This window comes from Pseudomonas sp. 210_17 TE3656, from assembly GCF_054821965.1.
In genome coordinates, this window is sequence record NZ_JBTRBC010000001.1 from 2,623,493 (window position 1) to 2,681,163 (window position 57,671).

The 57,671-nt window shown below is 56.2% G+C and carries 49 protein-coding genes and 1 pseudogene (1 of these 50 cut by a window edge); 17 read left to right on the plus strand and 33 right to left on the minus strand.

Annotated elements, in window-relative coordinates; all coding sequences use genetic code 11:
• The first annotated feature begins 322 nt into the window (after positions 1–322).
• A complete protein-coding gene (locus ACVI9W_RS12320; RefSeq protein WP_461531829.1) occupies positions 323–514 on the plus strand; it encodes an antitoxin Xre/MbcA/ParS toxin-binding domain-containing protein in 192 nt (63 codons plus the stop codon).
• 3 nt (positions 515–517) lie between these two features.
• Here the strand turns inward: ACVI9W_RS12320 and ACVI9W_RS12325 are convergent, their stop codons facing one another.
• From ACVI9W_RS12325 to rpmH, 22 genes are all read right to left on the minus strand, one after another.
• A complete protein-coding gene (locus tag ACVI9W_RS12325) occupies positions 518–1,675 on the minus strand; it encodes a TniQ family protein (protein ID WP_461530133.1) in 1,158 nt (385 codons plus the stop codon).
• A gap of 166 nt (positions 1,676–1,841) precedes the next feature.
• Positions 1,842–3,677, minus strand: a complete 1,836-nt coding sequence (gene glmS / locus ACVI9W_RS12330) for a glutamine--fructose-6-phosphate transaminase (isomerizing) (RefSeq protein WP_038616121.1) — start codon at positions 3,675–3,677, stop codon at positions 1,842–1,844.
• Positions 3,677–4,456, minus strand: a complete 780-nt coding sequence (locus tag ACVI9W_RS12335) for a DeoR/GlpR family DNA-binding transcription regulator (protein ID WP_461530134.1) — start codon at positions 4,454–4,456, stop codon at positions 3,677–3,679. The genes glmS and ACVI9W_RS12335 overlap by 1 nt, the downstream gene beginning before the upstream one ends.
• 186 nt (positions 4,457–4,642) lie before the next feature.
• Positions 4,643–6,010: a bifunctional UDP-N-acetylglucosamine diphosphorylase/glucosamine-1-phosphate N-acetyltransferase GlmU gene (gene glmU / locus ACVI9W_RS12340; protein ID WP_461530135.1), complete on the minus strand. Its 1,368-nt coding sequence runs from the start codon at positions 6,008–6,010 to the stop codon at positions 4,643–4,645.
• A gap of 122 nt (positions 6,011–6,132) precedes the next feature.
• On the minus strand, positions 6,133–6,552 hold the full coding sequence (locus ACVI9W_RS12345) for a F0F1 ATP synthase subunit epsilon (RefSeq protein ID WP_038616128.1): 420 nt from the start codon (positions 6,550–6,552) through the stop codon (positions 6,133–6,135).
• A 44-nt stretch (positions 6,553–6,596) separates the two neighbouring features.
• Positions 6,597–7,973: a F0F1 ATP synthase subunit beta gene (gene atpD / locus ACVI9W_RS12350; RefSeq protein ID WP_038616130.1), complete on the minus strand. Its 1,377-nt coding sequence runs from the start codon at positions 7,971–7,973 to the stop codon at positions 6,597–6,599.
• Positions 7,974–8,000: 27 nt separating this feature from the next.
• Complete coding sequence (gene atpG, locus ACVI9W_RS12355) at positions 8,001–8,861, minus strand: F0F1 ATP synthase subunit gamma (protein ID WP_038616133.1); 861 nt, start codon at positions 8,859–8,861, stop codon at positions 8,001–8,003.
• A 50-nt stretch (positions 8,862–8,911) separates the two neighbouring features.
• Positions 8,912–10,456 (minus strand): F0F1 ATP synthase subunit alpha, encoded by a 1,545-nt coding sequence (atpA, locus tag ACVI9W_RS12360; RefSeq protein WP_038616135.1) that lies wholly within the window; start codon positions 10,454–10,456, stop codon positions 8,912–8,914.
• Between the two features lie 21 nt (positions 10,457–10,477).
• Positions 10,478–11,014: a F0F1 ATP synthase subunit delta gene (locus ACVI9W_RS12365; RefSeq protein ID WP_038616138.1), complete on the minus strand. Its 537-nt coding sequence runs from the start codon at positions 11,012–11,014 to the stop codon at positions 10,478–10,480.
• Between the two features lie 12 nt (positions 11,015–11,026).
• Complete coding sequence (locus tag ACVI9W_RS12370) at positions 11,027–11,497, minus strand: F0F1 ATP synthase subunit B (RefSeq protein WP_403041531.1); 471 nt, start codon at positions 11,495–11,497, stop codon at positions 11,027–11,029.
• 57 nt (positions 11,498–11,554) lie between these two features.
• Positions 11,555–11,812 (minus strand): F0F1 ATP synthase subunit C, encoded by a 258-nt coding sequence (gene atpE, locus ACVI9W_RS12375; protein WP_002555987.1) that lies wholly within the window; start codon positions 11,810–11,812, stop codon positions 11,555–11,557.
• Positions 11,813–11,955: 143 nt separating this feature from the next.
• Positions 11,956–12,825, minus strand: a complete 870-nt coding sequence (gene atpB, locus ACVI9W_RS12380; RefSeq protein WP_038616144.1) for a F0F1 ATP synthase subunit A — start codon at positions 12,823–12,825, stop codon at positions 11,956–11,958.
• Positions 12,826–12,841: 16 nt separating this feature from the next.
• The gene (locus ACVI9W_RS12385; protein WP_010222722.1) at positions 12,842–13,249 is read right to left on the minus strand and encodes a F0F1 ATP synthase subunit I; all 408 of its coding nucleotides are present in this window, start codon (positions 13,247–13,249) and stop codon (positions 12,842–12,844) included.
• Positions 13,250–13,398: 149 nt separating this feature from the next.
• Positions 13,399–14,271, minus strand: a complete 873-nt coding sequence (locus tag ACVI9W_RS12390) for a ParB/RepB/Spo0J family partition protein (RefSeq protein WP_038605010.1) — start codon at positions 14,269–14,271, stop codon at positions 13,399–13,401.
• A 9-nt stretch (positions 14,272–14,280) separates the two neighbouring features.
• On the minus strand, positions 14,281–15,072 hold the full coding sequence (locus tag ACVI9W_RS12395) for a ParA family protein (RefSeq protein WP_045186348.1): 792 nt from the start codon (positions 15,070–15,072) through the stop codon (positions 14,281–14,283).
• A gap of 18 nt (positions 15,073–15,090) precedes the next feature.
• Entirely contained in the window at positions 15,091–15,735 is a 645-nt protein-coding gene (gene rsmG / locus ACVI9W_RS12400; protein ID WP_157190612.1) for a 16S rRNA (guanine(527)-N(7))-methyltransferase RsmG, read from the minus strand.
• Positions 15,732–17,624: a tRNA uridine-5-carboxymethylaminomethyl(34) synthesis enzyme MnmG gene (mnmG, locus tag ACVI9W_RS12405; protein ID WP_157190613.1), complete on the minus strand. Its 1,893-nt coding sequence runs from the start codon at positions 17,622–17,624 to the stop codon at positions 15,732–15,734. Before mnmG ends, rsmG begins: the two co-directional genes overlap by 4 nt.
• A 516-nt stretch (positions 17,625–18,140) precedes the next feature.
• Positions 18,141–19,511 carry a tRNA uridine-5-carboxymethylaminomethyl(34) synthesis GTPase MnmE gene (gene mnmE, locus ACVI9W_RS12410; protein ID WP_461530136.1) on the minus strand — a complete coding sequence of 457 codons (1,371 nt, stop codon included), beginning with the start codon at positions 19,509–19,511 and terminating at the stop codon, positions 18,141–18,143.
• 84 nt (positions 19,512–19,595) lie between these two features.
• Entirely contained in the window at positions 19,596–21,278 is a 1,683-nt protein-coding gene (gene yidC / locus ACVI9W_RS12415; RefSeq protein ID WP_461530137.1) for a membrane protein insertase YidC, read from the minus strand.
• Between the two features lie 2 nt (positions 21,279–21,280).
• Complete coding sequence (gene yidD, locus ACVI9W_RS12420) at positions 21,281–21,526, minus strand: membrane protein insertion efficiency factor YidD (RefSeq protein ID WP_075226616.1); 246 nt, start codon at positions 21,524–21,526, stop codon at positions 21,281–21,283.
• The gene (rnpA, locus tag ACVI9W_RS12425; protein ID WP_461531830.1) at positions 21,519–21,926 is read right to left on the minus strand and encodes a ribonuclease P protein component; all 408 of its coding nucleotides are present in this window, start codon (positions 21,924–21,926) and stop codon (positions 21,519–21,521) included. Before rnpA ends, yidD begins: the two co-directional genes overlap by 8 nt.
• 13 nt (positions 21,927–21,939) lie before the next feature.
• Complete coding sequence (gene rpmH / locus ACVI9W_RS12430) at positions 21,940–22,074, minus strand: 50S ribosomal protein L34 (RefSeq protein WP_002551315.1); 135 nt, start codon at positions 22,072–22,074, stop codon at positions 21,940–21,942.
• A gap of 580 nt (positions 22,075–22,654) precedes the next feature.
• Here rpmH and dnaA point away from each other — a divergent pair.
• The 7 genes from dnaA to ACVI9W_RS12465 all read left to right on the plus strand — a co-directional run bounded on the left by dnaA (position 22,655) and on the right by ACVI9W_RS12465 (position 35,967).
• Positions 22,655–24,160, plus strand: coding sequence for a chromosomal replication initiator protein DnaA (dnaA, locus tag ACVI9W_RS12435; protein ID WP_461530138.1), 1,506 nt, complete (start codon positions 22,655–22,657; stop codon positions 24,158–24,160).
• 39 nt (positions 24,161–24,199) lie between these two features.
• Positions 24,200–25,303 carry a DNA polymerase III subunit beta gene (gene dnaN / locus ACVI9W_RS12440; protein WP_038605030.1) on the plus strand — a complete coding sequence of 368 codons (1,104 nt, stop codon included), beginning with the start codon at positions 24,200–24,202 and terminating at the stop codon, positions 25,301–25,303.
• Positions 25,304–25,310: 7 nt separating this feature from the next.
• Positions 25,311–26,414, plus strand: a complete 1,104-nt coding sequence (gene recF, locus ACVI9W_RS12445) for a DNA replication/repair protein RecF (protein WP_045186360.1) — start codon at positions 25,311–25,313, stop codon at positions 26,412–26,414.
• Between the two features lie 4 nt (positions 26,415–26,418).
• Entirely contained in the window at positions 26,419–28,836 is a 2,418-nt protein-coding gene (gene gyrB, locus ACVI9W_RS12450; protein ID WP_422416309.1) for a DNA topoisomerase (ATP-hydrolyzing) subunit B, read from the plus strand.
• A 150-nt stretch (positions 28,837–28,986) separates the two neighbouring features.
• Positions 28,987–29,244 (plus strand): hypothetical protein, encoded by a 258-nt coding sequence (locus ACVI9W_RS12455; protein WP_461530139.1) that lies wholly within the window; start codon positions 28,987–28,989, stop codon positions 29,242–29,244.
• Positions 29,245–29,303: 59 nt separating this feature from the next.
• The gene (locus tag ACVI9W_RS12460) at positions 29,304–34,193 is read left to right on the plus strand and encodes a DEAD/DEAH box helicase (RefSeq protein WP_461530140.1); all 4,890 of its coding nucleotides are present in this window, start codon (positions 29,304–29,306) and stop codon (positions 34,191–34,193) included.
• A 730-nt stretch (positions 34,194–34,923) separates the two neighbouring features.
• Positions 34,924–35,967 carry a reverse transcriptase family protein gene (locus ACVI9W_RS12465; RefSeq protein WP_461530141.1) on the plus strand — a complete coding sequence of 348 codons (1,044 nt, stop codon included), beginning with the start codon at positions 34,924–34,926 and terminating at the stop codon, positions 35,965–35,967.
• Here ACVI9W_RS12465 and ACVI9W_RS12470 read toward each other — a convergent pair.
• The 4 genes and pseudogenes from ACVI9W_RS12470 to ACVI9W_RS12485 all read right to left on the minus strand — a co-directional run bounded on the left by ACVI9W_RS12470 (position 35,968) and on the right by ACVI9W_RS12485 (position 40,840).
• Positions 35,968–36,197, minus strand: a pseudogene (locus ACVI9W_RS12470) (hypothetical protein).
• Positions 36,198–36,430: 233 nt separating this feature from the next.
• A complete protein-coding gene (locus ACVI9W_RS12475) occupies positions 36,431–37,702 on the minus strand; it encodes a ComEC/Rec2 family competence protein (RefSeq protein ID WP_461530142.1) in 1,272 nt (423 codons plus the stop codon).
• A gap of 70 nt (positions 37,703–37,772) precedes the next feature.
• Positions 37,773–38,798: a hypothetical protein gene (locus ACVI9W_RS12480; RefSeq protein WP_461530143.1), complete on the minus strand. Its 1,026-nt coding sequence runs from the start codon at positions 38,796–38,798 to the stop codon at positions 37,773–37,775.
• 281 nt (positions 38,799–39,079) lie between these two features.
• A complete protein-coding gene (locus ACVI9W_RS12485; protein ID WP_461530144.1) occupies positions 39,080–40,840 on the minus strand; it encodes an N-6 DNA methylase in 1,761 nt (586 codons plus the stop codon).
• Positions 40,841–41,290: 450 nt separating this feature from the next.
• On the opposite strand from ACVI9W_RS12485, the gene ACVI9W_RS12490 reads away from it, so the two are divergent.
• The 7 genes from ACVI9W_RS12490 to parS all read left to right on the plus strand — a co-directional run bounded on the left by ACVI9W_RS12490 (position 41,291) and on the right by parS (position 48,265).
• Entirely contained in the window at positions 41,291–42,019 is a 729-nt protein-coding gene (locus ACVI9W_RS12490) for a TnsA endonuclease N-terminal domain-containing protein (RefSeq protein WP_461530145.1), read from the plus strand.
• Positions 42,016–43,983 (plus strand): Mu transposase C-terminal domain-containing protein, encoded by a 1,968-nt coding sequence (locus ACVI9W_RS12495; RefSeq protein ID WP_461530146.1) that lies wholly within the window; start codon positions 42,016–42,018, stop codon positions 43,981–43,983. Before ACVI9W_RS12490 ends, ACVI9W_RS12495 begins: the two co-directional genes overlap by 4 nt.
• Positions 43,980–44,924 (plus strand): TniB family NTP-binding protein, encoded by a 945-nt coding sequence (locus ACVI9W_RS12500; protein ID WP_461530147.1) that lies wholly within the window; start codon positions 43,980–43,982, stop codon positions 44,922–44,924. The genes ACVI9W_RS12495 and ACVI9W_RS12500 overlap by 4 nt, the downstream gene beginning before the upstream one ends.
• The gene (locus ACVI9W_RS12505; protein WP_461530148.1) at positions 44,921–46,786 is read left to right on the plus strand and encodes a TniQ family protein; all 1,866 of its coding nucleotides are present in this window, start codon (positions 44,921–44,923) and stop codon (positions 46,784–46,786) included. The genes ACVI9W_RS12500 and ACVI9W_RS12505 overlap by 4 nt, the downstream gene beginning before the upstream one ends.
• Before the next feature lie 95 nt (positions 46,787–46,881).
• Positions 46,882–47,238 carry a hypothetical protein gene (locus ACVI9W_RS12510; RefSeq protein ID WP_461530149.1) on the plus strand — a complete coding sequence of 119 codons (357 nt, stop codon included), beginning with the start codon at positions 46,882–46,884 and terminating at the stop codon, positions 47,236–47,238.
• Positions 47,239–47,369: 131 nt separating this feature from the next.
• The gene (locus ACVI9W_RS12515; RefSeq protein WP_461530150.1) at positions 47,370–47,723 is read left to right on the plus strand and encodes a hypothetical protein; all 354 of its coding nucleotides are present in this window, start codon (positions 47,370–47,372) and stop codon (positions 47,721–47,723) included.
• A gap of 95 nt (positions 47,724–47,818) precedes the next feature.
• Entirely contained in the window at positions 47,819–48,265 is a 447-nt protein-coding gene (gene parS / locus ACVI9W_RS12520) for a type II RES/Xre toxin-antitoxin system antitoxin (protein WP_461530151.1), read from the plus strand.
• Between the two features lie 117 nt (positions 48,266–48,382).
• Here parS and ACVI9W_RS12525 read toward each other — a convergent pair whose 3' ends face one another.
• The 5 genes from ACVI9W_RS12525 to ACVI9W_RS12545 all read right to left on the minus strand — a co-directional run bounded on the left by ACVI9W_RS12525 (position 48,383) and on the right by ACVI9W_RS12545 (position 53,167).
• Complete coding sequence (locus ACVI9W_RS12525; RefSeq protein ID WP_461530152.1) at positions 48,383–48,952, minus strand: hypothetical protein; 570 nt, start codon at positions 48,950–48,952, stop codon at positions 48,383–48,385.
• An 88-nt stretch (positions 48,953–49,040) separates the two neighbouring features.
• Entirely contained in the window at positions 49,041–49,463 is a 423-nt protein-coding gene (locus ACVI9W_RS12530; protein ID WP_461530153.1) for a hypothetical protein, read from the minus strand.
• Between the two features lie 319 nt (positions 49,464–49,782).
• On the minus strand, positions 49,783–50,688 hold the full coding sequence (locus ACVI9W_RS12535) for a plasmid partitioning protein RepB C-terminal domain-containing protein (protein ID WP_461530154.1): 906 nt from the start codon (positions 50,686–50,688) through the stop codon (positions 49,783–49,785).
• A gap of 2 nt (positions 50,689–50,690) precedes the next feature.
• Positions 50,691–51,605 (minus strand): plasmid partitioning protein RepB C-terminal domain-containing protein, encoded by a 915-nt coding sequence (locus ACVI9W_RS12540; protein ID WP_461530155.1) that lies wholly within the window; start codon positions 51,603–51,605, stop codon positions 50,691–50,693.
• Entirely contained in the window at positions 51,602–53,167 is a 1,566-nt protein-coding gene (locus tag ACVI9W_RS12545) for a recombinase family protein (RefSeq protein WP_461530156.1), read from the minus strand. Before ACVI9W_RS12545 ends, ACVI9W_RS12540 begins: the two co-directional genes overlap by 4 nt.
• Positions 53,168–53,284: 117 nt before the next feature.
• Here ACVI9W_RS12545 and ACVI9W_RS12550 point away from each other — a divergent pair, with 117 nt between their 5' ends.
• Positions 53,285–53,644 carry a hypothetical protein gene (locus tag ACVI9W_RS12550; protein WP_461530157.1) on the plus strand — a complete coding sequence of 120 codons (360 nt, stop codon included), beginning with the start codon at positions 53,285–53,287 and terminating at the stop codon, positions 53,642–53,644.
• A 242-nt stretch (positions 53,645–53,886) separates the two neighbouring features.
• Complete coding sequence (locus ACVI9W_RS12555; protein ID WP_461530158.1) at positions 53,887–56,259, plus strand: TOTE conflict system archaeo-eukaryotic primase domain-containing protein; 2,373 nt, start codon at positions 53,887–53,889, stop codon at positions 56,257–56,259.
• 286 nt (positions 56,260–56,545) lie between these two features.
• On the opposite strand, the gene ACVI9W_RS12560 is transcribed toward ACVI9W_RS12555, so the two are convergent.
• On the minus strand, positions 56,546–57,436 hold the full coding sequence (locus tag ACVI9W_RS12560) for a DUF2950 domain-containing protein (protein ID WP_461530159.1): 891 nt from the start codon (positions 57,434–57,436) through the stop codon (positions 56,546–56,548).
• Positions 57,437–57,450: 14 nt separating this feature from the next.
• Positions 57,451–57,671 carry the 3' portion of a DUF3300 domain-containing protein gene (locus tag ACVI9W_RS12565; RefSeq protein ID WP_461530160.1) on the minus strand. The gene runs 1,312 nt beyond the window's last position, so 221 of the gene's 1,533 nt are visible here — the last part of the coding sequence; its start codon lies beyond the right edge, outside the window — the gene reads right to left on this strand; its stop codon occupies positions 57,451–57,453.

Below are 57,671 nucleotides of genomic sequence, written 5' to 3' on the forward strand. Positions count from 1 at the left end.
CCAGTTAGAGAGCACGATTGTTGAATGCGAAGACCCTAAAGGTAGTTGCGGGGAAGCTAATAGTAGTTCTCCCTCCTGTGGTGCTCGCGGAGCTCGGGCTTGGTGTCGTTGAGCGGCTTAGCCATTAGGTGCTCGATAGAAAGATCGCGTTGAAGCCAGATTGCGATACCAACCCAACGATCTGAGTTCCCTCCCGGTCGAGATGTTTCACACTTCTTTCTGGGACTCAACTGCGGGAGCTGCACCAATGACTGACCTTCAAATTCTCGAGCTTTGTGTCCCGTTTTCTAGTAAATGCTGGAGTAGAGGCCACCGCTGCTTCATGGGGAGGCGCGAGCAGATTTTGAAATGTGCTGAGCAAGCGCTTGGAAATCGTGATCTTGCGGAAAGGTGGCTTATAAAGCCTTCAGTTGGCCTTGATCATCGCTCGCCTTGCAGCCTGCTAGCAGATCATCTGGGCTACGGTCATGTCAGGGACGACTTAGTACGTCTCGACTACGGTGTGTACCAATGACGCTCAGGGATTCCCCTTCACCGATGGGGCCACAGGCTCTCCATTGGCCAGCACCGGAATCCTTGGCGGTGGAAAATCGACAATTTTTGGAGAAAGCTGCTTTCCCTTTCGCTTTGGCTGCGTGAAATTGCAACACCGGTAGCGCTTCGGGCGATCAAACCCGTCATTGCTCTCCCTCAACTGAGAAATCGGAGATGGGTATGGGCATGACCAGTGACCAACGCCATAACTGTAATTTTCTTCGATGTATTGAGCTGATTCGGAACCTCCCGCCCGGTAGGTAGACCATAGCGCGGATGCAATCCTGGGTTCATACTTAAACCGCTTTACATCCTCCATAAAATTTTCGAATTTATCGTAGAGTAATAAAGCACACTCCCAAACCAGATCCGAATAGCTGCACAGCATATGACCGTTATTTTCAGTGCTATTTTTCTCGATAACTCTAATCGAAAAATCCACACGACATCTCAAATCATTCAGCTCTAATTCTCTGCTTTCGTCACCACAAGAACTTAAAGACGATAGCTTTCCACTTAACGCCAACAGAACTGCTTCCACCGAGATAACAACGTCACATTTAAAAGCATCATCAAAGAACTTGCTCTTCCTAAGCTCTGCAGGATCGTCATTCGTTATAGCCAAGCTCTCGCCAATGTGCCGGCCTGCGCAGCCCCGCCACATCACGTCGAGGCTGTGGCCCTTGTGAGCAAAGGGCTTAACGCATACAGGACATTTGCTGACCAAAAAAACGTTATGTTTTGCGCAAACTTTGATATCTGAGCGAGGCAGTCTACGCCAGTATGAGAAACCAAGCGTTGCCAAGTCTTCACTCACACACTTTGGACAGAAGGAAGCGGGTTCCCGATTATAGTCGTATCGATGACCATTCGAGATATATTCCCTATGGGAGTATGAATTATCTTGAATGTTTTTAAAAAGTGAAAATCTCGGATAAAACGTGTGTTCGTGAAGAAGCCTATTAAATCCAAAGCAGCCTGGCCACCCCATAGCTGAAGCTATCAACTTCACCTCACGAGAGCTAATGGCAATATTAGAGAGACGACCCAGATCTTTTACTTCGGGACCATATCTATTCACATAGATGTTCCGCGCAACGAATGAAAGCAAGGATTCATCGCTTTGGATACGCAAAAGCATAAATGGCCAGTAGATGGGCTCGTCAGCCTGAGCAACGAGCGTTTCAGGATATCTGGATAGCAGCAGAGGAGGAGCCAGCTCGGCCCCCCCCCCCGCTGCGACAGTTTTTATTGTCTAGCGACAGTTTTTATTGTCTAAGACCAACTGTTGTGAACAGCGCCAATCGTTACTCTACAGTTACCGATTTCGCCAGGTTACGTGGCTGGTCGACGTCAGTGCCTTTGAGCACCGCCACGTAGTACGACAGCAGTTGCAGGGGAATGGTGTAGAGAATCGGCGCCAGAGCATCAATGATGTGCGGCACAGCAATCACATGGGTGCCTTCGCCGTTGCTCATACCGGCGTGTTCGTCGGCAAAGACAATCAGTTCACCGCCACGCGCGCGTACTTCCTGCAGGTTGGACTTGAGCTTCTCCAGCAGTTCGTTGTTTGGCGCCACGGTGACCACCGGCATGTCGCTGTCGACCAGAGCCAGCGGGCCGTGCTTGAGCTCACCGGCCGGGTAGGCTTCGGCGTGGATGTAAGAAATTTCCTTGAGCTTGAGCGCTCCTTCCATCGCCACCGGGAACTGCGCGCCACGACCGAGGAACAGGGTGTGGTGCTTGTCGGCGAACAATTCGGCGGTTTTTTCGACGATGGTGTCCATGGCCAGCGCTTCACCCAGACGCGTCGGCAGGCGGCGCAGCTCTTCGACCAGTTCAGCTTCGACACCGGCTTGCAGCGTGCCACGCACCTGACCCAGGGACAGGGTCAGCAGCATCAGCGAGACCAGCTGGGTGGTGAATGCTTTGGTCGAAGCGACGCCGATTTCCGGGCCGGCCTGGGTCAGCAGGGTCAAGTCAGACTCGCGCACCAGTGAGCTGATACCAACGTTACAGATCGCCAGGCTGCCGAGGAAACCGAGTTCTTTAGCATTGCGCAAGGCAGCCAGGGTGTCGGCGGTTTCGCCAGACTGGGAAATCGAAACGAACAGGGTGTCGGGTTGCACCACCACCTTGCGGTAGCGGAACTCGCTAGCCACTTCTACCTGGCACGGAATCCCGGCCAGTTCTTCGAGCCAGTAACGTGCAACCATGCCAGCGTGATAGCTGGTACCACAGGCGACGATCTGCACATTGCGGACTTTGGCGAACAGCTCGGCGGCTTGCGGGCCAAAGGCCTGAACCATGACGTGGTCCTTGCCCAGACGCCCTTCCAGGGTGCGCTGTACTACGGTTGGTTGCTCGTGGATTTCCTTGAGCATGAAGTGACGGTAGGTACCCTTGTCGGCGGCTTCGGCGCCTTCGTGGTATTGCACGGTTTCGCGCTGTACCGGGTGACCGGCCAGATCCCAGATGGTTACCTGGTCGCGGCGGATCTCGGCGATGTCGCCTTCTTCCAGGTACATGAAGCGGTCAGTCACCTGGCGCAGGGCCAACTGGTCGGAAGCCAGGAAGTTCTCCCCGTGGCCCAGACCGATAACCAGCGGACTGCCGCTGCGCGCAGCCAGCAGGCGGTCCGGCTGACGCGTGCTGATCACGGCCAGGCCATAGGCACCGTGCAGTTGCTTGACTGCAGCCTTCAGGGCGTCGGCCAGGTCCGGGACGGTTTTCAGGGTGTGGTGCAGCAGGTGGACGATGACTTCGGTGTCGGTCTCAGAGCTGAATACGTAGCCCAGGCCCTTGAGCTTTTCACGCAGTTCTTCGTGATTCTCGATGATACCGTTGTGCACCACCGCCAGTTCCTGGCCGGAGAAATGCGGGTGTGCATTATGCTCGGTCGGCGCGCCGTGAGTTGCCCAGCGGGTGTGGGCAATACCGAGCTGGCCTGCCAGCGGATCGGCCGCTACAGCGGCTTCCAGTTCGCTGACCTTGCCGATGCGACGACGACGCTCCAGAGTCCCCTGCTGGGTGAAGACCGCCAGACCTGCGCTGTCATAACCGCGGTACTCCAGACGCTTGAGGCCTTCGATGAGGATGGTGGTGATATTACGTTCGGCGACGGCGCCAACGATTCCACACATTAGATATGCTCCTTGGAGAGTGCGGCACAAATCACATGGACGCCGCGGGCTTCAATTTGTTCGCGCGCCTCAACGGGCAAGCGCTCATCGGTAATCAGGGTGTTGACGCTGCTCCAGGGCAGCTCGAGGTTGGGAATCTTGCGCCCGACCTTGTCGGACTCGACCATCACGATCACTTCCCGGGCCACTTCGGCCATCACCCGGCTCAGGCCGAGCAGCTCATTGAAAGTGGTGGTTCCGCGCACCAGGTCGATGCCATCGGCGCCAATGAACAGCTGGTCGAAATCGTAAGAGCGTAGTACCTGCTCGGCGACCTGCCCCTGGAAAGACTCGGAATGCGGGTCCCAGGTGCCGCCGGTCATCAACAGCACAGGCTCGTGTTCCAGCTCGCTCAGGGCACGGGCGACATTCAGCGAGTTGGTCATCACCACCAGGCCCGGCTGGTGGCCCAGCTCGGGGATCATCGCTGCGGTGGTACTGCCACTGTCGATGATGATGCGTGCATGTTCACGGATACGTCCGACCGCCGCCCGGGCAATCGCCTGCTTATACAGCGAAACCGGCTGGCCCTGATCTGTGATCAGCTCCTGCGGCATGGTCACCGCACCACCGTAGCGACGCAGCAACAAGCCGTTGGCTTCCAGTGCAGCAAGATCCTTGCGGATGGTGACTTCCGAGGTTTCGAAACGTTTGGCTAGCGCATCAACGCTCACCTCCCCCTGCTCGTTGAGCAAGGCGAGGATGTTGTGGCGGCGCTGTGGAGTGTTACGTTTCGACATGGTGTCTTTAAGTTTCGTTTCGAAAGTTAGTGATGCCAATCAAAACCTAAAGGACAAAAAGCGTCAAGCAGAGAGATGAAAAAATCGCCTGTGAATAACTTCATACGTCCGATTTTTTATCCACAAACGAAAAAGAGCCGACTTATGCACAATCCAGTCGGCTCTTATCCATCGCTGTGTATAACTTCAGCTTTTCTTGATCTTCTCCGGCCGCTTCCAGCCATCGATGTTGCGCTGGCGCGCACGGCCAACAGCTAGCTGGGCAGCCTCGACATTCTGAGTGATGGTCGAACCGGCAGCGGTGGTGGCACCGTCGAGGATATCCACAGGCGCAACCAGGGAGTTGTTGGAGCCAATGAACACGTCCTCACCGAGGATGGTCTTGAACTTGTTCGCGCCATCGTAATTGCAGGTAATGGTACCGGCACCGATGTTGGTACGCGCACCGACCTCGGCATCGCCCAGGTAGGTCAGGTGACCGGCCTTGGCGCCTTCACCGAGGTGGGCGTTTTTCAGTTCGACAAAGTTACCCACATGCGCGCGGGCTTCCAGCACGCTGCCTGGACGCAGGCGGGCAAACGGACCGGCATCGCTGCCTTCACCCATGATCGCGCCTTCGAGGTGGCTGTTGGCCTTGACCACGACACCCTTGCGCAGGGTGCTGTTCTTGATCACGCAGTTCGGGCCGATCACCACGTCGTCTTCAATGACTACACGGCCTTCGAGAATGACGTTGATGTCGATGAGTACGTCGCGACCAACGGTCACTTCGCCACGCACGTCAAAACGCGCCGGGTCGCGCAGGGTTACCCCTTGAGCCATCAAACGACGCGCTTCACGCAACTGATAGTGACGCTCCAGCTCGGCCAGCTGGCGACGGTCATTGGCGCCCTGCACTTCCATTGGGTCCAACGGCTGCTCGGTGGCGACCACCAGGCCATCGGCAACGGCCATGGCAATCACGTCGGTCAGGTAGTACTCACCCTGGGCGTTGTTGTTCGACAGACGCCCCAGCCACTCGGCCAGGCGTGCACCCGGTACCGCCAGAATGCCGGTGTTGCCTTCCTTGATGGCTTTTTGTGCGTCGCTGGCATCCTTGTGCTCAACGATCGCTGCCACCTGGCCCTGGGCATCACGGACAATGCGCCCGTAACCCGTTGGGTCAACAAGATTGACCGTCAACAGGCCCAGCTGCTCAGGGGTGACCTTGGTCAGCAAGCGCTTGAGGGTATCGACTTCGATCAACGGCACATCGCCGTAGAGAATCAGCACCGTATCAGCCGTAAGGGCCGGCAAGGCTTGCGCTACCGCATGGCCGGTACCCAGCTGTTTGTCTTGCAGAACAAAATTCAGATCATCAGCCGCCAGACGCTCACGCACCAGCTCGGCACCGTGCCCGATCACCACATGAATGCCCTGCGGCTGCAGCTGACGGGCGCTGTGGATAACATGGCCAAGCATGGAGTCGCCGGCGACCGGGTGCAGTACCTTGGGCAGCGCAGAGCGCATCCGGGTACCTTGGCCTGCGGCGAGGATAACGATATCGAGAGACATTGACGGGTTACCAATCCTGGAGGGTCAGCGAGATGACCAGAATATAAAACGCAGAAAAAGAAAAAGGGTAGCCGAGGCTACCCTTTAACTCAATCGCAGCAGCAGTGATCGACCTGGGCCGATTACTTGCCTTTGCGCATTTGCTGGACGGTACGCAGCTGGGCTGCGGCCTCGGCCAGACGTGCAGCGGCGGCACCGTAGTCGAAATCCGCGCTTTTTACATGCAGGGCGTTCTCAGCAGCCTTGAGGGCTTCCTGAGCCTGAGCTTCGTCCAGGTCGGCAGCACGTTGCACGGTATCGGCAAGCACCTTGACCATGTTCGGCTGGACCTCGAGGAAACCACCAGAGATGTAGAACACCTCTTGGGCGCCACCCTGCTTGGTCAGCGTGATCGGACCTGGCTTCAGATTAGTGATCAGCGGCGCGTGGCCTGGAGCGATACCAAGATCACCCAGGTTACCGTGCGCAACCACCATCTCGACCAGGCCGGAGAAAATTTCTCCTTCCGCGCTGACGATATCGCAATGGACTGTCATAGCCATCTGCTTGCCTCAACCTGATTAGCGCCCCTTGCGGGGCGCCGGGATTACAGTTTCTTGGCTTTCTCGACCGCTTCTTCGATGCTGCCGACCATGTAGAACGCTTGTTCTGGCAAGTGGTCGTAGTCACCTTTGAGGATGCCGCTGAAGCCAGCAATGGTGTCTTTCAGGGAAACGTATTTGCCTGGAGAACCAGTGAAGACTTCTGCCACGAAGAACGGCTGGGACAGGAAGCGCTGGATCTTACGAGCACGGGATACCAGCTGCTTGTCGGATTCGGACAGTTCGTCCATACCCAGGATCGCAATGATGTCCTTCAGCTCTTTGTAGCGCTGCAGCACGTACTGGACGCCGCGAGCGGTGTCGTAGTGCTCGTTGCCGATGACGTTCGGGTCCAGCTGGCGCGAAGTCGAGTCCAGTGGATCGACCGCTGGGTAGATACCCAGGGAGGCGATGTCACGGGACAGTACGACGGTGGCGTCCAAGTGGGCGAAGGTGGTCGCTGGCGACGGGTCGGTCAGGTCGTCCGCAGGTACGTATACGGCCTGGATCGAGGTGATCGAACCTTCCTTGGTCGAAGTGATACGCTCTTGCAGAACGCCCATCTCTTCAGCCAGGGTCGGCTGGTAACCTACTGCCGAAGGCATACGGCCCAGCAGTGCGGATACTTCGGTACCGGCCAGGGTGTAACGATAGATGTTGTCGACGAACAGCAGAACGTCGTTACCTTCGTCACGGAACTTCTCAGCCATGGTCAGGCCGGTCAGCGCTACGCGCAGACGGTTTCCTGGTGGCTCGTTCATTTGGCCGTATACCAGAGCAACCTTGTCCAGTACGTTGGAATCCTTCATCTCGTGGTAGAAGTCGTTACCCTCACGAGTACGCTCACCCACACCGGCGAACACGGAATAACCGCTGTGCTCGATGGCGATGTTACGGATCAGTTCCATCATGTTTACGGTTTTGCCTACACCGGCACCACCGAACAGACCAACCTTACCACCCTTGGCGAACGGGCAAACCAGGTCGATAACCTTGATGCCGGTTTCCAGCAGGTCGTTGCCGCCTGCCTGGTCAGCGAACGACGGTGCATCACGGTGGATGCCCCAACGCTCTTCTTCACCGATTGGACCGGCTTCGTCGATTGGGTTACCCAGGACGTCCATGATACGGCCCAGGGTCGCTTTACCGACCGGTACCGAGATCGCTGCGCCAGTGTCGTTTACGTCCAGGCCACGTTTCAGGCCTTCGGTGGAACCCATCGCAATGGTACGAACCACGCCGTCGCCCAGCTGCTGCTGAACTTCCAGGGTGGTTTCCGCGCCAACTACTTTCAGCGCGTTATAGACACTCGGTACGCTGTCACGTGGAAATTCCACGTCGATGACGGCGCCGATGATTTGAACGATACGTCCGCTACTCATAGCTGGATCCTCTGAATATTTGAACCGTTAAACCGCGGCAGCGCCGCCGACGATTTCCGAGATCTCTTGGGTGATCGCAGCCTGACGCGCCTTGTTGTAGATCAGCTGCAATTCGCTGATCAAATCACCGGCGTTGTCGGTGGCGTTCTTCATCGCGATCATCCGGGCAGCTTGTTCAGCTGCGTTGTTCTCGACCACCGCCTGGTAGACCTGCGACTCCACGTAACGCACCATCAGGCCGTCCAGCAGCTCTTTGGCGTCAGGTTCGTAGAGGTAGTCCCAGTGGTGCTTGAGTTCTTGATCCGGGGTTGCCACCAACGGAATCAACTGCTCGACCGTTGGAGTTTGAGTCATGGTATTGATGAACTTGTTCGATACCACGGACAGACGATCGATACGACCGTCCAGGTAAGCATCCAGCATAACCTTGACGCTGCCGATCAGATCATTGATCGACGGCTCTTCGCCCAGGTGGCTGATTGCTGCAACGACGTTGCCGCCGAAGCTGCGGAAAAACGCCGCACCCTTGCTACCAACTACGCAGAGATCGATCTCGATCCCTTGCTCGCGGTTGGCCGCCATGTCCTTGACCAGGGCCTTGAACAGGTTGGTGTTCAAGCCACCACACAGACCACGGTCACTGCTCACCACAACATAACCGGCGCGCTTTACAGGGCGGTCGATCATGAACGGGTGGCGGTATTCCGGGTTGGCGTTGGCCAGATGACCAATAACCTGGCGGATACGCTCCGCATAAGGACGGCTAGCAGCCATGCGCATTTGAGCCTTGCGCATTTTGCTGACCGCCACTTTTTCCATGGCGCTGGTAATTTTTTGCGTGCTTTTGATGCTCGCAATCTTACTGCGAATCTCTTTTGCGCCTGCCATGTAACACCTATCAGGTTAGCAAGCGGGGGCTGCAAAGCCCCCGCTGCGGCTTACCAGGTTTGGGTGGCCTTGAACTTCTCGATACCGGCTTTGATGCCAGCGTCGATTTCGTCGTTGAAGTCACCCTTCACGTTGATCTTCGCCATCAGTTCGGCGTGATCACGGTTGAAGTAGGAAATCAGCGCTTGTTCAAAGCTGCCGACTTTGGCGATTTCAACGTCGGTCAGGAACCCACGCTCAGCGGCATACAGCGACAGCGCCATGTCCGCGATGGACATTGGAGCGTATTGCTTCTGCTTCATCAGCTCGGTAACACGTTGACCGTGCTCGAGTTGCTTACGGGTGGCTTCGTCCAGGTCAGAAGCGAACTGGGCGAATGCCGCCAGTTCACGGTACTGAGCCAGAGCGGTACGGATACCACCGGAGAGCTTCTTGATGATCTTGGTCTGAGCGGCACCACCCACACGGGATACCGAAACACCGGCGTTAACTGCAGGGCGGATGCCCGAGTTGAACATGGCCGATTCCAGGAAGATCTGACCGTCGGTGATGGAAATCACGTTGGTCGGAACGAACGCGGAAACGTCGCCAGCCTGGGTTTCGATGATCGGCAGTGCGGTCAGGGAACCGGTCTTGCCAGTTACAGCACCGTTGGTGAACTTCTCGACGTACTCTTCGGAAACGCGCGATGCACGCTCCAGCAGACGGGAGTGGAGATAGAACACGTCGCCTGGGTACGCTTCACGTCCTGGTGGACGGCGCAGCAGCAGGGAGATCTGACGGTAGGCAACGGCCTGCTTGGACAGGTCATCGTATACGATCAGCGCGTCTTCACCGCGGTCACGGAAGAACTCGCCCATGGTGCAACCGGCGTATGGCGCCAGGAATTGCAGTGCGGCGGATTCCGAAGCACTGGCAACCACCACGATGGTGTTGGCCAGGGCGCCGTTTTCTTCCAGCTTGCGAACGATGTTGGCAACGGTGGAACGCTTCTGGCCGACAGCAACATAAACACAGAAAATACCGGAGTCTTTCTGGTTGATGATGGCGTCGATCGCCATGGCGGTCTTACCGATCTGACGGTCACCAATGATCAGCTCACGCTGGCCACGGCCGACAGGGATCATGGCGTCGACGGATTTGTAGCCAGTCTGTACAGGCTGGTCTACCGACTTACGCCAGATCACGCCCGGAGCAACTTTCTCGACCGCGTCGGTCTCGGTGTTGCCCAGTGGGCCTTTGCCGTCAATTGGGTTGCCCAGTGCGTCGACAACGCGACCCAGCAGTTCCTTACCAACAGGAACTTCGAGGATGCGGCCAGTGCACTTGGCGCTCATGCCTTCGGCGAGGGTGTCGTAAGCGCCCAGTACTACCGCACCAACGGAGTCTTGCTCCAGGTTGAGGGCCATACCGTAGACGCCGCCTGGAAATTCGATCATTTCGCCGTACATGACGTCGGCCAGACCGTAAATCCGCACGATGCCGTCAGAAACGCTGACGACAGTACCTTCGTTGCGAGCTTGAGAGGCTACATCGAGATTCTCGATGCGGCCCTTGATGATTTCACTAATTTCGGAAGGATTGAGTTGCTGCATTGCTCTGCTGCCCCTTCAAACTCAAGATTTCAATGCTTCGGCCAGTTTCGCGATTTTGCCGCGGACTGAGCCATCGATAACCAGGTCGCCGGCGCGGATTACGACGCCACCGATCAGGCTGGCATCCTCCGACACTTGCAGGCGCACTTCCCGGTCGAGCCGTGCACTGAGAACCTTGGCGAGTTTGTCTTGCTGTTCTTGGTTCAACGCAAAAGCACTGGTGACTTCCACGTCCACGGATTTCTCTTGTTCGGCCTTGTACAGCTCGAACAACGCCGAAATCTCCGGCAAAAGCAGGAGACGTTCGTTTTCCGCGGCAACTTGGATGAAACTCTTTGCCTGTGCATCAAACTTGTCACCGCACACTTCAACAAAAGTGGCGGCCTTTTCTGCGCTCGTCAGTCGCGGGGCCTTGAGCAGGCGCTGCATGGTGTCGTCTTGCGACACCGCAGCAGCCAGGCCGAGCATGGCTGACCAATTGGCCAGTTGCTGATGGGCCTGGGCATGCTCAAAGGCAGCCTTAGCGTAAGGTCGGGCCAACGTGGTCAGTTCTGCCATGATCGCCCTCGCTTAAATTTCAGCGGCCAGTTTGTTAACCAGCTCCGCATGCGCGTTTTGATCGATTGTGGCGCCAAGGATTTTTTCAGCACCGTTAACGGCCAGGCTACCCACTTGGGCGCGCAGCGCGTCTTTGACGCCGTTAATTTCCTGTTCGATCTCGGCCTGAGCCTGAGCCTTCACACGGTCAGCTTCGACGCGGGCCTGATCACGGGCTTCCTCGACGATCTGAGCACCGCGCTTCTTGGCTTGCTCAATGATTTCGGCTGCCTGAGCCTTCGCTTCGCGCAGTTGCTGACCCGCTTTATCTTGGGCCAACTCCAGGTCGCGAGCTGCTCGGTTGGCAGCGTCCAGTCCATCCGCGATCTTCTTCTGACGTTCTTGCAATGCCGCGATGACCGGAGGCCACACGAACTTCATGCAGAACAGCACAAAAATGAAGAACGCAACGGACTGACCAATCAGGGTTGCATTAATGTTCACGCCAACACCTCGCTCGTTCTTTGTCCATCACACCAAACCACTCGAGAATTCGAGTGATTAGCCGGCGAGTTGACCAACGAAGGGATTAGCGAAGGTGAAGAACAGTGCGATACCAACACCGATCATGGTTACGGCGTCGAGCAGACCGGCAACGATGAACATTTTAACTTGCAGCATCGGAACCATCTCTGGCTGGCGAGCAGCGCCTTCCAGGAACTTGCCGCCCAGCAGGCCGAAACCAATGGCGGTACCCAGGGCACCCAGGCCGATCAGCAGAGCAACAGCGATAGCGGTAAGACCAACTACAGTTTCCATCTTTCCTCCCGACTTTTACGTCGTATTGGTTAGGTTTTTTAGTTTGAAGCGGTAAAACAAAATCGATTGGTACAGCTGCCCTTGCGGACTTTTTCGACCCTCCCCGGTACTCGCAGAAGGGTCATCAGACACGCCAGGCGGTCTTAATGGTTATCTTCGTGAGCCATCGACAGGTAGACGATGGTAAGCATCATGAAGATGAACGCTTGCAGGGTGATGATCAGGATGTGGAACACAGCCCACGCCCATTGCAGCACCACACCCAGGCCGCTCAGCCACAGCAGGCCGCTGCCGAACATTACTGCGATCAGGATGAACACCAGCTCGCCGGCATACATGTTGCCGAACAGACGCAGTGCCAGCGAGATCGGCTTGGCGATCAGGGTGACGAATTCAAGCAGGAAGTTGACCGGAATCAGCAGGATCTGAACGAAGATGTTCTTGCTGCCGAACGGGTGCAGGGTCAGTTCGCCGAGGAAACCGCCGATGCCCTTGACCTTGATGCTGTAGAAAATGATCAGAGCGAACACGCTGAAGGCCATGGCCAGGGTCGCGTTCGGGTCGGTGGTCGAGACCGCGCGGAACGGAATGTGCGGATCACCGGAGATCAGCATGGCCAACTGAGGAATCCAGTCGACCGGGATCAGGTCGATGGCGTTCATCAGGAAGACCCAGACGAAAATGGTCAGCGCCAGTGGGGCGATCACCGGGCTGCGACCGTGGAAGCTGTCCTTGACGCTGCCGTCGACGAACTCAACCATCACTTCAACGAAGTTCTGCAGGCCGCCAGGCTGGCCGGAAGTCGCCTTCTTGGCTGCCATGCGGAACAGGAATACGAAAAGCAGACCCAGTGCGACCGACCAACCCAGGGTATCCAGGTGGAAAGCCCAGAAGCCCATTGCTTTGGCTTCTGCTGCGGAATGGGCAAAGCCCCAACCGCCGTCTGGTAGTTGACCGAAGGTCAGGTTCTGCAAGTGGTGCTGGATATAGCCCGAAGCGGTTTCTGCTGCCATGGTTGCCTCAAACGCCCTAAGGTCTCGAAAGTCTTATATTCATCAGCAGGGGCGCGAACCAGCTGACCAACTGGGTCAGCAGAAAGACACCGAAGACTGCTAACGGCGCCAATGGCTTCACTCCTGCAAACGTCAGTGCGAACAGCACTGCCGTCAAAATCAATTTGCCTGCTTCGCCAGCGTAAAACGACTTGACGATAGCCTGCGCTGCCCTGGCCCCCGTGTAACGAAAAGCCTTCCAGGCGAAATACACATTTGGCAGCCAGGCAATCAGTCCTCCGCAGAGTGCTGAATATCCACTGACCGCCCCGTGCCACTGCCACAACGCCAAAGTTGCCAGCAGAAACACGACACATTGAGCCAACAGTACCGGAAAAACCGCCCAGCGATGGAAAGGCAAGCGGTTTGGCGTGCGTGTTTCCATCACAACTGCTCCTCGAAAGTCGACCAACCAGTCAGCTATGACTTGGCATAATTTGTGCCGACAAAATGCGCGCAGAGTATAGGGGCGGTTTAACCCCTATTCAACTGCCGGGTAGTGATTTCCGACTACGCGCTACAAAAGCAATTGTTTCAGCGGATGTGAGCTAGCACACCTTGCAACTCATCTAACGAGTTGTAACGGATAACTAACTGGCCTTTACCCTTGTTGCCGTGACGTATCTGTACTGCCGAGCCCAAACGCTCTGCCAGACGTTGTTCAAGCCGGGTGATGTCCGGGTCTGGCTTGGCCGGTTCGACCGGTTCCGGCTTGCCATTGAGCCACTGGCGCACCAGTGCTTCGGTCTGCCGTACGGTCAGGCCACGTGCGACAACGTGACGCGCCCCGTCCACCTGCTGTTCTTCCGGTAAACCAAGCAATGCCCGGGCATGACCCATTTCCAGATCGCCGTGCGAGAGCATGGTCTTGATCACTTCCGGCAGCGAGATCAGGCGCAGCAGGTTGGCCACGGTAACCCGCGACTTACCCACAGCATCGGCAACCTGCTGCTGGGTCAGCTGGAACTCCACCTGCAAACGCTGCAGGGCAATGGCCTCTTCCACCGGGTTGAGGTCTTCGCGCTGAATGTTCTCGATCAGGGCCATGGCGATGGCCGCTTCGTCGGGCACATCGCGGACCATGGCCGGAATGGTTTCCATGCCGGCCTGCTGACTGGCACGCCAGCGGCGTTCGCCGGCGATGATTTCGAAGCGGTTGTCAGCAATCGGGCGTACCACGATCGGCTGCATCACGCCCTGGCTCTTGATCGACTGAGCCAGTTCTTCCAGCGCTTGCGGGTCCATGTCCCGACGTGGCTGGTACTTGCCGCGCTCGATCAGGTCGAGCGGCAGATGTTGCAGTTCTTTCTGGTCGACCTTCACAGCCTGCTCTTCGAGCGCGCTGACGGTAGGACCACTGAGCAGTGCATCCAACCCACGTCCGAGACCCCGTTTCTTAACGGCCATACGGATTCCTTAAGTTGTTTGTGCAGTGCGTGATGGACGGCGCTGACGGCGTACCAGTTCCCCAGCCAGGGCCAGGTAAGCCAGCGCGCCGCGCGATTGCTTGTCATACGCCAGGGCCGGCATGCCGAAACTCGGCGCCTCGGCCAGGCGGATGTTACGCGGGATCACCGTGTCGTAGAGCTGATCGCCGAAGTGTTCCTTGAGCTGCGCAGAGACATCGTTGATCAGGCTCAGGCGCGGGTCGTACATGGTCCGCAACAGGCCTTCGACCTTCAGCTGCGGGTTCAGACGTTCGCCAATGCGCTTGATGTTATCCACAAGGTCGCTCAGGCCTTCCAGGGCAAAGTATTCACATTGCATCGGAATGATCACGCCATCGGCGGCGACCAGGGCGTTGAGGGTCAGCATCGACAACGACGGCGGGCAGTCGATCAGGATGTAGTCGTAGTTCTCGCGGATCGGCGCCAGCGCGGTGCGCAGGCGGCTCTCCTTCATCTGCATTTCCAGCAGTACCACTTCCGCGGCAGTCAGGTCGCGGTTGGCCGGCAGCAGTTGATAACCACCGTGCTCGGAGAAGTGCATGGCCTGGGCCAGATCGCATTCTCCGATCAGCAGGTCGTAGACCGAATGTTCCAGGACGTGTTTATCCACACCGCTACCCATGGTGGCGTTGCCCTGTGGATCGAGATCGATCAGCAGCACCCGGCGCTTGGTAGCGACCAGCGATGCTGCGAGGTTGATACAGGTGGTGGTCTTGCCCACACCACCTTTCTGGTTCGCGATAGCGAATACCTTAGCCATTCTTGCTTGTGTTCCCAATCATGCCGTGCGGCGCAGTATCAGCAGATGGCGCTGGCCTTGGCAACCCGGAACGGTCAAGGCCTGCTCGCTATCCACTCTGAAATCTGCCGGCAATGCTACCAGCTCATCGGCAGGATGCAGCCCTTTCATTGCCAGCCACTGCGTCTGTTCGTCGCCAAGGTGGCGCGTCCAGTTGGTGAAGTTCTCCATGCTGCTGAAAGCTCGGGAAACAATTCCGCTGAACGGCTGCGTTGGCTGGAACTCTTCGACCCGCTTGTGGATAACTGTAAGGTTATCCAGCTTCAGTTCAAGTTTTACCTGGGTCAGGAAGCGGGTTTTCTTGCCATTGCTGTCGAGCACCGTGACTTGCTTGTCCGGATGCAGGATCGCCAGGGGAATACCGGGCATGCCGCCGCCGCTGCCAACGTCGAGCCAGCGCTCGCTGTGGATAAACGGCATGACGCTCAAGCTGTCGAGCAGATGGCGGGAAACCATTTCGTCCGGATTACGCACGGCGGTCAGGTTGTAGGCCTTGTTCCACTTGATCAGCAAGGCCAAGTAGGCCAGCAATTGCGCATGCTGCGCCTCGCTCAGCTCGACACCGAGCTGGCGGGCACCTGTGGACAACTCTTCGGCGTGTTGAGGGGTGACCTGAGAACTCAAGCGCTTTGCTCCAACTCGCGGCCAGCGCCGCGTTTTTTCAGATGAATCAGCAACAGGGAAATCGCCGCCGGGGTCACACCGGGGATCCGCGACGCCTGGCCCAGGGTTTCAGGCCGGGTCTGACCGAGCTTGCTCTGAATCTCCTTGGACAGACCGGAAATACCGCTGTAGTCGATATCGTCGGGCAGGCGGGTATCTTCGCTGGCACGCAGCCGGGCGATTTCTTCCTGTTGCCGGTCGATGTAACCGGCGTATTTGGTCTTGATCTCGACCTGTTCGGCCACTTGCGGATCGATCTCGCTGCCGCCGGTCACTTCCATCAGGCCAGCGTAGTCGATTTCCGGACGGGTCAGCAGGTTGAGCAGGTTGTACTCGTGGCTCAAAGGCGTGCCGAATTTCTCGGCAATGGCCTGACCTTGCGCGGTGTCCGGACGAACCCAGGTGGATTTCAGCCGTTGCTCTTCCAGCGCGATGCTTTCGCGCTTGGCGCTGAAAGCAGCCCAGCGCTGGTCATCGACCAGACCCAGCTCGCGGCCTTTTTCGGTCAGGCGCAGATCGGCGTTGTCTTCGCGCAGGATCAGCCGGTATTCGGCGCGCGACGTGAACATGCGGTACGGCTCCTGGGTACCCAGGGTAATCAGGTCATCAACCAGCACCCCGATATACGCTTCGTCGCGGCGCGGGCACCAGCTTTCACGGCCCTGCGCGCGCAGTGCGGCGTTGGTACCGGCGAGCAGGCCTTGGGCGCCGGCTTCTTCGTAGCCGGTGGTGCCGTTGATCTGCCCGGCGAAGAACAGGCCGCCGATGACTTTGGTTTCCAGGCTGTACTTGAGGTCACGCGGGTCGAAGTAGTCGTACTCGATGGCGTAGCCCGGACGCACGATGTGCGCGTTTTCCATGCCGCGGATCGAGCGGACGATCTCCAGTTGCACGTCGAACGGCAAGGATGTGGATATCCCGTTCGGGTACAGCTCGTGAGTGTTCAGGCCTTCCGGCTCAATGAACACCTGGTGGCTTTCCTTGTCGGCAAAGCGATGGATCTTGTCTTCGATCGACGGGCAATAGCGCGGACCGATGCCTTCGATGACCCCGGAGTACATCGGCGAACGGTCGAGGTTCGAAGCAATGATCTCGTGGGTACGGGCATTGGTGTGGGTAATCCAGCAGCTCACTTGCCGCGGATGCATGGCTTTGTCGCCCATGAACGACATCACCGGAATCGGCGTATCGCCAGGCTGCTCGGTCATTACCGAGAAATCCACAGAGCGCCCGTCGATACGTGGCGGGGTGCCGGTTTTCAGGCGACCGACACGCAGCGGCAATTCACGCATGCGATGGGCCAGGGCGATAGCCGGCGGATCTCCGGCACGACCGCCGGAGTAGTTCTGCAGACCAATGTGGATAAGTCCACCGAGGAAGGTCCCGGTGGTCAATACCACGGAGTCGGCGAGGAACCGCAGACCCATTTGTGTCACTACGCCACGTACCTGGTCCTGTTCGACGATCAGGTCATCGCAGGACTGCTGAAATATCCACAGGTTGGGCTGGTTTTCAAGAATCTCGCGCACTACCGCTTTGTAGATAGCGCGGTCGGCCTGGGCGCGAGTAGCGCGCACGGCCGGGCCTTTGCGGTTGTTCAAAACACGGAATTGGATACCGCTCTTGTCAGTAGCCAGCGCCATGGCGCCGCCGAGCGCGTCAATTTCCTTGACCAGGTGGCTCTTGCCGATGCCACCGATGGCCGGGTTGCAACTCATATGACCGAGGGTTTCCACGTTATGGGTCAGCAGCAGGGTTTTTACGCCCATGCGTGCAGACGCAAGCGCAGCCTCGGTACCGGCATGGCCGCCGCCGATGACGATCACTTCAAAACGGGAAGGGAAATCCACCACGCACCTCGTGCCTGTTTCGGGAATAGATAGGGATAACGCACAAGTATAGGGACTTACCCCCCTCTAAAGGAACCTTTTGCACAAAATTTAACCAGACTGTGGATGAGTGGCGAGCAATAGAAATAAAGAGAGAGAAATTTATTAAAGCTTTGTTTTTATGTTTATTTCTATACAGCACCCTTTCTGTGGATAAGGTTCTACAGGCCTTTATTTACCTTATGTACAGAGATTCAAAACCCTGTGGTCTACCGGCCATGAGCGTTCTGGATAAGCGCTTTAAGCCTGTGGATGAAATGCCTACTTACCCACAAGCGGATTTATCTCCAGCCTTGAAGGGCAGTTATCAACGGAGCTGAGGCGGGGTTTTCCACAGGGCTTATTTCACAGATTTGTGGATAGCCGCGCAGGCGGGAAGGCAGGACTCGCGCATTGGCAGTCCTGAAAGGAAGGGAAAATCGAAGAAAGGAGCACAACAACCAGGCCCGTTGCGGGCCCGGCTGTGGATAAGGACGCTTACTTACCGATGCAGAAGCTGGAGAAGATTCGGCCCAGGAGGTCGTCGGAACTGAATGCACCGGTGATTTCGCCCAAGGCTTGCTGAGCCTGGCGCAGATCCTCTGCCAGCAGTTCACCGGCACCTGCAAGGGTCAGCTGGGCACGGCCGTGTTCCAGGTGTGCACTGGCCTGGCGCAGTGCCTCCAGATGGCGCCTGCGGGCGCTGAAGCTGCTTTCAGCAGTCTGTTCATAACCCATACAGGCCTTCAGGTGCTCGCGCAGCAGCTCAAGCCCCATGTCGGCATCCTTGGCACTGAGGGTGATGGTGACGTGGCCATCAGCGCTTTGTTCCATGGCGACCGTCTCACCACTCAGATCAGCCTTGTTACGAATCAGCGTGACTTTCGCAGGATCCGGTCGCAGATCGAGGAATTCCGGCCACAGGGCAAAGGGATCACTGGCTTCCGGCGCGGTGGAATCAACGACCAACAACACCCGATCGGCTTCGTTGATGGCTTTGAGCGCACGCTCCACGCCGATCTTTTCCACATGATCGTCGGTATCGCGCAGTCCGGCAGTATCGACAACGTGCAGGGGCATGCCGTCGATGTGGATATGTTCGCGCAGGATGTCCCGGGTAGTGCCGGCAATGTCGGTGACAATGGCCGCCTCACGTCCGGCCAGAACGTTAAGCAGGCTCGACTTGCCGGCATTCGGCCGACCGGCGATCACTACGGTCATGCCATCACGCAACAAGGCCCCCTGCCCGGCCTCACGCTGTACTGTGGATAAATTCGTTCGCACGTCATCGAGCATGCTCAACACGTGACCATCGGCGAGGAAGTCGATTTCCTCTTCGGGAAAGTCGATAGCCGCTTCGACATAGATCCGCAGGCTGATCAGTTTTTCGGTGAGTTTATCCACACGACGGGAAAATTCACCCTGCAGCGAACGCAACGCATTGCGCGCCGCCTGTGCAGAACTGGCCTCGATGAGGTCGGCAATCGCTTCGGCCTGGGCCAGGTCAAGCTTGTCATTGAGGAATGCGCGTTCGCTGAATTCACCTGGGCGGGCCAGTCGGCAACCCAGTTGTACACAGCGCTGCAGGAGCATATCCAATACTACCGGACCGCCGTGGCCCTGGAGTTCCAGCACGTCTTCGCCGGTGAACGAGTTCGGGCCGGGAAAAAACAGCGCAATGCCTTCATCGATGACCAGGCCATCGTCAGCACGAAACGGGCCGTAATGGGCATGCCGCGGCGTCAGTGCCTTTGCACAGATCGCCAGCCCGGCTTGCTGCGCCAGGGGCCCGGACAGCCGCACGATCCCCACGCCCCCACGTCCCTGGGCGGTAGCGATGGCGGCAATGGTTTCACGCACAGTGTTCATGCTCGAAGGCCTCACGACAAAAAACGACAGATAGCAAAACGCCCCACGAGGGGGCGTTTATCCACAGGTTAGCTGGCTAACCCGTTATGCAGCGGCTTTCTTGGTAGCCTTTTCGATGCTGCGGGTGATGTACCACTGCTGTGCGATCGACAGGCAGTTGTTCACAACCCAGTACAGCACCAGACCAGCCGGGAACCACAGGAAGAAGAAGGTGAAGATGATCGGCATCAGCTTCATCACTTTGGCCTGCATCGGATCTGGCGGCGTCGGGTTCAGCTGCTGCTGGATGAACATGGTTGCGCCCATGATGATCGGCAGAATGAAGAACGGATCCTTGATCGAAAGGTCGGTGATCCAGAACATCCACGGCGCCTGACGCATCTCGACGCTTTCCAGCAACACCCAGTACAGCGAGAGGAAGACCGGCATCTGCACCAGAATCGGCAGGCAGCCGCCCAGCGGGTTGATCTTCTCTTTCTTGTACAGCTCCATCATGGCTTGCGACATTTTCTGCCGGTCATCGCCATGTTGTTCTTTCAGCGCAGCCAGTTTTGGCGCCACGGCACGCATGCGCGCCATCGACTTGTAGCTGGCGGCAGACAGCGGGAAGAACAGCAGCTTGATCAGCATGGTCAGGACGATGATCGACCAGCCCCAGTTGCCGAGCAGGCTGTGGATATGTTGCAGCAACCAGAAGATCGGCTGAGCGATGAACCACAGAATGCCGTAGTCGACAGTCAGTTCCAGACCTGGGGACAACTCTTTGAGCTTGTCCTGGATCTTCGGACCGGCGTACAGCATGGTGCTGGTTTCGCCTTTGGCGCCAGCGCCTACGTTCAGCGCCGGGCCGGTGAAACCGATGATGTAGTTGCCTTGGCTATCCTTACGAGTCTGGACAATGTTGTTCTCAGACTTGTTTGGAATCCAGGCGGTCACGAAGTAGTGCTGCAGCCAGGCTACCCAACCGCCGGTAACATTTTCTTTCAGATTTCCCTTGTCGATGTCTTTCATCGACACCTTTTTGTAGGGTTCCGAACTTGTCCACAGGGCTGCACCCAGGTAAGTCGCAGTACCGGTCGCAGTGCTCGAGGATGGATCCGAGCTTGCGTCGCGCTTGAGTTGCGCAAACAGGTTACCGCTCCAAGGCTGGGCGCTCTGGTTGTCGATCAGGTAGGTAACGGTCAGGTCGTACTCACCGCGCTTGAAGCTGAAGCGCTTGATGTAGTTGACGCCGTTATCGCTGAACTTCAGGTCGACGACCAGCTGGTTTTGACCATCAGCCAGTTGATAACTTTTCTGATCGGCGGCGTACAGCGGACGACCGCTTGGACGTGCATCCGGACCATTGGTACCGGTCAGGCCGCTTTGGGCCAGGTAAGTACGCTCGCTACCGTTGTCGAACAACTGGAACGGAATGTCCGGATGATCCTGACGGCGCGGATACTTGGGCAGCATCAGCTGGGCGATGTCACCACCGTTTGGATCGATAGCCAGGTCGAGGACGTCAGTTTTGACCCGAATCAGGTCTTTGCTGACGGCAACCGGAGCCAGTTCGGCTGGGCTGGATTCAGCGTTGGCGCTTGGCACATCGGCGCTGGCGCCAGTGTTGCCGGCCTGCGCGGTGTCCGGCAAGGCCGGGGCAGCGTTGCTGGCAGCAGTATTCTGAGTCGGCAAGGCAGCTTGGCCGTAGTCCTGGTTCCAGTTAAGGACCATGACGTAGGACACGATTGCCAGGGCGACGATCAGGATCGTGCGTTTAATATCCATGATTACTCGGCTATCGAAGAAGAACGGGAAGAGGGAGCTGGCGGAACCGGGTCAAAACCGCCGGCATTCCACGGGTGACAACGCCCCAGGCGACGAACGGTTAGCCACCCGCCACGTAAAAGACCATGGTTTTCGATGGCTTCTAACGCGTAACAGGAGCAACTGGGGTAGAAACGACAGTGATTGGCCATCAGAGGACTAATGGCGTAACGGTAAAACTGGATCGGAACGAGTGCCAGTTTACGCATCATTTGTACTGTCTACCCCCACAGAGTCGGTGTTCACCACTGGAGCGGGCCGACTGCGTGCGAGGCGCTTCCAGAGCTTGCCAAAATGTTGGTGCAATTCTGGGTTTTCAATCTCGCCCAACCCTTTGCGCGCGACGATCACGATATCCCAACCTGCAAGCAAGTGCTGGTTCAGGCGAAACGAATCGCGCATCAGGCGTTTCAGGCGATTGCGTTGAACGGAGAGCTTGACGCTCTTTTTCCCGATCACAAGCCCCAGGCGGGGGTGATCCAGACCGTTCTCGCGGGCAAGGAGCAGCAGGTTTTTCCCTGGGACCTTGCCGGTTGGGGAGTCGAAGACCGCTTTGAATTGTCGGGGGATAAGCAGACGCTTTTCCCGACTGAAGTCCTGACTCACCACCTGTGCCGAAAAATCAAACTGCCAGGCGCTTACGGCCTTTGGCACGGCGACGCGACAGAACGGCACGACCGTTCTTGGTGGCCATACGGGCACGGAAACCGTGAGTGCGAGCGCGCTTGATGGTGCTTGGTTGGAAAGTACGTTTCATGGCGTGTTACCTGGTTCGTCGACAACGGGCCGGAATGGCCCCCGTTTTAAGAGACCGGCGATTCTAGAGAAAGCGCAGCCATAGGTCAATTTCCAACCAGCTTTTCCTTATGGACGGAAAATCAGTCGTTTCAGGTGGGGGCGTCCTGGAGGAGAACCATCACACGCTTAAACATAAAAAAAGAGAGAGGAATTATTTAAAGCTTTTCTGTAAAACTTATAAAGCTTAGGCAGCCAATATCTGTGGATAAAGCTCTACAGCCCTTTATTTACGTCGTGTACAGAGAACTGAAACCTTGTCGAGAAGAGGTGCTCTGGCTGTGTCGAAGGCTCGGAAAAGCTGTGGATCAAATCGATGGTTATCCACAGGGCGGTTATCCACCGATTTCAACCCCCAGTTGTGCAAAGACCTCAGGTGCGGTTATCCACAGAGCTTATTCACAGCACTGAAAGGTCATTTTGGTCACTAAGCTGCTGATTTATCGCCATCCTCAACGCACCTGCATGTGGATAACTGCGCTGCTGCTCGGTACAATGGGGGCTTGTTTTTGCCTCACCGGCTTTCAACTCAGGGGATATCCGTGTCAGTGGAACTTTGGCAGCAGTGCGTGGAGCTTCTGCGCGATGAACTGCCTGCCCAGCAATTCAACACCTGGATCCGTCCGCTACAGGTCGAAGCCGAAGGCGACGAGTTGCGCGTCTACGCGCCCAACCGTTTCGTTCTCGATTGGGTCAATGAAAAATACCTGAGCCGTCTGCTCGAGCTGTTGGGTGAGCATGGCAACGGCATTGCGCCTGCCCTTTCCTTATTAATAGGCAGCAGACGCAGTTCGGCGCCTCGTGCCGCCCCTAACGCACCACTGGCTGCCGCTGTTGCCGCATCCCAGGCGCAGGCTGCCGTGGTCAACGAACCCGTTGCCGCACCTGTTGCTGCTCCGGCTGCGGCTGAAGTCGAGCAAGCGCCTTCGCGTGACAGCTTCGATTCCATGGGCGAATCCGCTAATGCGCCGGCGCCAAGCGGTCGTACCGAGCAACGTACCGTGCAGGTCGAAGGTGCGCTCAAGCACACCAGCTACCTGAACCGTACCTTTACCTTCGAGAACTTCGTCGAAGGTAAGTCCAACCAGTTGGCTCGCGCAGCCGCCTGGCAGGTCGCCGACAATCCCAAGCATGGCTACAACCCGCTGTTCCTTTATGGCGGCGTAGGTCTGGGTAAAACGCACTTGATGCATGCTGTGGGTAACCACCTGCTCAAGAAGAATCCGAATGCCAAGGTGGTCTACCTGCATTCCGAGCGTTTCGTCGCGGACATGGTCAAGGCACTGCAGCTCAATGCCATTAACGAGTTCAAGCGCTTCTACCGTTCGGTGGATGCGTTGCTCATCGATGACATTCAGTTCTTCGCCCGTAAAGAGCGTTCCCAGGAAGAGTTTTTCCACACCTTCAACGCCTTGCTCGAAGGCGGTCAGCAGGTAATCCTGACCAGTGACCGTTATCCGAAAGAGATTGAAGGGCTGGAAGAGCGTCTGAAATCGCGCTTCGGCTGGGGCCTGACTGTCGCGGTCGAGCCGCCGGAACTGGAAACCCGTGTCGCGATCCTGATGAAGAAGGCAGACCAGGCCAAGGTAGACTTGCCGCATGACGCTGCTTTCTTTATTGCCCAGCGTATTCGCTCCAATGTCCGTGAACTTGAAGGTGCTCTGAAGCGCGTCATCGCTCATTCGCACTTCATGGGACGCGACATCACCATTGAGCTGATTCGTGAATCGCTCAAGGATCTCCTCGCGCTGCAGGACAAACTGGTGAGTGTGGATAACATCCAGCGCACCGTGGCCGAGTACTACAAGATCAAGATCTCCGATCTGCTGTCCAAACGCCGTTCCCGTTCGGTGGCCCGCCCGCGTCAGGTGGCCATGGCCCTGTCCAAGGAACTGACCAACCACAGCTTGCCGGAAATCGGTGACGTCTTCGGCGGCCGCGACCACACCACGGTGTTGCACGCGTGCCGCAAGATCAACGAACTCAAGGAATCCGACGCGGATATCCGCGAGGACTACAAGAACCTGCTGCGGACCCTGACGACGTGATTGGCGTCAGCGCAGCTTATTAAGGCAAGGGACTAGACCATGCACTTCACCATTCAACGCGAAGCCCTGTTGAAACCCCTGCAACTGGTCGCAGGCGTCGTCGAGCGCCGCCAGACCTTGCCGGTACTGTCCAACGTACTGCTGGTTGTTCAGGGTCAGCAGCTTTCACTGACCGGTACAGACCTGGAAGTGGAACTGGTTGGCCGTGTTCAACTGGAAGAGCCTGCCGAGCCAGGCGAAATCACCGTACCTGCACGCAAGCTCATGGATATCTGCAAAAGCTTGCCGAACGACGCGCTGATCGACATCAAGCTCGATGAGCAGAAGATCGTGGTCAAGGCCGGGCGCAGCCGTTTCACCCTGTCGACCCTGCCAGCCAATGACTTCCCGACTGTTGAAGAAGGCCCGGGTTCGCTGACCTGCAACCTCGAGCAAAGCCGTCTGCGCCGCCTGATCGAGCGCACCAGCTTCGCCATGGCCCAGCAGGACGTACGTTACTACCTCAACGGCATGCTGCTGGAAGTGTCCACCAACACCCTGCGTGCGGTGGCCACCGACGGTCACCGTCTGGCCATGTGCTCGATGAGTGCCGACATCGGCCAGGCTGACCGTCACCAGGTCATCGTGCCGCGCAAAGGTATCCTTGAGCTGGCGCGCTTGCTCACCGAGCCGGATGGCATGGTCAGCATCGTCCTGGGTCAGCATCACATCCGCGCTACAACAGGTGAGTTCACCTTCACCTCGAAGCTGGTAGATGGCAAGTTCCCCGACTACGAGCGTGTACTGCCCAAGGGCGGTGACAAGCTGGTGCTGGGTGATCGCCAGGCGCTGCGTGAAGCATTCAGCCGTACCGCGATTCTGTCGAACGAGAAGTACCGTGGCATCCGTCTGCAGCTGGCCAGCGGTCAGTTGAAGATCCAGGCCAACAACCCTGAGCAGGAAGAAGCGGAAGAAGAGATCAGCGTCGACTACAACGGTAGCGCGCTGGAAATCGGCTTCAACGTCAGCTACCTGCTGGATGTGCTGGGCGTCATGACCACTGAGCAAGTTCGCCTGATTCTGTCGGACTCCAACAGCAGTGCGCTGCTGCAGGAAGCTGACAACGACGACTCCGCTTACGTTGTCATGCCGATGCGTCTGTAACTTCTAGATGTCCCTCAGTCGCGTTTCTGTCACCGCGGTGCGTAACCTGCACCCGGTGACATTCTCCCCCTCCCCCCGCATCAATATCCTGTACGGCGCCAACGGCAGCGGCAAAACCAGCGTGTTGGAAGCCGTTCATCTGCTCGGCCTGGCCCGTTCCTTTCGCAGCACTCGTCTGACGCCAGTCATTCAGTATGAGCAATTGGCTTGTACGGTTTTTGGCCAGGTTGAATTGAGCGAAGGTGGTTCGAGCAACCTGGGTATTTCGCGGGACCGGCAAGGCGAGTTCACTATTCGCATCGACGGGCAGAACGCCCGCAGCGCAGCGCAGCTGGCAGAGATTCTGCCGTTGCAACTGATCAATCCGGATAGCTTTCGTTTGCTCGAAGGCGCACCGAAAATTCGCCGGCAGTTCCTTGACTGGGGTGTGTTCCACGTGGAACCACGCTTCATGGCCACATGGCAACGCCTGCAGAAGGCTTTGCGGCAGCGGAACTCATGGTTGCGGCATGGTACACTTGACGCTGTTTCGCAAGCGGCCTGGGACCGGGAACTGTGCCTGGCCAGTGCTGAAATAGATGAATACCGCCGAAATTACATCAAGGCCTTGAAGCCCGTCTTTGAGCAAACCCTGAGCGATTTGGTCGAGCTCGAAGGGCTGACCCTGAGTTATTACCGTGGCTGGGACAAGGATCGAGAACTCAGTGAAGTGCTCGCCTCTTCCTTGCAACGAGATCAGCACATGGGCCACACCCAGGCCGGACCACAACGCGCTGATTTGCGCTTGAGACTCGGCGCTCACAACGCCGCCGACATTTTGTCTCGGGGCCAGCAGAAACTTGTGGTCTGCGCGTTGCGTATCGCCCAGGGACATTTGGTCAGCCAGGCTCGGCGCGGCCAATGTATTTATCTAGTGGATGACTTGCCATCCGAGTTGGATGAGCAGCACCGTCGCGCACTTTGCCGCTTGTTGGAAGACTTACGCTGCCAGGTGTTTATCACCTGTGTAGATCACGAATTATTGAGGGAAGGCTGGCAGACGGAAACGCCAGTTGCTTTGTTCCACGTGGAACAGGGCCGTATCACCCAGACCCACGACCATCGGGAGTGAAGGCATGAGCGAAAATCAAACGTACGACTCCTCCAGCATTAAGGTGCTGAAAGGGCTAGATGCCGTGCGCAAGCGTCCCGGTATGTACATTGGCGACACCGATGATGGTAGCGGCCTGCACCACATGGTGTTCGAGGTTCTCGATAACTCGATCGACGAAGCACTCGCCGGCCACTGTGATGACATCACCGTAACTATTCATCCGGACGAATCCATCAGTGTTCGCGACAACGGTCGCGGCATTCCAGTCGACGTGCACAAAGAGGAAGGCGTATCCGCCGCTGAGGTCATCATGACCGTCCTGCACGCTGGCGGTAAGTTCGATGACAACTCCTACAAAGTATCCGGTGGTCTGCACGGTGTAGGTGTGTCTGTGGTTAACGCCCTCTCCGAAGAGCTGATCCTGACTGTTCGCCGTAGCGGCAAGATTTGGGAACAGACCTATGTTCACGGGGTTCCTCAAGCTCCGATGGCCATCGTCGGTGAGAGTGAAACCACTGGTACCATTATCCACTTCAAGCCCTCGGCCGAAACCTTCAAGAACATCCACTTCAGCTGGGACATTCTGGCCAAGCGGATTCGCGAACTGTCGTTCCTCAACTCTGGCGTCGGCATCCTCCTGAAGGATGAGCGTTCGGGCAAGGAAGAGCACTTCAAGTACGAAGGCGGTCTGCGTGCCTTCGTTGAGTACCTGAACACCAACAAGACCCCGGTCAACCAGGTGTTCCATTTCAGCGTTCAGCGTGAAGACGGCGTGGGCGTGGAAATCGCTCTGCAGTGGAACGACAGCTTCAACGAGAACCTGTTGTGCTTCACCAACAATATTCCGCAGCGCGACGGTGGTACTCACCTGGTCGGCTTCCGCTCGGCGTTGACCCGTAACCTGAACAACTACATCGAGCAGGAAGGCCTGGCCAAGAAGAACAAGGTTTCGACCACCGGCGACGACGCCCGTGAAGGTCTGACCGCGATCATCTCGGTGAAGGTGCCAGATCCTAAGTTCAGCTCGCAGACCAAGGACAAGCTGGTTTCTTCGGAAGTGAAAACTGCCGTGGAACAGGAGATGGGCAAATACTTCTCCGACTTCCTGCTGGAGAACCCGAACGAAGCCAAGGCGGTTGTCGGAAAGATGATCGACGCCGCGCGTGCTCGTGAAGCAGCGCGCAAGGCGCGGGAAATGACTCGCCGTAAAGGCGCGCTGGATATCGCTGGCCTGCCAGGCAAACTGGCGGACTGCCAGGAGAAGGACCCTGCCCTTTCCGAACTGTACCTGGTGGAGGGTGACTCCGCAGGTGGTTCGGCCAAGCAAGGTCGTAACCGTAAGACCCAGGCCATCCTGCCGCTCAAGGGTAAGATCCTCAACGTCGAGAAAGCACGTTTCGACAAGATGATCTCGTCCCAGGAAGTCGGCACGCTGATTACCGCACTGGGCTGTGGTATCGGCCGCGAAGAGTACAACATCGACAAACTGCGTTATCACAACATCATCATCATGACCGATGCTGACGTTGACGGTTCGCACATCCGTACCCTGCTGCTGACGTTCTTCTTCCGTCAGTTGCCGGAGCTGGTCGAGCGTGGCTACATCTATATCGCCCAGCCGCCGCTGTACAAGGTCAAGAAAGGTAAGCAGGAGCAGTACATCAAAGACGACGAGGCCATGGAAGAGTACATGACCCAGTCGGCTCTGGAAGACGCCAGCCTGCACCTGGACGAATCGGCACCACCGGTTTCCGGCGTTGAGCTGGAGCGCCTGGTCAACGAATTCCGTACGGTGATGAAGACTCTCAAGCGTCTGTCGCGCCTGTACCCACAGGAACTGACCGAGCACTTCGTCTACCTACCGGCCGTCTCCCTGGATCAGCTGGGTGACCACGCTGCCATGCAGGAATGGTTGGGTAAATTCGAAGAGCGTCTGCGTATCAGCGAGAAGTCGGGCCTGCTGTACAAGGCCAGTCTGCGTGAAGACAAAGAGCGTAATGTCTGGCTGCCGGAAGTGGAAATCACCTCCCATGGCCTGGCCAGCTATGTCACCTTCAACCGTGACTTCTTCGGCAGTAACGACTACCGCACCGTCACCGCCCTGGGCGCACAGCTGAGCACCCTGCTCGGCGAAGGCGCCTATGTGCAACGTGGCGAGCGCAAGAAGGCGATTACCGAGTTCAAGGAAGCGCTCGACTGGCTGATGACCGAAAGCACCAAGCGTCACACCATCCAGCGCTATAAAGGTCTGGGTGAGATGAACCCTGACCAGCTGTGGGAAACCACCATGGACCCAACCGTGCGCCGCATGCTCAAGGTGACCATCGAAGACGCGATCGCAGCCGATCAGATCTTCAACACCCTGATGGGCGATGCAGTTGAGCCACGTCGTGAGTTCATCGAAAGCAACGCCCTGGCGGTGTCTAACCTGGACTTCTGATCAGGTGTCGATGGGCACATTAAGTGTCACAAGTGGGCGAGTTACTGTCGCTTTCTAGGGAAAACCCCGGCCTTGGTGTCGGGGTTTTTCTTTGTGGCGTAGCCTAGTCAAAGCGATTAACACCATGCTCCAAGCCCTAGTTTGGGTTTTATGGATGATGTGATGGAACATGGTTGCGGCTTCATCGAAACAAACCGCATCCTTGCTTGGCTGCTTGGCTGCTTGGCTGCTTGGCTGCTTGGCTGCTTGGCTGCTTGGCTGCTTGGCTGCTTGGCTGCTGTAGGTGGGCAAAGTTATTTGCCCTTTCGGCCAAAGTTAAGTGGTTTGGCCAAAGTTAGTGACCAGAGAAAACCCCAGCATGTCTTGTATCAGGGGGTTCTTTTGGCTGCTCATAAAGACGCCTATTGATAGACTGGAAAAATTTAGCGCTAGAGATATGCGCTAGCAGTAATTAAAAGGAATTCCTTATGTCCGCCCTTTCCTCCCTGCTCGACGTCTATCGCGCTGCTTCAGCTTCTGAGCGTGAAAAAGGCACCTACTTTGAAGAGCTGATCTGTGCTTACCTGCGCAACGAAGCCACCTACCGTGACCTGTACGACAAGGTGTGGATGTACGCTGATTGGGCCAAAGAACAGGGGCTGGACGGTCGTGATACCGGCATCGACCTGGTGGCACGCACCCAGGGCACCGGCGAGTTCCATGCCATACAGTGCAAGCTGTACGCCGAGGACTACCGCGTCCAGAAGAAGGACATCGATAGCTTCTTCACCGCCTCGGGCAAGGCGCCGTTCTCACATCGTATCATCGTAGCCACCACCAACAACTGGAGCGAACACGCCGAAGATGCCTTGCAGGGTCAGCAGCTTTCGATCAACAAGATCGACCTGCAAGCTCTGGAAGACAGCCAAATCGATTGGGCCAAATACCAGCCCAACATGGCTGTTGCTTTCAAGGCTCGTAAGCAGCTTCGGGATCACCAGATAACTGCGCTGAATGCCGTTGCGGCAGGCTTAAAAGAGGCCGAGCGCGGCAAGCTGATCATGGCCTGCGGCACTGGTAAGACCTTCACGAGCCTGAAAATTGCCGAACAGCAGGCCGGCAAGGGCAAGCGTGTGTTGTTCCTAGTGCCCAGCCTCTCACTACTCTCGCAGACTCTCACCGAATGGACGCAGGAAAGTGAAACCCTACTCCACAGCTTCGCCGTGTGCTCCGACAGCGACGTAGGCAAGAAGCGCAAGGCCGATGAGGATACCCCGCAGGTCTTCGCTCACGAACTGCGCTACCCGGCCACTACCAAGGCAGATCGCCTTGCGGCGGAAATGCTCAAGCGCCACGATGCCGAACACATGAGTGTGGTGTTCTCCACCTACCACTCCATCGACGTTATTAGCCGCGCCCAGCACGAACACGGCCTGGCAGCATTTGATCTGATCATCTGTGACGAGGCCCATCGCACCACTGGCGCCACCTTTGACGACGATGACGAAAGTACCTTCGTGCGCGTTCACGACGGCGATTACATTCGTACCGCCAAACGCCTGTACATGACCGCCACACCGCGTATCTACGGCGACAGCGCCAAGGTCAAGGCCGAGTCCGGTGAAGTCACCCTCTGCTCGATGGATGACGAAGCGCTGTACGGCAAAGAGCTGTTCGTCATCAACTTCTCCGAGGCCGTCCAGCGTGGCCTGCTCACCGACTACAAGGTGCTGGTACTCACCGTCGAAGAGAGCGCTATCAGTCGCCGTCTCCAGGACTTGCTGAAGGACGAAAACAACCAGCTCAAGGTGGACGATGCCGCCAAGATCGTCGGCTGCTGGAAGGCACTGGCCAAACAGGGGCTGGCCGAGCAGTTGGTGGGTGACGATGAGCCCATGAAGCGCGCGGTTGCCTTCTGCCAGGTCATCTCACCGAACTACAAGGGAACCAAGCACAAAGTTAGCTCCATCAACATCGCCAGCATGTTCCAGTCGGTGGTTGAGGCTTATCAGGAGTCCGAAGAAATCTACGAAGCCTCCCGCCTGATCTGCGAGGCCGAGCACGTTGATGGTGGTATGAATGCCAGCCAGAAAGAAGGCAAGCTCAACTGGCTCAAGGAAGAACCCCCGGCCAACACCTGCCGCATCCTCAGCAACGTGCGCTGCCTATCTGAGGGCGTGGACGTGCCTGCGCTGGACGCCGTGCTCTTCCTGACACCGCGTAATTCCCAGGTGGACGTGGTGCAATCCGTTGGCCGGGTAATGCGCAACGCGCCGGGCAAGAAGCGCGGCTATGTGGTGCTGCCGGTGGTCATCCCCGCAGGCATGGAGCCTCACGACGCCCTCAACGACAACCAGACCTACAAGGTGGTCTGGCAGGTACTTCAGGCGCTGCGCTCGCATGACGACAGCTTCGATGCCATGGTCAACAAGCTCGACCTGATCGGCTCAGACCCGCGCAAGATGGAAGTTATCGCCATCACCGACAAGGCCGAGAAAAAGTCAAAAAAATCCAGCGGCACCAGTAACGACAAGGCCGGCAAAGGCCAGTACGGCATTGGTGAGAAACGCTCGAAATATGATGTCGAAGGCCAGATGACCCAGCAAGCCGAGCTGACTTACGAAGTTGGTGAAATCGAGAAGGCCATCTACGCCAAGATCGTCGAGAAGTGCGGCAACCGCCACCACTGGGAAGATTGGGCCAATGATATCGCCAAGATCGCCCGTACCCACATCGACCGTATCCAGGGCATTCTGGATAACTCGGCCAACACCCAGGAAAAGGCCGCCTTCAACGCCTTTTCCGCCGAGCTGCGTGATGACCTCAACGACAGCATCAGCGATGGCGAGATCGTCGAAATGCTCGCCCAGCATCTGGTGACCAAACCAGTATTCGATGCGCTGTTCGACGAATACAGTTTTGCGAGTCAAAACCCTATTTCAAAGGCCATGCAAGGCGTGCTGGATGCGCTCCACGAACACCGGCTAGATAAAGAAGCCGATACCTTGGAGAGGTTCTACGCCAGTGTTCGTCAGCGTGCTGCCGGCATCGATAACGCCCAAGGCAAACAGAAGATCATCGTCGAGCTGTACGAAAAGTTCTTTGCCAATGCTTTTCCTAAGCTGCGTGACAAGCTGGGTATCGTTTACACCCCGGTTCAGGTAGTGGACTTCATCCTCCATAGTGTCAACCACCTTCTGCAACAGGAGTTCGGCCAGACTCTCGGCAGCAAGGGCGTCCATATCATCGATCCCTTTACTGGCACCGGTACCTTTGTTACCCGGTTGATCCAGTCGGGCCTGATCAAGCCGGAAGAACTGCCGCACAAATTTAAGCATGAGATCCATGCCAACGAGCTGGTACTGCTGGCCTATTACATCGCCGCCATCAATATCGAGGCTGCTTACCACGGTGAAGTAATTGACGAATACACACCGTTCGAAGGCATCTGCCTAACGGACACCTTTCAGATGTACGAGAAGGATGATTTGGTAGATGTTCTTCTAGAGGACAACAGTGCTCGACGCAAACGGCAGAAGGAACTAGATATTCGGGTGATTGTGGGAAATCCACCATACTCAGCTGGCCAGAGTAATGCCAACGACAACAACGCCAACGTACAGTATCGAGCGCTGGATGCTCGTATCCGTGATACTTATGCTGCACGTACGGATGCCACGAATCTAAACAAGCTGTACGACAGCTATATACGTGCTATTCGATGGGCCAGTGACCGTATTGGAGACGCCGGCGTGATTGGTTTTGTCACCAATGCAGGGTTTGTCGAGTCCAATACCGCAGACGGTTTGCGCAAGTGCCTGGTAGATGAGTTTTCTAGCCTCTATGTGTTTCATCTGCGCGGTAATCAGCGCACCAGTGGCGAAACATCACGCAAGGAAGGTGGCAAGATCTTCGGCAGCGGTAGTCGTGCACCTATAGCCATCTCCCTGCTGGTCAAGAATCCAGCTGCGAAAGCTCACGGGCAGATTCATTTCTACGACATTGGCGACTACCTCACCCGCGAGGAAAAGTTGGAAAAGATCGCCAGCTACATAAGCGTGGCAGGAATTGAGCAGTGGCAGCAGCTCATCCCGGATGAGCACGGTGACTGGCTCAAACAGCGTGATAACAGTTTCGGCCAGTTCATGGCGCTGGGGGATAAAAGCGACAAAAGCGCTGAAACATTGTTTGAGAGCTATTCAAGGGGACTTGAAACGGGCCGAGATGCGTGGATCTACAACTGTTCCAAATCTGTTTTGAAGAAAAACGTCGGAAACATGATTGAGTTTTATAACTCAGAGGTCATTCGGTTGCAGAGCGCCACGCCTGGATTAGACAGAAAGGCTCGTGAACAACTGGTAAAAGATTTTGTGAGCACCGATAGCACAAAGATTAGCTGGACGCGTGGCTTACGCTCGGACTGTGCCGCTGGCAAGCTAGCCACCCTCAATCCTAACGGGGTGACTATCAGCCTCTACAGGCCGTTCACGAAGCAATATGCATACTTTGATCGCATGCTCAACGCCTACGTAAATCAGATGCCTCGAATTTTCCCCCGCTTTACACAAGGAAATGTGGGGATCTGTGTTCCAGGCTTGGGGGGCGACAAGGGGTTCTCCGCGCTCATAACCGATAACCTACCGGACTTGAACTTGGCTCCAGGAATGGGGGGATATCAGTGCTTCCCGTTATACCTTTATGACGAAGTAACACCAGCAAATGGAGACCTGTTCAGCGCAGAAGTCGGCAGCGGACTGCACCGCCGCAATGCCATCACCGATGTTGGGTTGGCACATTTCCAGAGTGCATATACGAGCGAGGCCATCAGCAAGGAAGACCTGTTCTACTATATCTATGGCCTCCTGCATTCGCCGGACTACTGTGAGCGCTACGCCGATAACTTGAGCAAGGAACTACCACGCATTCCGCCAGTGAAGACAGCTATCGATTTCTGGGCCTTCAGTAAGGCGGGCCGCGCCTTGGCTGAACTTCACTTGAATTACGAAGCCGTTGAGCCATATCCGCTGACTATCGAGGCCAAGGGCAGGCTCACCGACGCCGACTACCTCGTGGAAAAGATGAAGTTCGCCAAGAAGGGCGACAAGACCACCGTCGTCTACAACCACCGCATCACCCTCAAGGGTATCCCTGAGGCGGCGTGGGACTACGTGGTCAACGGCAAGGCCGCGCTGGACTGGGTGATGGAACGTCAAGCTGTGCGCACCGACAAAGCCAGCGGCATCGTCAACGACGCCAACGACTGGGCCACCGAAACCGTGGGCAACCCCAAGTACCCACTGGAGCTGTTCCAGCGCGTGGTCACAGTGAGCTTGGAAACCATGAAAATCGTGAAGTCCCTCCCCCCCCTCGATATCTGATCGAGAGCATGTCACCGGCTTGCCAAAATAGCCGGTGACATTTCCCAGTTGAATCCTTCCCCGTAACTCAGGTAAAACTATTAGCGCTGGGTGTTACCGCCCAGGTGCTCTTTAAACATGGTTATCAATCGGGCTTGCAGTTGGTGGTCAGGAAACTGACCAGCTTTGGTGTTCTCCAGAGCTACCTTCGCCACACACCTGTCGTCATCCCGATGGTCTCAGCGCTGAGGGTTTCGTGGCAAACGTCACGAGGCCGTCTGCGAGGTTCCATCGGATAATCGACAGAAATGCGGCGGACGGCTTATCAAGGACTTGATAAGCAGAACTGTGGTTTGTAGCGGCATCTTCAAGGTTCCTTTCGGCCCGGAATGCTTGGCGGCGGGGCATGTGCCCGGTCGACAGGAAATTAACCATGAGTTTTTTAAAGAAGACGGCTGGCCGTAAGGCCAACCTGTTAACGCACAATATTGAAGATGCCCGCGTCACCGTACAATCGGCGCCGAAGGAACGGAGCCAGCGGCAATGGATCGCAAGGTCGAAGATAGCAGCCAATTGGCTCGCGAAATTCTTCCTAGGTCGAGTTGCTGTCTGGATTTGGAATAACGCTGGGAGTATCTGGGATTGGCTTCACAGTAATGTAGGGCCGTTCCTATGACGCAACAAACCACATCATTCGAATTCTAGTGAGGCCGATCCAGTGATCGGCCTCACGTCATTTCGGGGACAGGAAATGGATGCTCCGCTTTATCCCTTCAAACCGATCTACAGCCTGAAGGCGCTGTCGTTGACCCTTGGCGAGCCCGCCGATCTCCTCGAAAGCTTGGCCAAGCGCAGCTCCAATCTGTATCGCTATGTACTGCAAGCGAAGAAAGACGGCACCCCCCGTGACACCTACGATGCTTACCAGCCGCTGAAAAGCATCCAACGGAAAATCGTAGACCGTTTACTAGCGCGTGTTCGCTTCCCGGAATATCTCCATGGCGGGATCAAAGACCCTGTGAACCGCCGAAGTATTTATTCCAATGCCAAAGTCCATGGCAACGCTAAATGTGTGCTGTTACAAGACATCAAGGACTTTTTTCCTTCGATCAAGGTGCAGCATGTACAGCAGATATTTGAGAGGCTCTTTGGTTTTTCCGAAGAGGTTTCGAATCTACTAGCCCTACTGACCACCCGTAATGGTGTTGTGCCACAGGGGGCCAGTAGCAGTGGCTATTTAGCCAACCTAGTGTTCTGGGATGTCGAACCCATGCTGGTGGCCAGACTGGAAGTGCGGGGGCTGAATTACTCGCGATTTGCCGATGACATCACGATCTCGTCCCCGACACCGCTGAATTCAGCAACGCTAACAAAGCTGGTCTCAGCGGTGACTCGGATGCTGGCAGAGAAAGGTTGCTATCAGAAACGCTCCAAGCTGCATGTTCGCAGGCGCGGGCAAACCTTGAAGGTGAAGGTCATCGATGAATTCGTGCCTTTGACCGTGACGGGACTAACCATCTTTAACCAGGCTCCTGGCATACCCAAGGCCGAACGCAAGGCGATACGGGCAGCCGTAAAACAGTTGGAGGATCAGGCGGAGCATGGCGCGACCTGGGCTCAGCTAGAACCACAGGCTCGTCGAGTGATGGGGCGTATTGGCCGATTAATTGCCTGTAAACACCCCGATGGTGAACGGTTGAAGCAACGGCTGCATACACTCAAGGCCCGTAGCCAGGTTGCACTTCTGGATCGCTACGCCGCAGCACAGCCGGAATCTGCACTTTCAGTCGAGTGACTACAGCTCGACGGTCAGGCTCTTAATTCCGAGCCCTTCACAGAAGCGCCCACCGCCGTCAGTGAGCGCAAATACCTCACCGGTTCACGCCTTGAGTGCACCGGCAGCCATTTCACGCCGAGGCGCAGTTCCAGGTGCCAGGCCTCGCCGTCGCGCAGCACGCGAAACTCCCGCGCCGCCCCGGTCTCGACCAGCGCCGCCAAGGTGTCCTGCTCGATGGCTTTGCGCATGCGCTGGTTCTCCGCTATTCCGTCAAACCATGCCCCACCCTTCTGGTATAGCGCATGACCGAGATACGGTCTCCGCAGTGGCAGCGGTGGTCGACCGAGCCCGACGTCAACGTGGGGGCGGATTTAACCTAACGTCCAATTACGCGAAGCGCGCCAATTCCAGATAGCCGGAACAATCTCGTCCTAGCCACAGCACTAATGGGTGCGGCGAAAAACTAGGGTTGCGAAACGGCTCACAGCGACGCACGCAATCCAAATCCGCTATCGGGTTGCTCACTAACGTGGTGCCACGCATGTTCCCCCAACGTGGATATCACTTGCTCGTATACCGACGGGTGCGGATGCTCATAGGAATTAGGCCCAGCAGCAGCGACGCATGCATGTAGGTTGGGAAAGCCCCGTATGAGTCTCTGTGAGAAATTTCGCTTAGAGCCGTGGTGCGGCAATACAAGTACTCCCACCCGGTCACGCAACGCAACAAAGTGATTCAATAAAGCCAACAGTCTTCCTTGATATGCAAGCTCAGCATCGCCAGTAGCGAGCCAACCAATCTCTAGTGGTGATCTTGTATGGGGTCTTGTGAGGAGGCTGAACGGGAGCTGAAGTCGGGTGATCATCGGCCGTTGTTGGGGACCCGCATAGAGCGACATTGAGATACTGTTGGTACCGACCCACAACGTTCTGTAGCACTCTTTCAGCAGGGCACGACCTTTTTCATCACGCGCATGGCGCACAATCGCTGACCGGGTCAGGCGCCCTCCGAACTTAGCTTTGAGCGCCTCGATGAAAGCCTGCATTCGGGACCTAGAAGGTTTGTGCGCATAGGGGGCCAACAGCCAGTCGAGCTGCGAACCATTCACGTCAATGCTGATCGCAGCCCCTGCTGCAATATCCTGCGCGATACCGTTCTTCACGGATCGCCGCTTAACTGCTGACGGAGGCCATTTCGTGTTGATGCTACCGGTTTCCCCCGGTCGGGGCTCCTCTCGGCCAGGTTCTGGTAAACGCCATTCGCTCAACGATTGGCTGCGATCTACCGTTCGCACAAAACTGACCGTACCAACACCACGGCCAATCAGCCATTTCGCCGGATCGACCACAAACTCCAGAAAGGTTCCGGATAGGGCCCCTGTCGCTAGGTCACGGATTATGGCGACCGCGTAGTCGGCTGCATTTAGATAGGGAAGTACCACCTCACCTACCGTCGTTGCCGCAAGCAGGCGGTCTACGCCATTGACATGGTCACTGTCCAAGTGGGAGAGAAACAGTAGGTCAATCGGGCCTTGAGCCGCGACAGTGAGAATCTCCTCCTTGAGACGATCCTGTTGGTTAGAGCCACAGTCATAAACCCAGCGCAATGTCGCATTTCCCGACTGAAGCTGACCGCTGAACATCCCGCCTTGCCCAACGGGATGCTGAATCATGGTGACATCCATGCGTACTTCTTCCTTATGTTGAATAACTACAAGCCTGTCGCTGGCTCCTAATTGTTCGGTGGGTGCCACTCGACCAGTTCATCTCAAGTCATTGTCCCCTGGCAGGCCTTGCTTTGACAAAAGCCTATCGAACGAGGGTTCAGCCTTTTCGTGCCATCCACACTTTCTGGATCGCATCCCGCATCTCTTCCGAGGCATTGAACACTGTTTGCCGGAAGCGGTTGCTGGCTCCAGTTGAGGCATTGATCTCGTAGGCTTTGGGTGCGCGCGCCGACCAGTGCTCCGGATCAGGTAACGCCCACTCAAATTGGAGCGGGACAAAGAACTGCTCGTCCGCATCCCCGCAGTAATCAGTGATCTGCACACTTCCCGTTGCCTTGCCTTTGGCGATCACCCCAACGCTCGTGTGATATAGGAACACTGTCGACCCTTTGCCGATGCGACGCACCGCATTCTTACGGTCATAGTAAGCTGCCGCCTTACCTTTCTTGCCATCGCCGAGCATGTCGCGCCAGGCATCGACCATGTACGTGCGGTTGGTGTTGACGATGAAAATTCCAGGATTGGTCTCCATCAAAAGATCCAACTCGGGATTGTAGGTGTCGAATTGAATGAACGGCTTGCCTTCCACGCGATACAGCTTGTAGGTAAGGCTGTCGATGTGGACGCCTTTTTTCGACCAATATTGAATGGCCTCCAGCGTGTCACGGTCCACGCCATTGGTCACGACAACGAAACGCTGATCTTGATTGAACTCTTGTTCTTTCAGGGGCGCCTCAAGTCCAAAGTACTCTTGGTGACTCGCACTCAAGGTACCTTGCAAACGTTGCTGGCTCTGGACCATCGCCTCCAGTTGGGCATAGGTGTAGCGACCGAATTTCTGCCCATAACGCATGACCTGAAGTAAGTTCTCAGCACTCGATTGCCAGCGTTTCAACTCGAAAATGAACAGGTTTCCCCTGCGGTCGAGCGCCAAGATATCGGCCTCCTCCTGGAACTGTCGCTCCTGGGCCAGCAGCATCAGTTGCTCTTCCGGGATCAACTCCACGAGATGCGAGGCCAGGAACTCCTCAATATGCTTTTCGCTAATGCCCAAGGCGTCGGGACGCTCGATAGGTACGCGACGACTGTCAGACAGAGCAGGTACGGTCAGCTCATACAGCATTGGTGCTAATCCTTAGCTTCGCGACATGCGGGCACAATGATGGCAACTTTGGTTTAGCTGGGTAGTTTGCCCATCGGATAGGATCGTGGGTAGTGGTGAATGTCAGAGGTGTTTCACACACATGGTGCCGGCGCTATCGCGTGGTTTTTTCTTACATGGCGAGAGCCGCGCAGTTGGCCGCTCTGCTCAGGATTGGTTCTGTTCCGGTCAAGTTATCCCGGACACGGTCTACGGCAGCTCACGCTGCCCGCTGCTTCGTAGCTATTGACACCGACCTGCATTCAGAGCTTCCAAAGCGCCGCAGCAATCCGTGATTGCTTCTGACGCAACCGGTCAATCTCCCATTGCACTGCCGCTTCTTCCGCCAGCGCTTCACTGGCCATGCCCTGTTGCACAATGTTCAGCGCCGGTATTTCCATTGCTTTGAGTGCTGAACCCTGAAGGGTGGGCGTGCTGCTACCCACGACCAATCGGCTGAGTTGGGCTTGGCCCATGGGCGAGCGTAAGTACACCATCAGCGCGCCAGGATCGTACTTTCCCGGGGCGCGCGCGCGCAAAATGGCCAGCGACTGACCGGCGACCCAGCCTCCGGCCCCGCTGCCGGGTGCCGACTTCACGAGGCCGACCTTCCCCACTGCCCCCTTCATGCAGATCAATACGTCGTCCCGCTCGACAAAATAGCTCAATGCTTTCGGTGTACTGAGATCGAACAATGAGTCTTTGCTAGCGCCCTGCACATGGCCGTAGTCGGGCAGGTCTGCTGCTTGGATTTCTTTTACTGGCACCCCATGTGCCGTCGTTGCGTACTGGCGGGCGCGAACGATATCGAAGTGATCGAGCAATTTGGTCGTGGGTTGTGTGGCCAGCAGGACGTCCAGTTTGTGCGTCTGGTCGTCGAGTACATAGCGACTCACTTCCAGGTTGCATTCGTCCCGTGGAATGTCGTTGACGGCCATTTTCACTGCCATGGCATTGTTGTCGCGATCTCTCACCTTTCGTAGCAGTTGCGGCAATCTGATCAGCTCAGTGCGTTTTTTAGGCGTGCTGGCCATGAACTCATCCGTCACGTTCACGAATCGAATGGTGTCTGACGGTGTCACGGTATCGAGAATTAGCACTGAAGCGGCAGCAGCAGATCCGGCAAACAACCCGCCCGGCAAAGCAATGACCGAGTGGATCATGCGCTTCTGAAGCAAATCAGCTCGAAGCAACCGTTCAGCGCCAGCATTGAACAGCGCACTGTTGGGAACGACCGCAATGATTTTGCCACGGGTCTGCGCAAGGAGATGCCGCAGGTTCAGTACGATGCTCGACTGCGTCTTTTCCGGAAAACGCTCGTGAAGATCATGTTCCACATCCTTGAGGGCATAGCGCCGTCCGTGTTCAAGGATGCTCAGGCTGACTGGAAAACGTTTGAGTTGGCCCTGCTCGGTCAAGGTGGGCATTAACACCGGATCGTTCCGGTGAACATCAGCACGAGCACCACTCAATTGCGCCAGGACCAGTTCTGCCGCCACGGGCGCGGAGGATTCCGCCCAGCAATCAATATTTTTGCGGCTACAGCGCGCCGCCAGTTGGCCGGAATTTTCCCACGGTAGGTAGACCTGGGTCGGTGAGTCAGAGGTCGCGAGTGAAACCAGGAAAGTGGCAAGACTGGGGTCGTAAGCGCTGTATGCCAAGTTCTTATCGGACGACCAATACAGCACATCATCCGCATTCCAATCGCGCAGCTGCCCTTGCTCCTCCAGCCATATGGCCTGTTGGATCAGCAGCGGCAGGTGCTGTGAGAGCGTTGGTTCGGACGTCGCAAGCGTGTGACCCAGTTGCGGGGAGATCAACGGCTGCACACGTCTGAAATTGTCTACCTGCGCGTTCGGGGACAGCTCAAGTTGACTGAACAAGCCGAGATCAGCCGGCAATTTACCGAGCCGCGACAAACGCGCCCATGCCGTGATTTGCAGAGCCAGTATGGTCGCGTCGGCCGCAGGAAAGGCCATAACGACGCCGACCAATGCGTTGAAAATTTGCTCGTCCCGGGTCATCAGCGTCACACAGGTGTAGAGAGAATAGACACACAAGGCTAGTCGAAACCGGCTGAGCAGTCAAAAAAGTATTGACTACTTTTTTGTGCGTGGTTATGCTTCCGGTCATCGAGGTATGATCGTTTGTCGCGTACCAGTTGCATGAGGGTGTCTGTGCCAGCTTGGATGGCTCGCCATTAATCCCGGTTGATCGATAACCCAAGGGTGATTACTGAGTTTTTTTCCTCGTAACACATAGCCACTAGTCGGAAATTTTCTCTGGGTTCTTTATTTATTATATATCTCTGAAATTTAAGACTTTTTATAATCAGTTGAAATCCGCTGATAATTTCAGTTTGATTGTTTTTGTTTCTATTACAGTATTCGATTTTTATAGTTACTTAGATATTAAGTCATTTGACTTTCTCCTACGGCGAATAACACTTTCCCGTGCATCGTAGGAGCACCCGCATGATCCGAGACATCGATAGCCCCACTTTCGCCAGAGATGTTGCTCGCAGAGTTCATCGCGGTCGACGTGCACTCGTGCTCAAGTCGCTGAAAGGCAAAGGCGGCGAATTGCGCGTTGAGAGCGGCCTTGAGCGCGATGTGGGATTGATGCTGGACATTGATCCGCGTGTAAGCGAGCTTGCCGCGCAACCCTTCACGCTCGAATTGCAGAGCAACTCCGTACTGCCTTCCCGCCAGGATTACCTCAAACGCCCAGGCGTGAAACCGCGCTTCTACACCCCTGACTTCCTCTGTCGGCTGGATGATGGCAGCGTATTGGCCATTGAAGCCAAGCATTCTCGGTTTAGTGCGGCATTCGAGGCTAAGCGTGAGGCGATCGAGAAATGCCTGAATTCGTACGGTATTGGCTTCATGCTCGTGTTGGACACCGCCGTTTCGCCTACGGTCATGCAGGCGCTGTCCAGCCTGCACTTGCTCCGAGCAGGCTATCTTGAGCCACTTCGTTCCACAGCGGAGACAGAGATCAGCGCCCTGCTCAACTCCGCAACCTGCTGGTCGGTCGAGGAGCTTGCCCTGCGCTTGACGTCTGGCCGCGTCGGCGTGCTTGCGGGGCTGCTGGCTGGACTATTGAGCGCCGACTTTTCCAAATCGCTCTTCTCGCCCACCAGCGAAGTTCACGCGGCCTATGGCGATCTGTCGCACTTTCAGTTTTTGCAGGTGCGCCCATGAGTCGCGCGCTGGCGGTCGATAGCATCATCTTGGAGCGCGACCAAGTGCGCCGGGTGGTGTCCATTCGCCCCGAAATTTCCCAGATCGTTTTGCAAGGGTCGCTAGGCGAAGAGTTCGTGTTGAGAATCGACGATTTTCAGCAGCGGTTCGCACAGGGTCAGTATCGCCGCAGCTACGGTCCAACAGTATCCGCTGTCCAGCCCATGCCGGTGCGCAACCTGACGCAGACGGAGCGTGGTGGGCTCGACCAACGACTAGAGCTGCTCGAATACATTGAAGAGGCGCGTCGTGATGGCTGTTCCTGGACGGCGACGATTGAGCGTCTTCAAGCCCACTGTGTCGAGCACAACCTGGCCCTACCCTCCATGCGGACGATTCAGCGCTGGCGCAAATCATCCGCTCTTGCTGGTTCAACGGACCAACTGGCACCCCGTTTCAGCGCCCGTGGTAACAAACGTCGGATGCAGACCCCGGATGATCTGGATTTCGAAGAAACCGTGGTCGATGAAATCATGCGGTCGTATTTTCACACCGACAAGTTCAATGTCACCCAGATCACCAAATTGGTGAATGATCAATGTCGGACGCGCGCAGCCCAACGCAATACCCGATTTCGTGGGATTTCGCGCCGCAGTGTTTCTCGTCGTATCCGTGAGTTGGAGCAGACGCTTATTGCCTCTGGCCGTGTCTCGAAAGCCACACATGATCAGGAGATGCGAGCGGCCATCCGCAAGTTGTTGGTGGAACGCCCCTACGAACGGGTGGAAGTCGATGCTACGCCCTTGGACGTTTTTTGCTGCGATGCGCATGGCCAGTTGATTGGCAAGGCTAACTGTTATGTGGGTATCGACGCGGCCTCCGGTGGGGTAGTCATGGTGAAATGTTGCATCGGGAAACCCTCGCAGGACTTTGTGCTGTCGGCGTTGGAGTTTTGCTTTTCACCTAAAGGCGAGGCGTTCAGCGAGCGCTACGACCTGAATCACCCGTGGTTGGCGCCGGCGGCGATCGAGACGATGGTGCTCGACAATGCGCAAGAGCATCACGGCGGTCTGGTATTGAGCGCACTGCGCTACTTGAACACCACCATCGACTACCCCATGGCTGGCAAGCCCCAAGCCAAGCCCTTCATTGAGCGGTTCTTCGGCACGCTGAAAGCCGGCCTGATCAATACGCTGCCAGGCTCCACCAAGTCCCAGTCGAAATTCGAGCGTGATCCGATTGGTCGTGCGATGAAGGAGCGCTTGTATACCGTCCAAGAGTTGGAGGCCTTGATCATCAAGTGGGTCGCAGACGTGTATATGCAGACGCCTTCTCAACGTCTGGAGTACCGCTTTGAACCAGGCTGCTCGCCGGCACGGGCCATGGAGTTGTTGAAACAACGCTACGTCCTGATACCACCACCGGATCCTGAAGAGTTTAGGAATGCTTGCTTGCGCTACAACGTGGATGAACTGACGCTGAGCCGAGAGGGTGTCTGTTACCAAACCATGACGTACAACAGCCATGAATTGAGCAAGCTGTACCAACGCAGGGGGCAAAAAACCAAGGTCAAGGTGCGATTCAATCCGCTCGACTGCCGCTCGGTTTTTGTGGTCGACCCCAGTGATGCTGGCGTATTGATCGAAGCCCACAACCGCCTAACGGCCATGCCTCTGATTAGCTTTGAGGAGGCCCGAAGGATCCGCCGTGTGCTTAGGAAGTCCGATGCCGAATTGTCGGGCGAGAACTATCAGATCGTGCACATGCAAATGCTTCGGGGAATTCGTGAACGGGCAGCTGGGGGGGGCATGAAGGATCAGAATCTCGCTGCCCGAAGTCTGGAGCGCGAAGAAAAGCGGCTTGAGACGCAGCGTCAAGAACCACCCCGGCCAGTTGTTGAGGCGATCACTGAAACACCGTCATCGGTGGCCACGCTCACGGCTGCGCCGCGCCGTAAGAAATCAGGCCAAGGAGACGCCGAATGAATGCGCTGGTGAAGTACGAGTTGATCGAGCACGCCACATTCAGTCAGGCATTGGACCGTTTGGAGTCCACGGTCAAGCGCGGCCTGGCCGGCGAATCGTTGATTCTGCCGATCTTCGGCCCGACTCGGGTGGGTAAAAGTGAATTGGTCAAAACGGTGATGGCAGACCATCCACCAAAGGTTGTCGGCGGGATTCGGCAGATGCCGATCGTGCGGGTGGTGACGCCGGTTAATCCGACCCGTCGCTCATTGCCTATCGCCTTGCTGGAAGGCCTGGGTTCCCCCCGCTACAGCCGTTCCAGCTCGGAGGAGCTGACCCGGATGGCCTGCGAGTTGATCAAGATCACCCAGACGAGAGTCCTGATCTTCGACGAAATGCAGCATTTTGCCGAGCGTGGTTCTCGCACCGCCGCCCGGGAAGCGGCGGACTGGTTGAAGGTGCTGGGCGAAGAAATGAACCTGACCTTGGTACTCACCGGATTGCCCTTGGCAAACGAGGTCCTGATCCGCAATGAACAGCTGCGCGACCGCGCTGAAGCCGTGTTCGAATTTCGGCCCTACAACTGGAACGATAACAATGAGCAACTGGCGTTTCGTGGTGCTTTGTTGTCCTTGAGCGAAGCCTTTATTGACGCAGGCTGGAGCGTGCCCGATGCGAGGGACCTGGACTATGCCAAACGTGTTTATGCGGCCTGTCTCGGTCGAATTGGCATGTTGGTGAAGTTGTTTCACGCTGCGGAGCACTTGGCCAAAGATCACAGCATCACTCTGAAGACGCTGGTTCGCGCCTATGCCGAAGCGGTGAATACCCGGTTTCTTGAGTTCAACCCCTTTGAAGGCAATCCGCCTGTAGAAAGTCTTCTGGGACAGGGCTTCGCCAAGATGCTGATCGAGTCTCACATGGCCATGCCTAAAGGTGTACTTCAAGGAGTAAAGCCATGAGTTTGATCGTTCGTCTTCAACCGCATTCTGACGAGTCCCTGCATGGCTTCCTGAGGCGTGTAAGTGAGCATAACTGGGCCCCAGGGGTTAAGTCGCTCTTGGCCAGCTTCGGGATGAAGTTCCGGTTGACCTACAGTGAGACTGAGCTTGCCCGACTCGCAGCGGAGTTGGACGTCGATGCCGTGGATTTGGCTATTCGCCAACTGGCTCCAGACAGCAGCAACGTGATGCTCCGACCGAAATACCAGTGTCGCAATGGCGACAAAGTCTGTCCGCAGTGTATGGCGGACAAGGCTTATCAACGCCTCGGGTGGAACCATGTACTGGTGACCGCTTGCCCACGTCACAACATCCAACTTGTGGCCAGTTGCGTGGCCTGTGGCCAAGGCATCAATGCTGACAGTCCGCTTGATCGCTGTGCGTGTGGTCAGGCCTACGCTCTGGGCTCAACCGTCACGGCCAGCGAGGAGTCGCTGGCGCTGTCAGCGTTTTTGCTGGGTATTGAGCACCCGGCCCGGCACTCACTACCAGCGGCATGGCGCACGGGCTCACCGCCCGCCAATGTAGTCGACCTCCTCTATCTGCTCGGCAAGCATTTTACGGTCAAGTCCGAGGACTCCCGCGAGAACAAATCCTCGCGTGGCAAAGCGTCGGTCGGTGCATTGATCGTATCGGTGCAAACCGGCTTTGGCCTCCTGTGGTCATGGCCGACGCGCTTCGACGAGGCCCTGGGCGCTCGACTGGCCAGTACTGAAGGCCCCGGTCTGGCCAAGCGCCTGGGCGGTTGGTACCGCGAACTGCATCAGCGCTATACCGATCCCGCGTATGACTGCCTACGGGAAGCGTTGGTCCAGCACCTGTCCCAGAACTTTGACGGACACCTCAACCTGAGAATCAGCACCATTGATCCGCAACACCTACAGGACAAGTGCTGGCTGTCTTCGGAAGAAGCTGGACGCCTGATCGGTATAGGCTCGGAGCTGGTTCGATCTGCCGTCACCACAGGAGAGATCAAGGGCAAAGTGACCGTTAAAGGCAAGAATCGATTCGTGTCGATTCACCGCGATGTCGTGCAGAAAGTCCGCCAAGATCGCCTTCGGTTTTTGACCACCACGGAAGTCCGTCGTCGGCTGGGTGTCAGCAAGCTGGTTTTTGAACGGCTCATGCAATCTGGAGCGTTGGATAGAAAAACCAAGTCTCAACGTCCGCCACTGGTTTCCGCAGAATTTCTTGCGGCGGATGTCGAGGCGCTGGTGGCTCGCCTTCATCAGGGTATTCAGCATAGAGATGTGGATAAGTCGACGTGGACTGGACTCCAAGATATTTCGATCAGACGAGGTATTCCGGACAGGGCTATTTGCCTGGTCCTGCAAAAAATACTGCACCAAGAAATCCTCCCCGTTGCGGTCATCGCCGGAGTACCGGGCATCTCTGGACTTCGCTTCGACATGGACGAACTCAAAGCATGTTTTGACGATGAACAGCCAGAAATGGTGTTGAGCATCACCCAGCTCGCACGGATGCAAGGTTGGAAGCATGAATCCATTAAGGAATGGATTGAGACAGGTCTTCTGACCGCTCGCAAAGAGTCAGTCAACGGCAAACAGCATTGGGGGATTCCCCTGGCTGATCTGTTGAAGTTCATGTCGGAGTTCGCGGTGCTCGCCGATCTTGCCCGCCGAACAAGCACTCGGTCGATCTGGCTGTTGAATCGATTGAAGCCCGCAGGGGTTAAGCCTGCGCTGGCCCCCAGAACGGGCCAGGGAACTTGCCGTGGCATGTTGCTTCGCATTGACGACCTGGTAAGTGCTGCGCAGTCCAGCAAACGCGCACAACCCAGTGCTTGTACCGCGTCAGCGTAATGCGATGGTTTGCGTAATGTGGAACGGGTTGCACAAAACCACCCTGCCTCCGATAGCTGAGGCTTGGCTTAAACCGGTAGTTCAGGAGGCAAGCAATGTTCAGCGCCAGTCGTTATGCATTACGCCAGTTGGCACGCGCTACGCGTACTGAATTCGAGGGGCCGGTCACGGGTTACATCATCAATGCGCGGATTGTGGCGTGTTGCTGTGTAGGGCAGGTATACGGTCATGCCAGAGCGAGAGCCGATGGCTGGTTTCAAGATGGGCATACCATCCGCACCTCCGATATTTTCCGCCTCGAAGAATGCCGGCGTCATTGGATTTGTGAAACGGAGAGCGGCAGCCGTTATGTGATTGTCAGCTTTGCCCGAGCGGGTGGCCGTCGATCTTTGGACGTGTTCATCGAGATTTTGCAGAAAGGGTTTCATCCGACCGCTCGCCACCGTCATTGAGGGCCGAGGGATTGAAGGTTCAAGGTGTTCTCACGTCAGCATCGCCGCGCATGCTGATTGACGGTGTGAGGTAACCTTGAGGGTATCGCTTACCGCGCCGTAGTGGGTAGATCGTTAGATTTGGGGGCAGCATGAAAGGGTTGAGTAAGTTGACGCCGCATAAAAAAAGCCTGCTGCTCACCGCCCTGCTGGAGAACTACCCCAGAGCGTACATTACGGGTTACGTGCTGGACGCCTACATCAGCAACTATTGCGTGGTCGGGCGGGTGTATAAGAGCCGTGTCTACCCCGATGGAACCTTGATCCTTTCCGAGTCGATCACTCAGGTCTTTGACTACACACGCCGGTACCTGATCGAAACCTGTGATCACGAGTGCTTTTTGGTGGTGAGCTTTCATTCTCATGGCGGGCGACAATCCCTGGAGCATCTACTCGCGTTGTTCAGTAGCGCGGCCAAGGCGGGTTCACGTTATTACCTCCACTGATCCATTGCGAGGGTCGGACGGCAGCGCACCTAGCGGTGAGGCGCTGACGGGCACCGACCCCGTTGGAGCAACAACAATGCGGAGGGGAAAAGGTGATGAGCCATCAGCGCTGTGACCAAGCGAAACCTCAGGCAAGCGGTGGCGTTTGGGCAACGCTCGGAGTACCGGAAAGTGGGGCCGAACTGTTGATGCTGGTTCAGGCCGGATTTCCCTTTACGATGATGGGGCCCTTGTCTCAACTTTTGAACATGACGCCGCTGCAACTCGCACGGCATTTACGGATGTCCTCCAGCACGCTGAGGCGTCGACGGTTGGCAGGCCATTTCAGCCCGGAAGAAAGTGACCGTCTCTATCGCACGGCCAGGGTCGTGGTGGCAGTCTTGAAACTGTACGAAGGTAACGTACACCAGGCGTTGCGCTGGATGACCGAGCCGCAATACGGCTTAGGAGGACGCCGTCCTATCACCTTGTTGATGACCTCTGTCGAGTCCGACGCCGTCTTGGAGTTGATAGGACGTTTAGAATACGGCGTCCTGGCCTAGAGCGCTGAGCGGCAAAGCCGAGTCGCCCAGGCCTCGAACGTGCATTTGTCGTGCGTTGGCTATTGAGGACGGAGTGTCGTGTGCAGGGTGGCCAAAGAAATGCTGAAACAGCATCACTCACGCTGGCGCTAGTTGCGTCAGCAATTGCCCTTCCACTAGAAAAGCGTCCTCCGCTGTCATGCCGTTCATGATGTTTTCGATAATGGCCTCCCGCAAGACGCGAATCTCTTTCGGGTAAGCATTGGCATGCTGGGCGTAGTGTGTCGACATCAACTGCTTGGCCTGTTCACGAGACACGCGTTTAACGGGGGTGACGGCCTTTTCGCTGGATTGTCCGTACAGATCAAACGCGCGGTCCACCTCGGACCAATCGAAAGCAAAGCAGCGTTGTTGTTCGGCGAGGCAATCGTGCTGCCACATGGCACTGCCAGGGTACTGATCCCCGGCGCTGACGATGATCAAGGTCAAACGCGGCAGGTCGCGCTCTGCCACAAAGTCGTAGATCACCCACAGGATGCGCCCCATGCGCACCGGGATCAGGTTGGCCACCCGTTGATCATCCGGGTAGCGCACCTGGGCGCGCTCGATCAGCTGCTTGTAGGTCAAAGTTTGGCGAGCGGTGGCGAGTTCGATCAGCAGCGGGTACAGCAGGCGGGCGAGTTGGACATCCAGCAAGGTGCGAGCCATGGTGCATTCCTTTGAGGTTTTGGGTTGGTGCCGCACTACTCAACCGCTCGATAGCGTGGGCGGGACAGCGTGCCGGTAACGACTGGGCTTATTCCAAAGCCAGCTCGATGATGACTTTACCGTTGTTTGTCTCAAGCTTTACGATAGTGCAGGTGTTGAGGCCGATGCCCAATAGCGCTTCCAGTCCATCTTTGACGCAGGTCTGGACTGCCAGCGGAGTGACCGCACGCAAGGCATCGGCGGCGTTGCCAGCGGGCCGCACGGCAGCCCCTGCCGGTGCAGTGATGAGAGTCTGGGCAAAGTTCACCAGGGCTTGGACCCGCGAGGCTTGGCCCGAGTTGTTTTCGCGCCAGCGGCGCACGCCCTGTTCGGTCACATCGGCCGCTTCACCAATTTTTTTATAGGATAGGTGGGTGTGGGCTTTGATGCTCTCGACCAAAGCGGCGGTGCCGTGGATCAGATCACCCTCGGTGGTGAGTTGGTTCAGTGCGGCTTTGATGGTGTCGACCATGGTAATACCCTGTTTGGCAAACTGTTGATATAGTCTTAACGGTACGTAAGCCGTTGGGAACTGTCAATGTCTGTTTGCCAACACTTTGGTTTACACCTATGGGTGGTTAGCCTGTGACGTGCGATGCCGACTTGGGCCCTCTCACAGGAGCTGAGGGAGCCGGACCGCTTCCCGGGTGCGTGGCTAGGGGCCGGGCCGGTGGATTCGAACCGCGCTGCGCATAATCGAACTTGTTAAATCGCAGAGCGTTTCATCCGCAAGGTGGTTCAGATCAAGAGGCAATTGTTTGATCGTGTGTGGCTGCTGGCGGAAGAATCGGTCACTCCCGTTCAGGCTTCCTTGCGTCTGAGCTGATCGCCTCCATGATCGCTGTCAGCTCCTCCAGGAGTTCGCCGTGGCAGCGATTTAAATAGCCCGAAATGGCTTCATTGCGTAGTAGGCGAGCGAGATACCCTTTTGCAACGACTAAAATCAGCATCGTCTCTCCAAGCGTGTCTTCAACGACTTTGTAATCGTGATAAAGCTTCTCCATTTCGCGTTCCATCCGCGAGATTTCTTCGACACTGACCTCGGTGGAGAGCTTGGATTTCTTTTCGATTAGCATTTCCGGGCGTGTAGCGGCGAGCACCATGCACGCATAGGTCTGGGTGAAGCAGTTGGCTGAGACCATCAGCTCCACGGTTTCAATCTGACGCATGGGCTTCATTTTTCGCAACGTGCGGAATACGTCTTGGCTAACCATTTTGACTTTGAGCATCTCCACCACTTCGGGTGCGATGCCATCGAGTAAGTGTTGCCTCTGATGGATGCGCTCGACATTGATACCCAAAACGTTCGCAATAAGGGCCGGGGAAATACCCTGCTGGATGGCAGTGAGAATCATCTGGTGTTCTTGCACCGGAGTTAGGCGGTTGATCTGCCGATTGAAGGTGAACCCTTCATCATCAGTCGACAGCAGGCAGAGCGCCTCACTGGCACCTAATGCTTTAAGCGCGTGTAAGCGAAGATGGCCATCGAGCAATACGAATGCCGCAGCACCTGCCACATTAGTTTGTTGCCGGTGGACAGCGAGTGGCTCAATGATCCCCAGTTCCCGAATGGAAGTGAGGATTGTTATGTATTTTTTGCTTTGCTCTATGTCCTTGCCCAAAGAACGAGTAGGGAGAATTCGGTCGAGTGGAATCGGGATGATCTGCTGCTCAAAGGCTTGTTTGATCTGGCCCATTATCAACCTTCCCCTTGGACACGGTCGGCCAATGACTTAGGCATGTCTTGGATCTTTTCGCTGCGAAGCAACGTACAGAAATAGTCGTCGGCCAGTAGCTGACGCATGGCGGTTATCATGATTAACAGTCGTTGCTCATTGATGTCTGCCTTTTTAATCATGACTCGCTGGCGTCTGACTTCGGATTGGTAGGTGCTCAGTAACTTTTGAGGCGTCGTCAGCTGGTCGGCGGCTAACTGTCGATGCCCATAATGTTTTCCCAAGGCCCGGCGTCTATCGATCAAGCGTCTGACCTTAAGAAGTTGCTCTCCTTTCAAGACACCTGTTTCGTATGCGTTCATCATGGCGACTTGGGCTACAGCATCAGTCGATCTAGCCACCTCAGTTGCGACGCTGATGGGCAGCCATCCCTTTTCGACCGCAGCGATAAGCCGTTCCTCTCCTTGACGCAATAGCAGGAGGATTGCGTTGATGTAAGTGGGATCCAGGCCTGTTTTGACGCTGATCTGTTTGGTTGTGTAGCCACGCTCAGAGAGGTTTTGAATGGCGTAGAGCAAATCCTTGTTTGAATGCTTACGGCGGGCAATATTTTCCACCAGACTGATGAGAAACCGGTCGGCCTCACTGGCACTGACGACTACACACGGAATTTCTCGTTCGCCCAGTGCACAAAAGGCCTCGTAGCGTCCTTGTCCGCAGACCAGTTCGAAATATCCAGTGTTTTCTTGGTCATTGCAGGGGGTGACCGTAATAGGACGTTTTAAACCCAGGTTTGAGATGTTCTCAACCAACTTGGCGAATGCCTGCTTGTTACGTGCCCTGGGGTTGAGGATGCGGATGCGATCCAGGCTAATCATTTGGATGGTCGTCGCTTCTCCCACGTGGTGCGGGCTTCGAGGGTGTTGTGGCATATTCATGCGGCTCTCCCGACGACAGTGCGACGAGCCAGCTGGGCAAGTGCTTCGAGGCTGTCGTAGCGATAGATTTCCAAATCCGACGCGTTCGACTCGCTCAGCCGAATCTTGGGCTGTTGAATGTCGATGGTCGGTAGGATGTAGTAATCGCGGGCGATCTCTTCCCCTGGCTCCATACGGACGGCGACAGTGATATCCGGCGAGAGACCTAGATCGAAACGAATTTTCCAACGACTTGTTCCCGAGCCACTCCGCTGGCAGCGGCAAAGGACGAGAGATATCAGCAGCTCTTCGTTGACCTGAAGTAGGTCGCTTATGGGGTCGATGGCGACTCGTCCACCGACTTGCTGTATGTGCTCCACCGTTCGAGCCAGCATTAGGGGATGCATCAGTCGAAGTTGATGGTTGGCGGCAACGTAGTTGTAGTCCCTAGAAGGGGTGTAGCCAATGAGCGAGTAAGTACGCAGAAGGCTGCCAAATCGATATTGATACGCAGTGCTAGAGGGGCAATCGTCAGACTCATTGATGATCAGGCCAGACAGACAACCCGCTTTCTCATAGAGCTTTTTAAGTCTCTCCAGCATCTCGGCATCGGGCATGCGATAGCTGCGTGATTGGATGATCTCCCTGGCTGCGGCGAACAGTACTGGGTCAACTAAGGCCGGAAATGCACTGTCTGCCCGAATCCATTGGTCCGGAGGGTTACGCACGTGCTCATCTTTGAGCTTGAAAGATGAGCGGTTCCAGACATTATTTCCGATGTATTTTTCATTGGTCAGCACCTGATGGACTGCCCCCTTGGTCCATGGCCTGGCCAAGTCGCTTTGGAGCCCTCGATTATTTAACTGCCCGGCAATCTCGTTTTCGGTATAGCCCGCCTCAACAAATCGTTCATAGATCCATTGGACCGTCGCGACCTCCTCCGGTGGCCCTGGGATCAGCTTGATACGGTCGGTCTGGATACTCTTGTGTTGACCTAAGAGCAGTTCAGCTTTTGGGGCGCCGGATGCATCCACGAGTTGCCGTCTAAGCCCATAGCCTGCCATGCCCCCTTGTCTGAAGCCCATTTGGATCAGACGTGCCTGCCCTGCAAAGACTTTCACCGATAATTCGCGGCTGTATTCACCGGCCATCATTCGTTTCAGATTCTTGACGACGTTCGAAAGTGGAGAGCCATCATTAGCAAATTGCTCTGCGCAATAGTGAACGGAAACACCTGCCTGTCGGCACCGTACCTCGAAGCTGGCGGCCAAATCAGGATCTTGAAATCGGCCCCAGCGGCTGACGTCGTACACGAGAATGGTGGAGAAACCCACTTGGTCGCCCTCAACGTCGGTGAACAGCTGAATCAAAGCATCGCGCCCTTCCAAGCGAAGACCACTTTTACCGGCGTCCGTATAAATTTTGACGATTTCGAGGGAGTGCGCCGCAGCGTAGAGCTTGATTGTGTCTAGCTGGTTTTCAGTTGAGTACTGCTGATGTTCTGTGGACATCCGGACATAAGCCGCTGCCAAACCTGGGTCTTGGCGTGAGTTTTCTAAATGAGCACTTTTACGTCTGCGCATACGCAATAGCCCCTGCGTGCATCCACACTTGGACGTGCGCCGTTGGGGCGTACCCATTCTGCTGGCTACTCAAGCAAGCGGTGTGTCATCCAACCATAGAGGATCAACGGGGGAAAAATGTTTCCTAAAAAGGGTAAAACTTTTCCGAACAGGCAAGAGTATGCGTTGGGGCTGGCGGTAGCATTGCAGGGTGAGTTGGGTTCGACGCACCAAGCAGTGAAGACGCTAATGAGATGGACGAACGCAAACGAACGGACTGCCAAAAACTGGTTGAAAGGGACCTGCGGCCCTCGTGGAGAGCATTTGGCGCGTCTGGTTCAACACTCCGACGCCGCCTTGGCTAGCTTTCTAGCGATGGCTGAGCGTAACAGCGTTGTAATGCGCGCAACGCTTCCATCACTGAGGATTGATCTTATGCGGGCAGTGGATGCAATTGACTGCTGCTTGTCCGTGGTGACCGAACCTGAGCCGGACTGAAGGGATTGTGTAATGGACTTTAATGAAGGCCCGCTCGTCCAAGCTCTCCGAGCATGCCATCAACAGTCCATCTTCTACCAACGAATTAGGGGCCTTCGCTGGAGCCCGACGCCCAGTTGGTCATAGGGACGACGATGTCTGAACCGAGCCTCGGTCTTTTGATAGTCTTTGTGTGTGCTCCGTTAAGCTGAGATCAGCAGCACTGTGTTACGCGCGGGTCTCAATAGTAGAGGTGGAATGCTGTGTCAGACGCCAATCTGCTGGCGAAACTACAAGCTGAGAACGCTAGGTTAATTGCCTTGCTTGACGCTCACGGGATTGATTGGCACCCGCCTGTCGAGCCGGTCAAGATCCAAGTTGTTCAAATTGAGCGCTCGCAGCAACTCAACACTGACAGCAAGGTTGCTCTATTCAGAGACCTGTTTCGTGGTAGAGGCGACGTGTATCCCATCCGTTGGGAAAGCAAGGCAGGTAAGTCAGGATACGCACCTGCTTGTGCTAACGAATGGCGGCCTGGGGTTTGTGAGAAGCCGAGAGTCAAATGTGGCGATTGCGGCAATCGACAATTGCTGCCGCTGACCGATGAGGTGATTTTTCGCCACTTGGCAGGCGAGGTGGTGGTTGGCATCTATCCTTTGCTCCCAGATGACACCTGTTACTTTCTTGCCGTCGACCTCGATGAGGCTGAATGGCGTGATGATGCCCGAGCTTTTGTTCAGTCGTGTCATGAGCTGAACGTCCCAGTGGCGTTGGAGATTTCGCGCTCAGGCAATGGTGCTCATGCGTGGATTTTTTTCGACCGTAATGTTTCTGCCTACGATGCGCGCCGCCTAGGTGCTGCAATCATCAGCCATGCCTGTGAGCGTACTCGTCAATTGGCACTCAGCTCCTATGATCGGCTGTTTCCAAACCAGGACTATATGCCCAGAGGTGGTTTTGGGAACCTTATTGCACTGCCTTTGCAAAAGCGTGCAAGGGCCAAAAATAACAGCGTTTTTGTAGATGACTCACTGGAACCTCACTCCGATCAATGGACTTTTCTGGCCTCCATTCAGCGGATGAGCCCTGGGGATATTGAGCCGGCTATCATCCGGGCGATGGGTGACCGTGATCCCGTAGGCGTCGCATATGTCGAAGACGAGATGGATGCAGAACCTTGGAAAAATCGTGATTTGAGATCACGTAAATTGACTTGCCCATTGCCTGCGTCTCTCCGTATCACGTTGGCCAATCTGATTTACTTCGAAAAATCGGAATTACCACTGCCCTTGGCAAACCAGCTTGTCCGACTCGCGGCATTTCAAAACCCTGAGTTCTATAAGGCCCAGGCAATGCGAATGTCGGTCTGGAACAAACCTCGGATTATTGGCTGTGCGCAAAACTTTCCTAAACATATCGCGTTACCGCGAGGATGCTTGGATGCCGCGCTGGAGCTGCTAAAGGGGAATGGGATAGCTCTTGAATTTCAAGATGAACGTTTTGCAGGTGAGCCCATCGAGGTCGGTTTTCTCGGTACGTTACGTACTGATCAGGAAATTGCAGTAAGCGAGATGCTTGGTCATGACGTCGGCATCCTGTGTGCGCCGACCGCTTTTGGTAAAACCGTGACTGCCGCCGCACTGATCGCGAAGCGCAGTGTTAACACGTTAGTGCTTGTGCACAGGACTGAGCTGCTACGGCAATGGCAGGAGCGTTTGCAGGCATTTCTAGGCGTCGGCAATGGCATCGTAGGAACCATTGGCGGTGGGAAGGCAAAACCCACAGGTGTCATCGACATCGCTGTGATGCAGTCCTTATCGAGAAAAGGTGAGGTCAGCGATCAGGTAAAAAACTACGGCCAGATCATAGTTGATGAGTGCCATCATGTGTCAGCGGTCTCGTTCGAGTCGTTACTGAGGAGTGCTGCCGCAAAGTATGTGGTGGGACTTACAGCAACTCCGATACGCCGTGATGGGCAGCAACCTATCATCTTTATGCAATGCGGACCGATTCGGCACTCTGCTACTCGACCAGCAAGTGCCCCTCATGATTTGTCTGTGGTGCCCCGATTACTTTCCAAGCCTATTGTCGTCCCCGATGGCTCAGGAATTCAGGACGTGTTCCGACACCTGGCAGACGATGTCGAGCGCACAGCCAAAATTGTTTCCGAGGTTGAGCTAGCCTATAACCAAGGTAGGAAGATATTGGTGCTGACTGAGCGTACTGAGCATGTTGGTGCTCTTGAGGCTGAATTGCAGGGGCGCGTGCATAACCTATTTACACTTCATGGGCGTGTGCCCAAAAAACAGCGAATCGCCCGCATGCACAAGCTTGACTCGCTTCCAGCGGATGCTCCACGTGTGCTTGTAGCAACTGGAAAGCTAGTAGGTGAAGGCTTCGATCATCCAGCACTGGACACATTGGTGCTGGCAATGCCGATTTCTTGGAGAGGCATACTTCAGCAATACGCAGGCCGATTGCATCGAGCGCATGCCGACAAAGGCGATGTCCGAGTGATCGACTTCGTTGACGGGGGAAATGTCGCGTTGCTGAGGATGTGGGATAAGCGCCAGGCAGGGTACAAAGCGATGGGGTATCGAATGGCCGATTCCCTAGCCACTATGGACTTGCTCTAGCAGCACGGTCCATTCGGATTTCAGACGTAGCTAGCAAGTGTCTCCATCACGATGAGTATGCTGGTTTTGGAAACGACATTTAATAGGGTCAAATAACCGCAATACGACATTTATTATGGCTCAAGTGCGACATTTACTGTGCCCATGTTCCACGTGGAACCCTGATCCCACCTAGGGTAGCCATGACACTTAATGTGCCCATCGACATCAGGTGTAGGTTCGCCGAAAAGCTGCAAAAAAAAAGCCCGCTCACGCGGGTTTTTTTTTGCGTTGATTTCCACTCGGTTCAGCGCGCGTCCTCCTCGTCCTTTACTTCAGTCCAACTGCTGTCGGGGTCGAAACGCGTAATCGCAGCAGCTAACTTGGCGCTGTCTCGGCCGAGATCTTTTTGGAACAATTCGCCGTCGTGGCTGATCATGAAGCTCATCACGCCAGTGTCCCCGTAGTCCGTCGGCCAGGCGATCACGGCAAAACCGCGTGTCATGCGATCGCCGATCTTGTAGTCATAGGCGCCACCTGGCGCCGAAGGGCCCTGGGCAGTGAGGATACGGTAGTGATAGCCGTGCCAGTCGTCACCCTTCGCGGCATCACCGAACAGCGGCCCGAGTGGACTTTCTTCGACGCCTTCCTCTTCCGGCCAGTACAGGCCGTCGAACTGCCCGTCGCTACTGATGAACTTCTGCGCGTATTCGAGGACCCCATCGTTATTGCGATCAACCTCGGCGTAATCCATCTGCGCGTCGTGATAGGCACGCGCTGCTTGAATGGTCGCCAGTTCGTTGCGCCCTATGCGGCGCAGGCGGATTTCCTCGGCGCCGGCTTTGGTGTCGAAGGCCCAACCGCCAGCATTGTGTCGGATGGGAATCGGGAATACCCAGGGCGTGTCGCCGACGACCAGATGCGCACGCTTCGGGCTGTCGGACTGAACCTGATGTTTTTCCTTGTAGAGGGCGAGAAAGGCGTCGACATCTTTACGGTCGACGTTCTTGGTCGGGATGTAACTCTTCCAGTCGTTGCCGAGCAATTTCGCCAACAGTTGGCTATCAGCCTTTTCGCTACCAAGCGCCTGCACCAGTGCTTCGCCAGCGGCCTCCGCGTTTGGGAAATGTTTTTGAGCGTAACTGCTGGACGTCCAGAGCAGGAGCAGAACCAGCGCAATTCGACTTGCAGCATTCATGACTGACTCTCCTCTCAACGGCGACGGCCGCCACCGCCGGATTGCATCCGTACGGGTCGTTGTACCTGATGGCCCGCAGACGCTGCGGAGGGTCGGCTGGCGCTCCGTTGGCTGACCTGGCCACGATTGCTCGCGACGCGTGTCTGCGAAGGATTGCGCACACCAGCCAACGCATTGTTGCGGGGCGCCTGGGCACTAGCATGTTGCTGGCGGACTTGCTGGCGTACTTGTTGGT

Excerpts from the sequence above, each read along its gene's own strand:
- dnaN (WP_038605030.1), top strand. The coding sequence starts at position 24,200 with ATGCACTTCACCATTCAACGCGAAGCCCTGTTGAAACCCCTGCAACTG.
- atpD (WP_038616130.1), bottom strand. The coding sequence starts at position 7,973 with ATGAGTAGCGGACGTATCGTTCAAATCATCGGCGCCGTCATCGACGTG.
- rpmH (WP_002551315.1), bottom strand. The coding sequence starts at position 22,074 with ATGAAACGTACTTTCCAACCAAGCACCATCAAGCGCGCTCGCACTCAC.
- ACVI9W_RS12495 (WP_461530146.1), top strand. The coding sequence starts at position 42,016 with ATGAGTCGCGCGCTGGCGGTCGATAGCATCATCTTGGAGCGCGACCAA.
- ACVI9W_RS12345 (WP_038616128.1), bottom strand. The coding sequence starts at position 6,552 with ATGGCTATGACAGTCCATTGCGATATCGTCAGCGCGGAAGGAGAAATT.
- glmS (WP_038616121.1), bottom strand. The coding sequence starts at position 3,677 with ATGTGTGGAATCGTTGGCGCCGTCGCCGAACGTAATATCACCACCATC.
- ACVI9W_RS12550 (WP_461530157.1), top strand. The coding sequence starts at position 53,285 with ATGTTTCCTAAAAAGGGTAAAACTTTTCCGAACAGGCAAGAGTATGCG.
- yidD (WP_075226616.1), bottom strand. The coding sequence starts at position 21,526 with ATGCGTAAACTGGCACTCGTTCCGATCCAGTTTTACCGTTACGCCATT.
- atpA (WP_038616135.1), bottom strand. The coding sequence starts at position 10,456 with ATGCAGCAACTCAATCCTTCCGAAATTAGTGAAATCATCAAGGGCCGC.
- ACVI9W_RS12545 (WP_461530156.1), bottom strand. The coding sequence starts at position 53,167 with ATGCGCAGACGTAAAAGTGCTCATTTAGAAAACTCACGCCAAGACCCA.
- ACVI9W_RS12335 (WP_461530134.1), bottom strand. The coding sequence starts at position 4,456 with ATGTCGAAACGTAACACTCCACAGCGCCGCCACAACATCCTCGCCTTG.
- ACVI9W_RS12535 (WP_461530154.1), bottom strand. The coding sequence starts at position 50,688 with ATGGGCCAGATCAAACAAGCCTTTGAGCAGCAGATCATCCCGATTCCA.
- ACVI9W_RS12505 (WP_461530148.1), top strand. The coding sequence starts at position 44,921 with ATGAGTTTGATCGTTCGTCTTCAACCGCATTCTGACGAGTCCCTGCAT.
- ACVI9W_RS12460 (WP_461530140.1), top strand. The coding sequence starts at position 29,304 with ATGTCCGCCCTTTCCTCCCTGCTCGACGTCTATCGCGCTGCTTCAGCT.
- ACVI9W_RS12320 (WP_461531829.1), top strand. The coding sequence starts at position 323 with ATGGGGAGGCGCGAGCAGATTTTGAAATGTGCTGAGCAAGCGCTTGGA.
- ACVI9W_RS12560 (WP_461530159.1), bottom strand. The coding sequence starts at position 57,436 with ATGAATGCTGCAAGTCGAATTGCGCTGGTTCTGCTCCTGCTCTGGACG.
- glmU (WP_461530135.1), bottom strand. The coding sequence starts at position 6,010 with ATGTCTCTCGATATCGTTATCCTCGCCGCAGGCCAAGGTACCCGGATG.
- ACVI9W_RS12455 (WP_461530139.1), top strand. The coding sequence starts at position 28,987 with ATGGATGATGTGATGGAACATGGTTGCGGCTTCATCGAAACAAACCGC.
- recF (WP_045186360.1), top strand. The coding sequence starts at position 25,311 with ATGTCCCTCAGTCGCGTTTCTGTCACCGCGGTGCGTAACCTGCACCCG.
- ACVI9W_RS12510 (WP_461530149.1), top strand. The coding sequence starts at position 46,882 with ATGTTCAGCGCCAGTCGTTATGCATTACGCCAGTTGGCACGCGCTACG.
- ACVI9W_RS12465 (WP_461530141.1), top strand. The coding sequence starts at position 34,924 with ATGGATGCTCCGCTTTATCCCTTCAAACCGATCTACAGCCTGAAGGCG.
- ACVI9W_RS12325 (WP_461530133.1), bottom strand. The coding sequence starts at position 1,675 with ATGCTTTTGCGTATCCAAAGCGATGAATCCTTGCTTTCATTCGTTGCG.
- ACVI9W_RS12485 (WP_461530144.1), bottom strand. The coding sequence starts at position 40,840 with ATGACCCGGGACGAGCAAATTTTCAACGCATTGGTCGGCGTCGTTATG.
- atpE (WP_002555987.1), bottom strand. The coding sequence starts at position 11,812 with ATGGAAACTGTAGTTGGTCTTACCGCTATCGCTGTTGCTCTGCTGATC.
- gyrB (WP_422416309.1), top strand. The coding sequence starts at position 26,419 with ATGAGCGAAAATCAAACGTACGACTCCTCCAGCATTAAGGTGCTGAAA.
- ACVI9W_RS12525 (WP_461530152.1), bottom strand. The coding sequence starts at position 48,952 with ATGGCTCGCACCTTGCTGGATGTCCAACTCGCCCGCCTGCTGTACCCG.
- ACVI9W_RS12490 (WP_461530145.1), top strand. The coding sequence starts at position 41,291 with ATGATCCGAGACATCGATAGCCCCACTTTCGCCAGAGATGTTGCTCGC.
- ACVI9W_RS12390 (WP_038605010.1), bottom strand. The coding sequence starts at position 14,271 with ATGGCCGTTAAGAAACGGGGTCTCGGACGTGGGTTGGATGCACTGCTC.
- ACVI9W_RS12480 (WP_461530143.1), bottom strand. The coding sequence starts at position 38,798 with ATGCTGTATGAGCTGACCGTACCTGCTCTGTCTGACAGTCGTCGCGTA.
- ACVI9W_RS12540 (WP_461530155.1), bottom strand. The coding sequence starts at position 51,605 with ATGAATATGCCACAACACCCTCGAAGCCCGCACCACGTGGGAGAAGCG.
- mnmE (WP_461530136.1), bottom strand. The coding sequence starts at position 19,511 with ATGAACACTGTGCGTGAAACCATTGCCGCCATCGCTACCGCCCAGGGA.
- atpB (WP_038616144.1), bottom strand. The coding sequence starts at position 12,825 with ATGGCAGCAGAAACCGCTTCGGGCTATATCCAGCACCACTTGCAGAAC.
- ACVI9W_RS12530 (WP_461530153.1), bottom strand. The coding sequence starts at position 49,463 with ATGGTCGACACCATCAAAGCCGCACTGAACCAACTCACCACCGAGGGT.
- ACVI9W_RS12500 (WP_461530147.1), top strand. The coding sequence starts at position 43,980 with ATGAATGCGCTGGTGAAGTACGAGTTGATCGAGCACGCCACATTCAGT.
- atpG (WP_038616133.1), bottom strand. The coding sequence starts at position 8,861 with ATGGCAGGCGCAAAAGAGATTCGCAGTAAGATTGCGAGCATCAAAAGC.
- ACVI9W_RS12365 (WP_038616138.1), bottom strand. The coding sequence starts at position 11,014 with ATGGCAGAACTGACCACGTTGGCCCGACCTTACGCTAAGGCTGCCTTT.
- ACVI9W_RS12395 (WP_045186348.1), bottom strand. The coding sequence starts at position 15,072 with ATGGCTAAGGTATTCGCTATCGCGAACCAGAAAGGTGGTGTGGGCAAG.
- parS (WP_461530151.1), top strand. The coding sequence starts at position 47,819 with ATGAGCCATCAGCGCTGTGACCAAGCGAAACCTCAGGCAAGCGGTGGC.
- yidC (WP_461530137.1), bottom strand. The coding sequence starts at position 21,278 with ATGGATATTAAACGCACGATCCTGATCGTCGCCCTGGCAATCGTGTCC.
- ACVI9W_RS12515 (WP_461530150.1), top strand. The coding sequence starts at position 47,370 with ATGAAAGGGTTGAGTAAGTTGACGCCGCATAAAAAAAGCCTGCTGCTC.
- ACVI9W_RS12385 (WP_010222722.1), bottom strand. The coding sequence starts at position 13,249 with ATGGAAACACGCACGCCAAACCGCTTGCCTTTCCATCGCTGGGCGGTT.